Origin of the sequence: Roseovarius sp. EL26 (assembly GCF_900327775.1) — a bacterium.
In the GTDB taxonomy this organism is placed as follows: Bacteria; Pseudomonadota; Alphaproteobacteria; order Rhodobacterales; family Rhodobacteraceae; genus Roseovarius.
This window is the reverse complement of record NZ_OUMZ01000007.1, coordinates 1,261,773-1,317,400: the sequence shown is the minus strand read 5'-3', so window position 1 is coordinate 1,317,400 and position 55,628 is coordinate 1,261,773. Positions and strand designations below refer to the sequence as shown.

Genomic DNA, 55,628 nt, shown 5'->3' with positions numbered 1-55,628 from the left:
TCAGGCCGTAAATGACAACCGGACGCATCATCCGCCAAGGCGAATAACCAGTTGCCTGCATCACCGTCAGTTCACTTTCCGTACTCAGCCTGTTGGTGACGTAAACCGCCCCGGCAAAGCCAGCAATCGGTAGAACGACGCCAATCACAGCCGGCAGTGTCAGTGCGGTGAATTCAAGGAAAACCCAAGCAGGCTGACCATCACCGATCAGCCGGTCGAACATTCTGACAGCTTTGTTGATCCAGAAAATTGATACCAGAACAAGGGCAAAAAACCCAAACAAAACCATGAATTGCGACAGCATGTATCTGTCGAATCTGGTCACGTTTTTCTCTCCTTGCTCGATGTATTTTTGTGCAACCTAGCTGAATTGATCGGGCAGGAAAACTGCTAACTGGTCAAGTTGATCAAGCCACGCTAGGACTAGGGTAATTCTTATTTACGGAGTCCCTCCATGACACAGCCCGCAGCCGTTACTTTTATTGAAACCGATCTTGAGCAAATCACGCAGGCCACAGGCCGGGTTGCTGTTATTATTACCCCAGATGGCAAAATGGATGCGGCGGCCCGTCGGGTGAACCGCCTGACCAAAGGTGCATTAAAGCGCCTGATTGAAAGTGACAGCTGGGCTGACATGAAATCCGCGCAGGTCAAAACCTTGGCTTGGCCTGTAGGGATGGAGGCGGAAGCATTGGATGTGGTGTGCCTTCCGCGGTCAGCCTCGAGCGAAGAGGCTCGCAAGGCGGGCGTAGCTTTGGGTAAACTCAAATCAGATGCCGCATGTCTGATTCTGGCCGGTCAAGTGCGTCGGGCGATGGATCTGGTGTTGGGGTTGCGGTTGCGTAGCTACGCCTTTAGCGCCCATAAAACCGCCAAGCAAAAAGAAAACGCGGCCATCACGGCCATGGTTGCAGATCCGCAAGAGGTTCAAGACGACGCTACAGCGCAAGATGCGATCTGTGAGGGCGTGTTTATGACCCGGGATCTGGTGTCAGAACCAGCCAACCACCTGACCACGACAGAGTTTGCAAACCGTATCGCCGCGATGGAAGACCTTGGGCTGAAGATTACCATTCTGGAAGAAGACGAGCTGCAGAAACTTGGTATGAACCTGCTGTTGTCGGTTGGATACGGTAGTGCAAGCCCATCAAAAGTGGCGGTCATGGAATGGAATGGCGGAACCAAGGACGAAGCGCCGCTGGCTCTGGTCGGCAAGGGAGTTGTGTTCGACACGGGTGGGATCAGCCTGAAACCAGCCGCTGGAATGGAAGAAATGACCATGGACATGGGGGGGGCGGGTGTTGTGACCGGGGTGATGCACACGTTGGCCCGGCGCAATGCCAGGGCGAATGTCGTCGGCTTGGTCGGGTTGGTGGAGAACATGCCGTCAGATCGCGCGACACGCCCCGGCGATGTTGTGACCTCGATGAAGGGTGACACGGTTGAGATCATCAACACCGATGCCGAGGGGCGTTTGGTGCTGGCGGATGTGCTGTGGTACGCGCAAAAAACCTACAAACCATCGGGAGTGATTAACCTTGCTACATTGACCGGGGCGATCATCATCGGCCTAGGGCATGAAAAGGCAGGAGTGTTTTCTAACAATGACAAGCTGTGCAACACTTTCCTGCGCGCCGCCGATAATGAGGGCGAAGGCGCATGGCGGATGCCATTGGATCAGGTCTATGATGACATGCTCAAAAGTCGCATTGCCGACATGAAGAACGTTGGCGGGCGCGCGGCTGGTTCCATCACAGCGGGTCAATTCCTACAACGCTATGTCGAAGACGACATGCCGTGGATCCACTTGGATATCGCAGGTGTGGCCAGTGTTTCATCAGACACGCCCTATGCGCCCAAAGGGGCCTCGGGCTGGGGTGTCATGGCGCTAAACCGGCTGGTGGCGGATCAGTACGAGGCAGACTGATGGGCGCGGCCTATTTCTATCACCTGACGCGCAAGCCGCTTGAGGCGACTTTGCCACTGTTGTTGGAAAAGGCCCTTGGCGCTGGATGGCGCGTGGCTGTGCGTGGCACTGACGCTGCGCACTTGAAATGGCTTGATGAAAAACTGTGGCTGGGGCCTGAGGAGGGGTTCCTGCCACATGGTGTTTCTGGCGGTGCACATGATGCGGATCAGCCTATTTTACTGACTACAGAAGCGCAGGCCGCCAACGCGGCGCAATGCGTGATGAGCGTTGACGGCGCTGCTATCACTCCTGAAGAAGTTACAGCACTTGAGAGGGTTTGCATTTTGTTTGATGGAAATGACCCGGATGCCCTGAATGCCGCAAGGGCTCAGTGGAAGGCGTTGACCGGGGCGGGATGCTCTGCACAATACTGGTCTGAGGAAAGCGGAAACTGGGAGAAAAAAGCGGAAAGTTAAGAGTTTAACGCCGCAGGACCATTTTTCCGTTGCTGATTTCGACACTATTCCAACGCTGTAAATAGTCCATTCCTAGCAAGGATTGATCTAAGTCGCCTTCATTCACAACTGCCCCGATATTGTTGTCTTCGAATGTTCCAATATTGAAAGTCTCGAGTTTGACAGGGGCAGTACGAACCTCGCCATTGGCAGTGTAAGCGCGGCTGAAATAATTCAAGCTATCTGGATCAAACCCGGCACGTTCGGCATCCTTTTGGGCCAAAACAATCTGACTCGCACCTGTGTCGATGACAAAGTGTATCGTTTCGCCGTTGACTTGTGCGGCAAGATAATAGTGCCCGTCGGATGCACGGGGCAGCGTGACACTGTCGGTGCCGATAATACCTGCGTGGTCGGCATTCATGCTTTGCTTGATATCACCCCACAGGCCAAATCCCGCGATCACACCGACAAAGATCAGCCCCCAGATCAATGCCTGCTGTGTCACCTTGCCCAAAGAGTCCCTGTTTTGCGCAAAGAACCAAAGCACGACAGCGCCCCCCAACAGGGACAGGTAGATCAGACTGGCGGTATCATCAGCGTTCATGTGATTGATATAGGGGCTTTATACGCCTGCCGCCAGACCAAAGCCGTGTAGCCCATCTAGAACGAACTGCACCGCCAGCGCGGCCAGCAACATACCCAAAAGCCGGGTTACAACGTTTGTACCTGTGCGGCCCAATGCGCGTTCCAATACACCCGCACCCAGAAAAAGAACCAGCACCATGGCAACGACGCTCAGCATGACGGCAATGACGGTGGCCAGACCCTGCGCGCCGGGGTTTTCCCCGGCCAGAAGGATTACGGTTGCAATGGCACCCGGGCCGCTGATCAGTGGAATCGCGAGCGGAAAGATAGACGGATCATCGGTTTCATCCTCTTCTTCCTCTTCAATCCGGTCTTCGCGGCGTTTTGTGCGGCGCTCAAACAACATATCCAAGGCGGTTAAGAACAATAATATGCCCCCGGCAATGCGAAAGGCAGGCATGGAAATACCGATGAAACCCAAAACAGCCTCGCCAAAGGCGGCAAACACAATCAGCAACAGCGCGCCAGTCAAGCAAGCTCTGATCGCAATGGCGCGGCGTTTTTGTGGGTTCATGCCTTGGGTCAGCGCCACAAATAGCGGCGCCAGACCAATTGGATCAATAATCACAAAAAGCGTCACAAAGGCGGTGATCAGAAATGCGGTGTCCATGGAGAGCCCATTATCTTTAGGATTTCACCTGCGTATCATCAGATGCGCAGAATCATGAAGGTTTTTCTGCCTTTTCCAGCCGTTCCAGCGACGCCATCCACAGGGTTTCTGCACGGTCCAGCCCGTTCATCACCTCGGAGTATTTCTTTTGCCAGTCGGCCGCGTCTGTCCCATGCATATCACCATACAGTGCCGGATTGGCCAAAATTGAGGCGATTTTGTCCCGCATATGGTTCAATTTTTCAACGCGTTCCTCGCATTTTCGAGCGTCCTTGCGCAGCTCCAGAATGAGATCACGAGAAGGGCGCTTGGGCTTGACGGGTTTTGGCTTTGCGTTGGATTTGACCAGTTTGGTCCCCTCCAGTAGCAAAGCGCGATAGCTTTCCAAATCACCCTCGTAAGGGTTCACGCGGCCATCTTTGACCAGCCACAGGCGATCGGCCACCAGTGATAGCAAGTGCATGTCGTGGCTTACCAAGACAACCGCACCGGAATATGCGGTCAGAGCCTCGACCAAAGCCTCGCGGCTCTCAATATCAAGGTGGTTTGTTGGCTCATCTAGGATCAGCATATGCGGTGCATCAATCGTGGCCAGCATCAGTGACAGACGGGCCTTTTGCCCACCTGACAGGCTTTTCACAATTGTATCGGCCTGTTCAGCACCGATGCCAAAGCCACCCAGCCGCGCGCGCAATTTGGAAGGCGTTTCCGTTGGGCGAAGGCGGCGCACGTGATCCAGAGGCGTCTCATCCAGATGCAACTCTTCTACCTGATGCTGCGCGAAATACCCGATACGCAGCGCAGAGGCCGCATAGGTGCGCCCATCCATTGGTTTAAGTTTTCCAGCTAATAATTTGGAAAGTGTTGATTTACCTTCGCCGTTACGGCCAAGTAACGCAATGCGATCATCTTGATCAATCCGTAGGTCCAGATGGCTTAGGATGGGCACGCCATCATATCCCACAGTGGTACCCTCCAGCCGAACAATCGGCGGTGATAGCTCCTCTGGTTCTGGAAAGCTGAACTTCTTGAGCGCGGCTTCTTGTGGTCGCGTAATCGGCTGCATCCGAGCCAGCGCTTTGATCCGGGCCTGTGCTTGTTTCGCTTTATCTGCCTTGTACCGAAAACGATCCACATAAGACTGCAGGTGAGCACGACGAGCATCTTGTTTTTTTGCCTCAGAATCTGCTGCGGCCAAACGGGCGGCGCGGGTCTGGGCAAAGGTGTCATAACCACCTTGATAGAGCGTCAACTTGCGATCTTCGAGGTGCAGGATTGATCCGACCGCACGGTTTAACAGCCCGCGATCATGGCTGACGATCAAAACAGTGTGCGGATAACGCGTTAGATAGCTTTCCAGCCACAATGCGCCTTCCAAATCAAGATAGTTGGTCGGTTCATCGAGCAGCAGCAAATCAGGTTGGGAAAACAGAACGGCGGCCAGTGCTACCCGCATCCGCCACCCGCCTGAAAAGGCAGAGCAGGGCATTTGTTGCGCCTCGTGATTGAAACCCAAACCCTTGAGGATCGAAGCGGCACGTGCTTCGGCGGACCAAGCATCGATATCAGCCAGTCGGGTCTGGATCTCTGCAATCCGGGCGCCATCTGTGGCAATATCCGATTCCGCAAGCAGATCGGCCCGTTCGGTATCAGCGGCCAAAACCGTGTTGAGGAGCGAGACCTCATTTCCGGGAACTTCTTGGGAAACACCGCCGATGCGAGCGCGGGCAGGCATGCTGATGTCACCGGTGTCAAGCGTCAGCTCACCTCGGATCAATCGAAATAGGGTGGTTTTGCCGGTGCCATTGCGGCCAACAATGCCAACTTTATGGCCCTCGGGAATGGTGGCAGTTGCATGTTCGATCAAAGGCCGACCAGCAACAGAGTATGATATGTCATTAAAGCGAAGCATGCCCCTCCCATGCCGGAATGATCGGTGCGCGTCAATCGCGGCTTTTCAATTCCCAATGTGCGTGGTATCGGGGCCGCAAATATGAAGGCGGGGCGGGGTGCCCGGCCATTTGAGTGAACTGAAAAAGAGGCTGACATGGCTGTTCAACGCACCTTCTCCATCATCAAACCAGATGCCACAAAACGCAACCTTACCGGGGCAATCGCAGCAAAATTCGAAGCTGCTGGTCTGCGCATCGTTGCCTCCAAGCGCATTCAACTGTCTTTGGCTCAGGCTCAGACGTTTTATGGTGTTCACAAAGAGCGCCCGTTCTTTGGCGAACTGTGTGAGTTCATGATCTCTGAGCCAATCGTTGTTCAGGTTCTGGAAGGTGAAGACGCCATTGCGAAAAACCGCGAAGTTATGGGCGCAACCAATCCAGCAGACGCTGCTGAGGGCACCATCCGTAAAGAATTCGCTTTGTCCATTGGTGAAAACTCGGTTCACGGCTCAGACGCGCCTGAAACCGCAGCAGAAGAGATTGCCTTCTTCTTCTCTGGTCTGGAGCTGGTGGGCTAAGCTCATCTGTCAACCAGATTACAAAGGAAAGGGCCGTCTCCGGCAGGGAGGCGGCCTTTTTTATGTTCGCATCAAATTGCGGCGAAGTCGTTAAAGACCTGAGCTGAAATCACCTTGGTCTGCTTTTGCAGGGAAGGTTTGGATTTTTTATCCGAAGGTTTCGGTTCAGGCGGTTTTTGTGCCGTAATAAACATGGCTTTACTCCTTAAAATACTCCCGCAGTCAGGCTTAGCGGTGAACTCTTTACACTTAAATCGAGCTCCTAAAGTGTGAATATTTTGCGCCCAAAATGTGGCAAAAATGTGGCGTGACAATTTGGTGACAGGACGAATTCGCGCCCTGAATTCTCGTAATGTATTGATTTTAAACTGTATAATTATAAGTACCCCTGTGGATAACTTGGGAGGGCACGGAGGGCATTCTGATCGCACTTTGCGCTTTTGTGGCGACAGTCTTCATGTCGTTGAAGGGTGTGTTCTTGAATTGGAAACAGTTAATTCAGGTGAATTTTGACCACAAAAAGTGAAAATCCACCGCGATATTGCATCACCGTAGCAGATTTTAGTTGCGGAGCGTAAGCTTTGCGTCCTGTGTATTGAGGTCGCGTTAATTCTTATTTTTTACGGTGTTTTCAGCGATCATCGAGATCATTTCAAACATGACTGCTGCTGCGGTCAGGGCTGTGATGTTGTTGGGGCTGTCCTTGGTCGGCATCATGCAGACGATATCGCCACCGATGATGTTGAGGCCACGTGCTGCGCGTAGGATGCCGACGGCCTCGTCTATATCAAACCCTTTCTCGCCGGGTTCCAGGTTGGACACACCGGGGGCAATGGTAGGATCTAAGCAGTCAAGATCAAAGGTGATGTAGACCGGGCGGTCGCCCAACACCTCTTTGGTTTGTGCCACAATGTCCTCTAACCCGCGTTTTCTGAACTCTTTCATGGTGACGATGTTGTAGCCATAGTCATAAGAGGGTTGCAGCCAATCGAGACTACGGGGATGACCGCGCAGGCCGATCTGCATCGAGCGGCTTGGGTCAACTTTGCCCTGATCGGCCAGATACGCCCCCCAATGAGCTGCGGATTTTTTGGCGCCGAGGAAGTGGTCGACTTTTGTAAATACATCGGTGTGTGCATCGAGATGAAGGAAGCTAACAGGTTGACCTTGAGCGATATTTCCACATCCCAATGCCTGCACGATACCACCGGTGATAGAGTGGTCCCCGCCAACAGACACTGGCCGTGCGCCAGCGGCATCAATGCGTTTGTAGAACTCAGTGATACGCTCAATACAGTCCTCGTTGTCATTGGCGCGGGGGAATGGCACATCCCCAACGTCGGCGATTTTTGCACTATTCCAAGGGTCTAGCTCAAACTCCATATGCACGCGGCGTTGTACGGCCGAGACATGACGCAAGGCACGCGGGCCAAGATGTTGATCGCGCTCAGTGGTTCCGTTGCCGGTGGAATGTGGGACGCCGACAAGGGCGATGTCTTGACCTTCGGGGGCTTCATGTGGCGCACGAAACATGGTGGGAATGCCCCACCAGTAAAGGTTTTCCATCATGGACTTCTGATATGGATCGGTCATTTTCTTTCCCTCATGCAACCTGTGGATTTATGTACATCCTGTACATGTTGTACGCGCAAAACGTACGCAAATCGCCAGATAAGGTACGAAACCCGCCCAAAGGGTGAAAAGCCGGCCTTTTCGTGCTCATCCTTCAGCTTGCAGGTCATCGACCAATGGTTGGAACCAGTCCCAGTTCTGGGCGGCGGTGTCGTTGACGACGAGGTATTTCTTGCGTTCATAAATCGGGGCTTTGGTCAGGTGGAACAAGCGGCCAGCTTGAACATGTTGTTCGGCCAGAGCGCGGGGCAGGTAGGCGGAGCCGCCGACCGATAAAAGATATTCCAATGCCCAACGGGAGCTATCAAAACTGGTACGGGCGATGCCGGCATAATGATAGGTTTCGGCATGCTGCTGGCGGTACTCTTCGCCGTGGTCGACAAAGATGTAATTTTTGCCTTCGCTGATGGGACTATCAGGCTCATCTGAGTATAGGACCAGTTGCTCTGATGGCAGGGCATAAACGGTTTGGGCACTGCGGGCGATGGTTTCATAGGTCAGGATCACATCAACAATCCCCGAGGTGAGCCAGCCTTCCAGCTCGCGCGCGCTGCCCTGATGGACCGAGACGGCCATTTCAGGGTGGCCAGAGACCACGCCATGAAAAAACGTCTGACCGGGACCGTGCCAAAGTTCTCGGTCACAACCAAAAGTGCAAACTGATTCCAGCCCGGCGGGCAGGTTTGTTTCATATCGGGCCTGCCGCCAGAGCCCCACCATGATCCGAGCATATCGAAGCAGTTTGGTGCCAGCGGGGGTCAAGGTGGTGCCGGATTTTTGCCGGTTCAGGAGTTGCTGGCCGACCTCTTCCTCCAGCGTTTTAAGGCGCGCGGTAACAGTTGATTGCGTGACATTCATCTTTTGCGAGGCGCGGATCAGGTTGCCGGTTTCGACAATGGCGAGGAAAGTCTGGAGCGAGGTAATGTTCATAGAGGATTTATAATTCGGATTTTTCGAACTTATCAAGCAAAACAATTCGTTTTTCAAAACTATGATTTTGTGACAAATCTGGTGACATCATCAGAAACGCGAACAGGTGGGAAATGATTATGCCTGATATTGAACAAAACCTAGCAGCGCGGGATGAGTTTATCTCTGCTATGCGCGGTGTGGCCTCTTCGGTCACGGTTGTCACCACAGACGGGCCAGCGGGTAAGCTGGGCGCAACTGTCAGTGCCTTTTCATCGGTTTCAGCCGATCCGCCAACTGTATTGGTCTGCCTATTTGCCGAAAGCCGCATCGCGAAGGCTGTGATGGAGAATAGTGAGTTTAGTGTGAACGTTCTGGCCGAAAGTGCCGCGCATATCGCGGATCGCTTTGCAGGGCGCCATGACGCAGAAGTGTCAGACCGGTTTGATAGCATTGCCCATAGCAAATCCACTCACGGAATGCCGGGTATTACCGGAGCCACGGTATTTTGCTGTGATTTGCAGCAGGCCGTGCGCTCGGGTAGCCACCTGATTGTGCTGGGCCAAGTGCGCAGCGTCAGAGATGGCCAAAGCCGCCCGCTGACCTATCGCGATGGCAACTATCATAGCGTTGTACCGCAAGACCAAGCCATTGCCTGTGCGGCTGAGTGAAAGAGCAAAGAATGACAACAACCTATGAAATGCTGATCGACGGCAAATGGGTGGGTGCCTCGGATGGGGGCACCTTCGATACGTTTAACCCGACAACGGGCAAGGTCTGGGCGACTGCGCCGGAAGCCACGGCAGACGACATAAATCAAGCGGTCGAAGCGGCCTATGCGGCTTGTTATGAAGGTCCTTGGGCCAAGATGACCCCAACGCAGCGTGGGCAGTGCCTGCGTCGTTTGGCAGATCTTTTGGCTGATAAATCCGAAGAACTGGGCGCGATTGAAACCCGCGACAGCGGCAAGATGCTCAAGGAAACCCGTTGGCAGGCGAAATACATCAGTGAATTCCTGCAGTTCTATGCGGGTGCTGCGGATAAAATCAATGGTGACACATTGCCGATTGATAAGCCGGACATGTTTGTGTTCAGCAACCGCGAGCCCTTGGGCGTGATTGCGGCCGTTGTACCCTGGAATAGCCAGCTGTTTTTGACGGCAGTAAAGATTGGCCCGGCGCTGGCGGCGGGCAATACCGTGGTGCTGAAGACCAGCGAACACGCGCCTGCGGTGATTTTGGAATTTGGTAAACTGATTGCCGAGGCGGGAATTCCCGATGGCGTGGTCAACATTGTCACCGGTCACGGTGATCCGTGTGGCAAGGTGTTGACCAGCCATCCCTTGGTGGCGCGCATTTCATTCACCGGTGGGCCAATGGCGGCCAAACATGTGTTGATGAATTCGACCAAAAACTTTGCCGAGGTATCGCTGGAACTGGGCGGAAAATCCCCGTTCATCGTGTTTGACGATGCGGATCTGGACAGTGCGGTGAATGGGTCAGTTGCTGGGATCTTTGCAGCCTCTGGGCAAAGCTGTGTGGCGGGTTCGCGCCTGATCGTGCATGAGGATGTGGCCGATGAATTCATCGCTCGTATGGCCAAGATCGCAAATGGCATCAAGATCGGTGATCCGATGCTGGATGAAACTGAAATGGGGCCGCTGTGTACCCGTGGACAAGTCGACAATATCGAAAAAGAAGTGGCTTACGCAGTTGAGCAGGGCGCCAAGCTGGTGTGCGGTGGCAAACGTGCAGATGCCAGCAGTGATTTGTTCTTTGAGCCGACCATTCTGGATTGCCCCAGTTCCGATCTGAAAATCGTCGATACCGAGTTGTTTGGCCCGGTATTGTCGGTGTTGCGGTTCAAGACAGAGGCCGAAGCGTTGGCGCTGGCCAATGATACCGAGCACGGTCTGGCGGCGGGGATATTTACCCGTAACAGCGCGCGTGCCTTGCGGATGTCGCGGGCCGTGCGGGCCGGGATTGTCTGGGTCAACACCTACCGTGTGATTTCGCCGGTCGCAGAATTTGGCGGCATGAAGAGCTCAGGCTATGGCCGCGAAAGCGGATTTCAGGCTGTCTATGACTACACCCGTCCCAAAACCGTTTGGATGAATCTTTCGGAAGAACCGATTGCAAACCCATTCCAGCCGCGCTGATGGCTTGCGATACATAAAGGAGTAAAAACATGAAGTTCCAACTGGCAATTAATCTTGAGCGCATGACCCCGGAGACCGATATGAAAGCGGTTCGGGATCACACGCTGGAAATGGTCAAGATGGCCGATGAGGCCGGGTTCGAAATCGCTTGGGCGGCCGAACACCACGCGATGGAAATGACCATTGCGCCGAACCCGTTCCAGATATTGACCTGGTGGGGTGAGCATACAAAGAACATCCGTCTGGGTGTGGGTGTTGTGAACGCAGCCTACTGGCATCCGATCAATTTGGCCGGTGAAGCGGCGTTCCTTGATTTGGTTAGTGATGGCCGTCTGGAATTTGGTATCGGATCGGGTGCTTACCAGCGTGAGTTTGACCGGATGAAGCCGGGCCTCGATCAGCGTGACAGCTGGCGCTATATGCAAGAAATGCTACCGGTGGTGCAAAAGTTGTGGGCAGGTGACTATGAGCATGATGGCGAGTTTTGGCAGTTCCCAAGCGCCACGTCCTGCCCCAAGCCGGTGCAAGATGAGGTGCCTGTCTGGGTCGCTGCGCGTGCACCGATCACCTTTGACTATGCGGTTGAAAACAACTGCAACATCATGAGCTGGCCGCTGACCATGCCCTTCTCAGAGGCAGAAACCTATCGCCAGCGTCTGGACGAGTCGATTGCCAAGAACGGCGGCAAATACGAGGGCCGTTGGTCGATGATGCGTCACACATCGGTTTACGATAACGAGGCGGACCGTCAGGCGGCGATTGACTCCATCCGTGTGCAGCTGAGCCAATTTGGCAACCTGCTGATGAAGTCGGGTGATGTGGTTAACGGGTTCCCCGAGCAGGTGCCACTGGATAGCCTTGAGGGCAATGCGCGGGTCGATCCGCAGATGCTGGAAGAGAACCTGATGTTCGGCTCGCCCGAGCAGGTGGTCGAGAAGCTCAAGCCTTATGAGGAACTCGGGGTGGATGGATTCATCTACTACGCCTCGATGGGAATGGATATGGAGCAGCAAAAACGCTCATTAAAGCTGTTCATCGAACAAGTTATGCCAAAATTTGCCTGATAGGGCAGTACGTTAAGAAGGAAAAGACAATGACGGTAGAAATCCGCCGCACGCTGGTCACGGTGCAGACCACGTATAAAGAAGGCTGGAAAGAGGTGACTGAGCCAACCAAGATGGTTGCGGCTATGGCGATCATCAAGAACCCTTGGTTTGGTCGCGGCCATGTTGAGGACCTGAGCCCTGAAATTCGCGAACATGGTCCAGTGCTGGGCAAGCTGCTGACTGACATGATCCTGAAAGAAACCGGCGGCACGGTCGAAGGTTATGGCAAGGCTTCGGTTGTCGGAATGGGCGGCGAGCAGGAGCACGGTCAGGGGCTGACGCATACGCTGTGGTTCGGCAACCAGTACCGGGATGCGGTGCAGGCGAAAAGCTATCTGGTGTTTTCCAACACCCGTGGTGCAGCGGGCACATCGCTGGTGATCCCCTGCATGGATAAGGACGATGGCGGGCGCCGCTCGCACTACCAAACGATCCATACGTGCGTGCCTGATGCACCGGCTGATGATGAGATTATCATCGCACTGGGCGCGACGCTGGGTGGCCATCCGAACCACCGGATCGGGAACCGTTATAAGGACCTCGAAGAGATGGGACATGATGTCGATAATCCGGCGGGGGTGTAAATGCACATCAGTTCGAGCGGAACGGCATATGAACTGACCGGACCAGAAGGGGCGCCCGTTGTGGCGCTCATTCATGGTTTGGGGATGGATCGGCATAGTACCTGGGGCGCGATTGCCCCGGTGCTGGCTGAAAAATACCGCGTGTTGAGCTATGATCTATGTGGGCATGGGGCAACTGCCATACCGACCGATAAGCCCAGCCTGACGGTGTTGAGTGAGCAGCTGATCAGCCTGATGGATGAATTGGGTATTGAGCAGGCGGCTCTGGTTGGGTTCTCGCTGGGCGGGATGATCAACCGGCGTTGTGCGATGGATCACCCAAGCCGGGTTTCGGTGCTTGGCATTCTGAATTCACCGCATGAGCGTGGTGAAGAACAGCAAAGACTGGTCGAAGAGCGCGCGCGCGATACGAGTGCAGGCGGGCCGGGGGCCACTATTGATGCCACGTTGCAGCGCTGGTTTACTGAAGGTTTCCGAAGGAAACACCCCGAACAGGTGACCGCTGTACGGGATGTGGTGATGGCAAACCATCATGAGAACTATGCCCTTCACAGACAGGTTTTGGCTGAAGGTGTGGTTGAGCTGATCCGGCCAGAGCCACCTATTACACATCCAACATTGGTGGTGACCTGTGAATTTGACAGCGGATCGACCCCGGCGATGAGCTGGGCGATTGCGCGTGAAATTGGCGAGGCCGACGTGGTGATCATACCGGATTTGCAGCACTTGGGCCTAATTGAGCAACCCGAGCTGTTTGCGGCTCCGGTGATGGAGTTTTTGAGCCGCTTAGACGGCTAAAGAGATAGAGGGAGCGCGAGATGAAAAAGATGACAGGCGGGCAGGCCGCAGTTGAGGCGCTGAAGGCCGAAGGAACATCTCATGTGTTCGGGTTGATCGGGTCAGCCACAATGGAAATGTTCGACGCGCTTTATGACGCGGAAGAGATCAAATTCATCGGCGTGCATGATGAACGTACGGGTACGCATATGGCGGATGGTTTTGCCCGGATGAGCGGCGAGGCTGGCGTCATTCTGGCGGGGCAAAATGGCCCCGGTGTGACCAATCTTGTGACCGGTCTGGCGCAGGCCAAGGCGGCCTATTCACCAGTGGTCAGTATTGGTGGCGCGCTGGCCTCAGGGCATCGGTATCGTGATGCCTTTCAAGAGGTGGATCAGGACGCACTGTTCAAGCCTGTTACCAAGAAAACATGGACAGCAACAGCAGCAGACCGCGTGCCTGAGATGTTTCGCGAAGCGTTCCGCGAGTCTATGGCGCCGCGGCGTGGTCCGGTGCAATTGAACCTGCCACGTGATGTTCTGGCAGCAGAGGCCGAGTACGAGCCGCTGCAAACGCGCGATCAGTACCGGCCCTTCATGGCCCCGGCGGGCGCGCCCGAAGCTATCGCCCGTGCAGCGGCTTTGCTGAGTGCAGCAGAGCGCCCGGTGATTATTGCCGGGGGCGGGATCAAAAACACGGGTGGCGCGGATCAGTGCATGATGCTGGCCGAGGCGCTCAATTGCCCGGTTGTGACCTCTCCGGGGCATGGCGATGCTGTATCGTTTGGTCATCCGCTTAATGCGGGGCAGATGGGGCCACGTGGTAACGTGGTCGCCTCGCGGTTGGTGAAAGAGGCGGATGTTATTCTGGCGCTGGGCACGCGTGTAGGGTTCAACGCGACCTTCTATACCTATGACAATATCAATCGAGACGCCAAGATCATCCATGTCGAGATGGAACCAACGGCAATTGGACGTTACTTCCCGGCGGAAATAGGGATCATGGGCGATGCGCCAACAGTGGCGGATCAGTTGCGTTATGAAGTTGAAAAGGGTGAAAACCGTGCGAAAGCAAACGCCTGGACTGAGACGTTCAAGGCGGAACGCGCAGCATATTTGGCCAAACGCGACGCAGATGCGCAGGTGGACGCGATGCCGATTCACCCCTCGGGCCTGTTCAAAACGCTGCGCGATGTCATGCCGCAAGATGCGGCGGTGACGATGGATGCGGGCACGTTGTGTTTGCAAGCCACCGATGCGTTGAATTACTGGCAGCCGCGCAGTCTATTCACACCGCTTGATTTTGGATTGGTCGGCTTCTCATTCGCTTGTGGGTTGGGAATTAAGCTGGCGGCACCGGAACGGCCGGTGATTTCATTGATGGGGGATGGTGGGTTTGGCATGACAGTATCAGAGCTGTCGACAGCTGTGGATCATGGCATTAACACAGTAACCATTGTGATGAACAACCGTTGCTGGGGGGCTGAAAAAGCCTATCAACGTGACTTCTTTGGCGAACGCTACATTGGTGCGGATATCTCTAGCCCACCGTTTGACAAGTTGGCCGAACTGTACGGTGCCAAAGGCTATCACGCTGAAACGCTGGATGAGATGGCACAGGCGATTGAAGACGCGCTGACCTGTGGCAAACCTGCGGTGATTGACACCATGGTTGATCCAGCTGCACTCTATTCTTTCCGAAGGGACAGTTTCAAACACAGAGGGGGCTAAGCCATGCTTGTGCAGAAGATCACACCGGCCATCGGAGCGGAAATTGACGGGGTGGATTTGACCGTACCTCTGACTGCTGAGGTCACAGAGGGCCTGTATCACGCGCTGTTGGAGCATCAGGTGATCTTTCTTCGCAAGACCGAGATCACCCCCACCGCACATATGGAGCTTGCCGCCAGCTTTGGTGAGATTGATGAGCCGCATCCGCTCTATCCGCATGTTGAGGGGTTTGAGCGTATTGTGAAGTTGGAAAACGACAGCGGCGCACCGCCCGACACAAACAGCTGGCACACCGATCTGACGTTCAAGGCGCAGCAGCCCTTTGCCTCGATTCTTGTGGCGCGGGTGGTGCCCGAGGTGGGGGGCGATACCATGTGGTCCAGCTGCTATGCGGCCTATGACCGCTTGTCTGACGGGATGAAGGCCGATCTGGAGGGGTTAGAGGCTGTGCATGACATGGGGGATTTCCGCAATTCCTTTGGTACCAGCCCGCAGACGCTGAATGATGGAATGGCACGGTTTGGGCACAATATCCGGCCTTTGATTGGAGTGCATCCGGTCACGGGTCGCAAGTTTCTCAATTACAACGAGGCGTTTGTCACCCATATCATTGGGATGACCACTAATGAAAGCAATGGCTTGCGCGTGTGGCTGGCCAATCACATGAACAAGCCTGAGGACCAAATTCGCTGGCGTTGGCAGGCCGGCGATCTGGCGATGTGGGACAACCGTTGCACCATGCATTATGCGGTGGCGGATTACCTGCCGGCGTACCGCTGCATGAACCGGATCACCGTGGTCAAAGACCGCCGCGAAGGCACCCAGATGAAAGAGGTATCATGACTGAAAACAGCTATCCCGCGACCGAGGCGCAACGCCAGACTGAGGACTGGAACCCGATGTGGGACAAGCTGGCCGAGATGGACCCGGAGTATCTGGAGGCGTTTTTGGCCTTTCGTGCCGTGCCACAAAAGCAAGGGCCTCTGCCGCAAAAAACCAAAGAACTGATCTTTATCGCCATCAATGCCGCCACCACGCATCTGTGGGCCCCCGGCGTGCGCCGCCATATGCAAAACGCCCTGCGCGAAGGAGCCACGCAGGAAGAAATCATGGAGGTGCTGCAGCTGACATCAATCATGGGGATCCATTCGATAGCGCTGGGAATGCCGATTTTGAATGAAGAGCTGGAGAAGATGGACGGGTAGGGGCTGCAATGGCAGTTATGCGGACAAACCTGCCATTCGGTCCTATGATCTGAACGACAGGTTTGAACAGAAACCGACTTCACTGGGGGCGCCGCCGGGGCTTCACATCTAGTACATGTGTTTGTGATATAGGTTATCCATCAAAGTCGATCACGCAAGCCTTGGCAGACTACACGTAGTCCGGCGCATCCAGAGTTTCGCCATTCATGTTACCTTCCACTGCTGCGACATAAGCTTTGGCGGTATCGGCGGCGGACAGGCCGGAACTTGGATCCATGCTCATCTTTTCCATTGTTTCTTTGACGAAGACAGGGCTGATCGTATTCACCCGCAAACCGCGGTCAAGCTCAAGTGCGGTTGCCTTCGCAAAGCTTTCAAGCGCCCCGTTTGCCAGGCTGATCACAACCGAGCCAGGCATAGGTTCACGAGATAGGATGCCCGCTGTCAGTGCAAATGAACCACCATCGTTGACATAGCTCTGACCGACGCGAACCAGATTGACTTGCCCCATCAACTTATTGCCCAGAGCCAGCTCATATGCCGCATCGTCCAGGTCATTGAAGGGGGCGAACCCAGCCAGTCCAGCAGTGCTTATGACGGCGTCAACCTTGCCGACCGTTTTGAACATCGCCTCGATGGAGGCTTTGGAACCAAGGTCAACTTTGACACCGCCATCGCTGTATCCGGCCCTGATCACGTCGTGATTTTCTGAAAGGCTGTCTGCAACTTTGCCTCCGATCAAGCCAGTGGCCCCTACGATAAGGATTTTCATGAGTATTCTCCGATTTGAATTGAGAGTGCCGCGCCGCCACAGTTGTTCTTATGCAGCGCGGCAGGATGGGTGATGTTATGGTTTAACGCTGTAATCCATTTCGAGAGGTGCAGGACCAGTCGCAGGGCCAACCAATTGCTCGATTTGCAGGCGGAAGCGTTCGACCAGATCACGTTTCAGCATAAAGCGATGGAAGTCAGCAGGAGAGGTGTTGTAGTGCAGATGGGACTTGTATCCACCGGGTGCTTCAATATCCATGCGTGCCGGGAATTGCAGCCATTTCCCTTGGAAGTTTTCAGACAGCATCCAGTTCAGATAGAGTTTAGCCGCTGCTTTGTTTTTTGCATCGGTTGGAATAGCTGCGGCCTGGAACCAGGTCAGAAAGAAGTCTTCTTCGGGCAATACAAGACGCGTATCACTGCCTTCCCACGGAACAAACGCCCAGGATGTTGTAAAGCTTGCGCCATACCATCCATTGTCGATGGCGACGTAAGGCATAGATGTGCCGCGGACCCAGGTCGGTTCCATTGCGACGAGTTTCTCAAGATACTCCCAACCGTATTTTTCCTTCAGGTTCCAGAACTGGTACAGTACGGCATCATCCGTGTGTGGGTAAACTAGGATCAGTTTGCCCTTTAGTGCCGGGTCAAGATAATCCATCGCATCGCGCGGGGCGTCCGCATCTGCAATGACGCTGTTGTTGTAGACATTGGTGAAGGCCACGCCGAACAGGCCTGTCCAGTTGCCATGCGGGTCTTTGTAATCCGGATGACCTTTTCCCAGTTCTTTGGCTTGTAACGTTCCAGCAGTCCGCGCTCGGCGTAGTAATCAAAGTCGTGCAGCGTTTGCAGCTGAATGATGTCCGGCACGTTCTCGTTATCAACGTCTTTGCGCGCATTGTCATAGCGTGAGGCATGATAGAAACTCAGGTCAACACTGTGGGTCAGTTTGATTTCCGGAAAGCGCTCTTTGAACATATTCAGGTAATAATCAGCCTGATCGTCCTTATCGCCCCCGGCTCGAATAACCAGCTCTCCACCTTCGGCAACCGCCTCTGCGTAAAGCTGCTCGATTGACTTGGTTGCAACTTCTGTTGCAAGCGCTGAGGTCGCAAAAAGTGCGCTTGCCACGATACTAAATATTGTATGTTTCATTGTCTTTTCCTTTCCGTTAGTTCGGCGAATGCGCCGCAATGTCTTTGCCGGTGGCATAGTCGTAAGATCGGGTAATGATGGTTTTGACGATCTCCTGCTCTTGCGCGTCACGAGGTGAGAACACCATCACCAGCCCGACAGGCCGATGACCGCTCAGAACCAGCGTGTGATGTTCGCCAAATCCGCTTTCAATAACGGCAAGCGCATCATCATGCTCCAGTTTCAGGTGCATACTTCCGTTGTCGGGATACGGGTGAATATGTGCAAATTCCCGGCCAATCATAAAAGCTTCGGCGTTGCACGATGTGCCGTCACACAGCACCATGGCGCGCGCGCCGGGCACAGAGATTTGGCTGTGATGATTTTCTATATCGGGCAAGCCAAAGGCCCAATCACGCAATTGGTCGATGGTCTCATCAGGACCATGCTGATTCAGCTGTGAATGTGGAATACCGTGCGAGGTGTCCGGTTTGGCCCCCACCCGTTTGGGAAGGTTCAGAATATTGCTCATGACATTTCTCCAACTTGGTGTTTGTCAGAGATAGATTGAAGTTTAGCGCAAAGTAATTCACAGTGTCAGCAAGGAGAGCTTGCATGAATGCACAGACACTGGATTGGAGTGATATCCCCTATGTGCTTGCCGTCTGCGAAGCCGGCAGCCTGTCCGGTGCTGCACGTCAATTGGGGGTCAACCATTCGACGGTGTTTCGCAGGATCGAAGGGGTGGAAACTCGGTTAGGCGTTACCCTGTTCGAACGGTTAAGCCACGGCTACATCATGACCGCCGCGGGCGAGCACTTCTTTCGAAATGCGCTTCAATTGCGCGACGGCATGAATATCATCCAACGGGAACTGGGTGGCCAGGACCTGCGATTGGCCGGTGCGTTGACAGTGACGACAACAGATTCACTGCTCCACTGTCTGGCGCCAGTGTTTTCGGCATTCCAAAATGAATATCCTGACATTGAGTTGCGGCTTCTGTCGGGTACACGTCTGCTTGATTTGATGCAGCGGGACGCGGATATAGCCCTACGCCCCACGAACAAACCGCCGGAACACTGGATTGGACGGAACCTGTCACCGCTCGCCTATGCGGTTTACGCACAAAAAGCCTATCTGGAGGCTTTGCAGGATCAGCCCGTAACCGAGCAGCGGTGGATTCGCCTGAACGACAACCTCAACCAATCCCCGATGAGCCAGATAACGCTCGAACACAAGCCGGACGGCGCAGGTGTGACATTGTGCGATTCATTGATGGGGGTCTTTGATCTAGTGCGCTTTGGTCTCGGGTTTGGGGCATTGCCGTGCTATCTGGGCGAGACTTGCCATGATCTGGTGCGTGTGCATGACCCTGATGAGCGGTTTAACTCAGATCTATGGATGCTCGCACATCCCGATATTCGCCGAAGTGCTCGTGTCCACGCATTCTTTGAGTTTGCAACCAAGAACATTCGGAGCGCCGGATTTCGGCTCCACTAAAGCTCTACTGAATTTACCGAATACAACGACCGCTCACCACATGCAGGCGATACTGCAACGGACAGGAAAACGGCATGAACGGATTCTCGCCGGGATGTTTGATCGTCCGAAAACTTAATCACACAGCGATTGCAGCAAAGAAGATGCCTCCAACTGTCTGGCCGACTAAGACGCCATGCGCACCCATCCACCCCGTGATCACAATCACAAATGGCCAGGTGCCAAGCGTATGACGGCCCCAATTGATCCAGCTTGAGTAGGTTGGATGGCCTAGGTTGTTGAAAGACGCGTTTGAGACATAGATCGCGCCGTAAAGAAATTGGCCAGTGCCAGCGGTCCGCAAAACCAGAACAGCAACACCCGCGCATCACCCTATGCATAGAACATATCCGCCAATGGCACACGCAGAAGACAGAGCAGCAGTGTCGCAAGGCAGGCATAGGCGGTCAGGAACTTTAGTCCGTCAATGTAGCTCTTGCGCAACCGGTCCATGCTGGATGCCCCGAAGTTTTGCCCTATGATTGGGTCAATGGCGCCGGACGGTGCAGAACGGTGGAAAAGGTGACAAGTAGCCTCGCTGACCAGATGACCGGACGCGCCTCTCTGCACCAGCAGTCGCCGCTGTCAGGCAGTATATTCTGAGCACTTGCAATTCAGACTAAAGTGATTGCGCCGAAGCCATTTTGGTTGGCATCATACCGGCTTGAGTAACCAGTTTCGGGCGAGTTTTCCTTTTCTTTTTGCCTATATAGCAGACATTGGCCGCATCGCAGAAAATCGGCGCAATGGGCTCACTGCCGACATCCGTTAAAAATAGTCAGTTTAGGACCTGTCTCTAAAACTTTGCCCCGGTACCCTGCAATACGCCATGTTCCATGGCGTAGCGGGTGAGACCGGCGGTGGAGCTGATGCCGAGTTTGCGTTTGATGTTTTTGCGGTGGGTCTCAACGGTGCGGATCGAGATATCGAGGTCCTGCGCCACGTCTTTGTTGGATTTGCCCTGCGCCAGTTGCAGCAAGATGGTTTGTTCGCGGTTGGTGAGTTGCTCGCGGTCGGGTTGATTGGCGGGATTCAGAGACCCTTGTGCACCGGTGCATAGATATTGCTGTCCGGCCATCACCGCCTGAATGGCCTGTTTGATCTTTTCTGTCGGCACATCCTTGAGCACGTAGCCCACAGCACCGTGGTTGAGGGCTGACGAGATGTATTCAGGGCTGTCATGCATTGAGAGGATCAGAATGCGGGTTTCGGGGCGGCGTTCCAGAATGATTTCGGTAGCTGACAGCCCCCCGATGCCGGGCATGTTGAGATCCATCAAGATAACGTCAGGGGTCAGCACCTCGACCTGATCGATGACTTCCTGCCCGTTTGACAGGGTGCCAATCACATTAATTTGCGGATCATTTTCGAGGATGAACTGGATGCCTTCGGCCACCATCGGGTGGTCATCGACGATCAGAACACGGATGGCGGCGGATGTCATGCGGCGGTCCTCTTTTGCTCTGCGCTGCTTTTCTCTGGGGGTAACATATGGCTCAGGGGGACAGTGGCTTCAATCTTTGTACCATTGGGGTCTGAGCGGATGATCAGCGTTCCATTCAATTGCTCTAATCGTTCCTGCATATTGCGCAGGCCAAGCCCGCTGGAGGGGGTGGAGGGCGCATCATCATTAATGCCGCATCCATTATCGTGGATTTTGAGCGTGGCACCATGGCTGTGACCGCGCACATCGATGGAGACGCAGGTGGCACCAGAATGGCGTTCCACATTGGTCATCGCCTCTTGGGCAACACGGTAGAGGGCTATCTTGGCCTCGTCATCCAGACGGTTACGAAAGACAACGGTTTCGAACTCAGTCTCGATCCCGGTGCGCTTGCCAAAATCATCCGTTAGCGCCTTGAGGGCGGGGCCTAGACCAAGATCATCAAGCACGCCGGGGCGCAAGTCGCGGCTGATGCGGCGGACCTCTTGGATGGCACCCCCAAGGTGATCAAGGCCGCGATCCAGCATATCGCCAGCGGCGGGGTCCTCGTTGGCAAAGCGGCGTTTGGCGGCCTCGAGCGTGTAACGCACGCCGACAAGGATTTGACTGATGCCATCGTGCAGTTCGCGGGCGACGCGACCGCGTTCTTCCTCTTGCGCATCAAAAACCCGTTGAGTCAGCTTTTTGAGCTTGGCATCAGCAAGGCGGCGTTCGCGGATGTTGATGAATAGCCCCGAAGTGAAAACCAGCGCCAAGGCGGCCAAGGTGATGCCGCCTATATAGAGGAAGGTACGGCGCACACGGGCCTCAACTCCGGCGCGGGCGGCGTTCACGGTGGCCACAACATCATCGATGAATACGCCAGTGCCCACGGCCCAGCGCCAATCCTGCAGGCCGATGACATAGCTGACCATGCGGGCATTTTTCCCAGTGCTTGGCTTGGTCCATTCATAGCTGTGGTATCCGCCGCCTGAACGGGCAATGCGGATCAGTTCTTGCGTGATCGGGATATGATTGGCGTCTTTCAGATCCATCCAGTTGCTGCCAATCAGGTCAGTTTGGCGTGGGCTGACAAGGTTGGTGCCATCATAGTCATAGACAAAAAAGTAGCCGTCTTGGCCGTAAAGCGTGGCCGACAGGATTTGACTGACCTCCAGCATGGCCTGATCATCATCCGGCGCGGCGCGACCGTAGATATTGATGAAAGAGGTGCGGGCGATGGAGAGGTAGTTTTTAAGTTCAGCCCGTTTGGCGGCAATCAGTTGTTGTTCGAGTGCGCTGATCTCCCGCTCAGCCAATTGGCGCGATTGCAATGTGACCAGCACAGAAATCACCACCGCCGCCAGCAAGAACGGCAGTGTGGCGATTAGAAACAGCTTTTGGCCGTAGTTCAGCCAAGGGCGATCGGAGAGCAAACGCATGGGGATTCGATAAGGCCAATGGGCTGGAATTCCCAGAAAAATACGAGGGTCTGGTGATATTTTATGACCAAACCGAGGTTTTCTACGCAGTAGTCGGTATTTTCAAATGATTGTGAGCGGGCTACGGTTTGGGCACGAAAAGATCCGCGTGCGGGATTTATAACCTGTACGCACATAACGACTTGGGAGGAGACCTAAATGGATCGTCGTTCTTTTTTGACAAAAACAGCATTGGGTGGCACGGCAGCGGCTGCATCAACACTGGCCGCACCGGCTTATGCGCAGGGTAAGCGCACGTTGACAATGGTCACCAGCTGGGGCCGTGGCCTTGCTGGCGTGTTTGATGCGGCGCAAAAATGTGCTGACAACATTAACGCCATCACCGATGGCTCGCTGACCGTTGAAATCAAAGCCGCAGGCGAGTTGGTTGGCGCGTTTGAAGTGTTTGACGCTGTGACCTCGGGTCAGGCGGATATGTATCACGCAGCTGACTATTATTTCGTGAACCAGCATCCGGGCTTTGCCTTCTTTACTGGCGTGCCATTTGGCATGACCGCGACCGAACTGAACAACTGGTATTACCACGGCAATGGTCAGGCCATGCATGACAAGCTGGGTGAAATCTTTGGTTTGAAATCCTTCCTTGGTGGCAACACTGGTACACAGGCCGGTGGCTGGTTCTTGAATGAAATCAAAGGTCCAGAAGATTTCAACGGTCTGGCGTTCCGTATGCCGGGTCTGGGTGGTAAGGCCCTTGGCCACATGGGCGCATCTGTTCAGAACATTCCGGGCGCAGAAGTGTATACCTCACTGGCGAACGGATCCATTCAGGGCACCGAATGGATCGGTCCTTGGGCGGATGAAAAGGCTGGCTTCCAGGAAATCACCAAGTTCTACTACACTGCCGGTTTCCACGAGCCAGCAGCCGGTCTGTCTTTGGCGACCAATCTGGAAGTCTTTGAGAGCCTGACACCTGCACAGCAATCGGCGATCGAGGTTTCCGCAGGTCAGGCCAATGTCTGGAACCTGAGCCAATTCCTGATGAACAACGGTGCCGCTCTTGAGCGCCTGCGCGCTGGTGGCGTGAATGTTCTGGAATTCCCTGACAGCGTTTGGGATGCGATGGGTGCAGCGTCACAGAAAGTCTATGACGAATTCATGGGCGACGAGTTGTTCAAGGAAATCTATGATGACTATGTCACTTCGATGAAAGCTTCGTCAGGCTGGTTGACCAACTCTGTTGGTGCATACCGCGCACAGCGTGACCGGGTTCTGGGTTAATCCATATCGGTTTTAAATTTGGCAGGTCCCGATGTCCGGGGCCTGCTGACCAACAACAGATCAAAAAGATCTGAAAGATAATACGCGGGGAAGATGATGCTGGACGCACTTGTCTGGTTTTTCCAGAATATAGGACTGGCTTTTTACAACTTTGGCTATGCGGTCTCGCATCCGGGGACTTGGCTGGATTGGTCCAACAAAGAATCGATTATGCGCTTTGTCTACTACGGCGGTTCGGTCGAGTTTTTCTTTGTTGTTTTTACAACCTTTTTGGTGGTGACGGCCATCGGGTTTTGGAAAAACGCCTTCATGTGGGGCTGCGTTCGGGTGCTGGAAGGCTTTGCCAACACGGTGGGCCGGTTCTTTGCTTGGGCTGGTCTGTTGATGGTTCTGCAGCAGATCATTATCGTCTTCATGCAGCGTATTTTTGCGCGACCTGACATCATATTCGGCTTTGGTGTGCCGTTTCAAAAAGACATCAGTTGGTGGGCTGAAGAGCTGAAGTTCTACAACGCCATGGTGGTGGCGCTGTGTTGCACTTACACGTTTGTTCAAGGCGGACATGTTCGGGTGGATCTGTTTTATGCCGCTGTGAAATTCCGCACTAAGAAACTGATCGATATGATCGGTAGCCTGCTGTTCATGATGCCGATGGCGGTGATCATGTGGATGTATGGTTGGTATTTTATGTGGCGTCACCTGATCACGCCAAAACCATCGGCCAGTGACACGTTGGAGCGCCTTTTGCTTAAATCGCGTGCCGTGCGCTGGAATGTTGAGACCATCGGCTTTAGCCCAAATGGGTTTAACGGGTATTTCCTGTTCAAAATCTTGCTGCTGGCATTCTGCGGGATGGTCTTTTTACAAGCAATCGCGTTTTTCTACCGCTCTTATCTGGAACGAAAAGAGGGTCAGGAAAGCGAAGGAAAATATCTTGACCGCGACACGTTGGGCGCGGGTGAAGAAGCCTATGAGGGCACCCACTAAGGGGACGGGGAAGAGTAATGCTATTTGGACTTGATGGCGTCGAAATCGGCCTGATCATTGTATTCCTGTGCCTGTTTGGGGGCATTTTGTCGGGCTTTCCGGTGGCCTTTGCCATTGGTGGGGCTGGGATCATCTCATTCGGGATCATCGCATCGCTGGATTCAGCTGGTCTGCTGATCCACCAAGCGATTGACACGTCAAGCGAGGGGTATAATGCGCTTATCGCCTCGGGTGTGAATGCAGAAAGCATATCAGTGTTTCGATACCCGGATTTAGCTCGCATCGCAGAACCTGTGTTTGTACAGGGCTGGGAAGTGGCGATGAACCGCAATGTATCGTTCATCGTCAACCGGGTGAACGAACGGGTGCTGGCGGGACAGTCGATTGAGACCTTGCTGGCTGTTTTGATGTTCATTTTGATGGGCATTACGTTGGAGCGATCCAAAATTGCCAATGATCTGCTGACCACGATGGCGCGGGTTTTTGGGCCTTTGCCCGGAGGTCTGGCGGTATCTGTTGTGGTTGTGGGTGCGTTTTTGGCGGCCTCAACCGGCATCGTTGGTGCCACGGTCGTGACCATGGGTTTACTAAGCCTGCCAACTATGTTGCGGCACAACTATAGTCCTGAGATCGCGACTGGTGTGATCGCGGCTTCGGGCACGTTGGGGCAAATCATTCCACCATCTATTGTGATCGTACTGTTGGGCACACTTGCCGGAGATCTCTATTCAGTCGCGCAGGAAAACCGTGCCATTGAGGCGGGATGTACCGACGCACTGACCTATTTGGGAGAACCGGCAGTAGTGTCTGTGGGGGCACTTTTCCAGGCGGCTTTGCTGCCAGGGATCATGTTGGCGATGCTCTATGGATTGTACGCTTTTGGCTATGCGTTGATGAACCCATCCAAGGCCCCTGCGGTGCAGATGGAAACAACAAGTACTGAGGTGATCACACGTGGTGAATCCTTCACATGGTTCTTGGGCTTGCCTTTGGCACTGATCATCGGGACCGTTGTGTTGGGGCAGATGAATGTGATCGGTTCGCAAGATCTGACGGTTGGTAGCTACTCTGCGCAAGGGCAGACGGCCAGCCTGCGCACTAATGTCGGTGAACAATGTCAGGCGTCGATGATTGAGCTGCATGGACAGGAGTCCTGGGATGCGGCGATTGCTGAGAAAGAGGCGATTGCGGCTGCCGGTGGTGTACAGCAAAGCGTGGCCTTGTCCGACGAAGAGGTCACTGCAGCCGTAGCCGCGAAAGAGGCGGCTGCCGCCCCCATCGGAACCGGCGTCGCGATCCTGTTTGTGCTGCTGTCACTGATCTTAGTCGTGGCACGTGGAGTGAAGCCTTCTGCCAGCCCTGTACCGTTATTGATTGGCGGGATTGGGGTCATTTTGGGCCTGATGGTTGATATCTTGTTGATTGCGCCGTCGACCAGCCCCGGATTGACCGTAGTGATTTTGGCCATTCCGCTTGCCGTGGCATTGTACGGTTGTAGCCATGCAGCAGGGCGTTTGGCGCAGAATGAGTTGATCCGCGTGGTGTTTCCACCGCTGATTTTGATCATTGCCGTGCTAGGATCGATCCTTGGTGGCATCACCAATCCGACGCCGGCAGCGGCGCTTGGGGCAGGTGGGGCGATCATGCTAGCGGCCTATCGCAAACTGCAAGATCAGGAGCGCTCGGGCAAGGTGATCATCTGGTCCACGTTTGCGATCATTTTGTCGGTTTTGATTGGTGTTAATTTTGACCTACGGATCAATGGCACCAACGTCAGTGTTGAGACCTGGATGGCCTTCTTTGTGGCGTATGGTGCGTATCTCTATGCTGCCTTTGGATTGCTGTATTCTTGCTGGGTTTTGTATTCCGGCGGGGTGATGACCCCGGTGGTGCGTGAAACCGCCAAGGTGACCTCGATGGTGTTTACCATCTTGATCGGGTCGCAGTTGCTCAATCTGGTGGTGATCAGTTTTGGTGGCGAACATTATATCCAGCAGTTCCTGAAAAGCTTTGACAGTGAATTGCAGGTCTTCCTGATCGTGATGCTGGTGCTGTTCTTTCTGGGCTTCGTGTTGGATTTTCTTGAAATTATCTACATCGTCATCCCCATCGTCGGTCCGGTGATTTATGGTGGTACGTTTGACCCCAAATGGGTGACGATCATGATCGCGGTAAACCTGCAGACCTCGTTTCTGACGCCGCCGTTTGGTTTTGCGTTGTTCTATCTGCGGGGGGTCGCGCCCAAAGAGGTCACAACGGGCCATATCTATCGTGGGGTGTTTCCATTTGTCCTGATCCAGGTGGTTGGACTGGGGATCTTGTGGTTTTTCCCATCGATCGTCACGATTGTGCCTGCTCTGATCGGAAATTGACCCTAAAGACTACCTAGGGGCCTGAATTAACTTTTTGGCCCCGTATTGGATTGTGGACGCAAAGGGGTGCCATCGGGCAGGGAGATATTGGCAACCTGTTCTATGATGGAATCATTTGAGATTGGGTGACTGCGAGAATCGTGTTCGGCCGGATCTGTCATTTCTTGCCATTCCCCGTCTGCAAAAACCTCAAGCCCTGAAAAACTGGCCTTGTAGCCCATTTTGGGGCTGCCGGGCACCCAATAACCCAGATAGACGTAAGGCAGGCCTGCCTCCTGTGCGATGGCGATGTGATCAAGGATCACATAAGTGCCCAGTGACTGGCGGGTTTTGTCAGGCTGGTAGAAGGAATAAACCATACTGACCCCGTCTTCGATGACATCAGTCAGGCAAACGGCGATCAAATCGTCAGTATCGCGGTCTGTGTATTCGACAACACGGGTGCGAATGGGAGTTTCTTCGACCATGGCCGCAAATTCAAAGGCGTCCATGTCAGCCATGCCACCTTCAGCGTGGCGATCCTCCAAATAATTGCGAAAAAGGTCGTATTGATCTTCGGTGGCCCAAGGAGAGGTGGCTTTGCGTTTGAGATGTTTGTTGCGGTTGAGAGTTTTCTTTTGTCCGCGTGTGATTGCGAATTTTCCGACATCAATTCGCGCCGACAAGCAGGCTGCGCAATCGGCACAGGATGGGCGGTAAAGGACATTTTGCGAGCGGCGAAAGCCTTGTTTTGAAAGTGTATCATTCAGCTTTTGGGCGCTTTCACCCTGCAGCGCCGTGAACAATTTTCGCTCCATCCGCCCTTCTAGGTAGGGGCAGGGTTGCGGAGCCGTCACATAAAACTGGGGCGCTATCGGGAGTGTGTGGCGCATATCACCTTCGAAACAATCTGTTGTTACGATAGCAACGAAGTTGAGATGCGCCAAGAGTACATGTTTGCCCAAAGTGCAATCAGGAGCGCGCGCGCCGATTTAATGCCACTGTACCAAGGAAATGATCGGTCAGGCCCTGTGCCCGGGCTGTGGTCAACATCAGTACGATGGAAACCACCTGCAGCAGAAAGAACGCGATCGATACGGAATAGCCGAGCGTATGCAGAAATGCCATCTGTAGGGTAAAAGGCTGCCCATCGGAGGTTCTGAACTCAATCGCGGTTAACCGCATGCCCCATGTTGCGGATTGATTGGCGAGTGTGATTACTCGGTAGGCAAAGCCCACAATCAGCATCAGAAAGGGAAAGAAGAACAAGCCTGTAAAGGCCGTGAACGGAACGATCAGTAAGCAGATCAGGATTATGACGAGCATATCGGCAAGCCAGGCAACCAGACGTTTTGTCGGAATATCCTGATAAAATTCGGCTTGATAATCCGGATCAGGAAGAGAGGAATAAGCGTGCATCATACCACTTTAGATAAGAGGGGTGGGCGTGGCCCGCAAGGTGCGGGCCAGATCTGGTTTAGGCTTCATCAGCTTGAGATTTTGCGGTTTTCTCTCGCTCATTCATGAATTGGTCGAACTCAACTTTATCGCGGGCATCGCGCAGACGCTGCATGAAGTTTTCAAAGTTCTGTTGCTCATCTTCGAGACGTCGCAAGGTGTCTTCGCGGTACGCATCAAAGGCAGAGTTGCCACTGCTACGATGGCTTGTTGAGCGGTTTTTAAAGGAACATCCGTTTTGGCGTGACGATGTGCAAATCATTTTCTTTCCCCATATCATATAAGCCAGAAGTGCAAGGCCCAAGGGCCAGAACAGAATGAAGGCCAGTACAGTGGCGACAATCCAGGCGGCTTTGCCCTTGCTGTCCAGCCATTGCTCTGCCCGCGAAAGCCAACCGGCCGGATGAGGGGCGGGTGTGATGTGGCTGGCGCTGGTCATTTGAGATCCTTTCGGTGTGTGTCGCAATGTGAATGTCTTTCACATTAATGAAATGGGGGCATATCGAATTTGTGCAAGGGTCAATGTAAATTATTTTTACATTGACCGCTTTGACCACGTCGGTATCACGGGGATATGGATTTTATTTCGCGTATGACACGGTGCTCGGATGTTTACGATGCTGAGCAGGGGCAGGAATTGCAGGACTTGTTTGGCGGGCTGCCCATCGAAGCCCGGCAATTGCTGGCGGGCGCTGGGGGATGCAGCCCCTATCTTAAAATGTTGGCCACACAGGAAGCTGCATGGTTGTCCGGGGCTTTGGATCATCCTGAGATGGCGATCCAACAGCTATTCACACACTTGCCACAGGTTGCTCCGGATCAACTGGCGAAAGAGCTGCGCGTGGCAAAACGCCGAGTTGCCTTGCTGACGGGATTGGCTGATCTGGCGGGGGTCTGGCCGTTAGAAACGGTCACGCAGGTCCTGACAGATTTTGCTGACACCGCTGTCCATCTGGCAATGCGGGCAGAGGTTGGCGCGGAAGTGCGGCGCAAGAAGTTGCCTGAGATTACCGAGGATGATCTGGAGCAGGCGGGTGGTATGGTCGCCCTAGCGATGGGAAAGATGGGCGCTGGGGAGCTGAATTACAGCTCTGACATTGACCTGATTTGCCTGTTCGATGAAACCCGGTTTTCGACGGATGCCTATCAAGAGGCGCGTAGTTCGTTGATCCGGGCGACCCGCCGGATGGCAGCGATGCTGAATGACCGAACGTCAGATGGATACGTCTTTCGTACCGATCTACGCCTGAGGCCCGATCCGGCAGTCACACCTGTCTGTATGGCCATGGCGGGGGCTGAAGCTTATTATGAAAGCCTTGGGCGCACATGGGAGCGCGCGGCTTATATCAAAGCACGGCCTTGCGCCGGGGATGTTGAGGCTGGCGAAGGGTTTTTAGCGCGGCTAAAACCATTTGTCTGGCGCAAGCATCTGGATTTTGCCGCCATTGAAGACGCGCATAACATGCGTTTGCGCATTCGCGAGCATAAGGGGCTGGGCGGACGGCTGGATCTGTTTGGGCACAACATGAAGCTGGGGCGCGGTGGTATCCGCGAGATCGAATTTTTCACCCAGACCCGGCAACTTATTTCGGGGGGGCGTGACCGGGACTTGCGTGTGCGGGGCACGGTCGAAGGTCTGGGGAAACTGGTCGAAAAAGGCTGGGTGCCGCAAGAGGCTGCTGAAGTTCTGGTGCGCCACTATCGATCGCACCGCGAGGTTGAGCATCGCTTGCAGATGCTGCGGGACGCCCAGACCCATAATCTGCCAACGTCAGATGAGGAGTTTGACCGACTGGCCGCCTTTATGGGCCGTGATCGTGTCGACCTAGAACACGATTTGCGCGATAATCTGACCGAAGTGCACGATCTGATCGAGGGATTTTTTGCCCCCGATGAAACCGAGATCGTCCCGGATAACTATCACGCCGCACTTGATAGCGAGATTATTGCTCGTTGGCCTAGCTATCCTGCCTTGCGCTCAAACCGCGCCTTGGAGATCTTTCGCAGACTACGCCCCGATATCCTGTCTAAGCTTGCCAGAAGCAGCCACCCGCATGAGGCTTTGCTGGCGTTTGATGGCTTTCTGGCCGGTTTGCCCGCTGGTGTTCAGGTGTTTTCGATGTTTGAGGCCAATCCGCATCTGGTGGATTTGTTGGTCGATATTGCAGGCACGTCTTCATCACTGGCCACGCACCTTTCGCGCAATGCCAGTGTGTTTGAGGCGGTGATCGCTGGGGCGTTTTTTGCGCCTTGGCCGGGGTGTGCAGCGTTGGAGCAGGAATTATCTGGTGCATTGGCGCAGCAGGACGATTACGAGCGCAAGCTGGACACCGCCCGTCGCTGGACCAAAGAGTGGCATTTCAGGATCGGCGTGCATCTGTTGCGTGGGGTGATCGATGCCGACGCTGCCGGGCAGCAATATGCCGATCTGGCGGGCGCGGTGATTGCGGCGCTTTGGCCCATAGTGGTTGATCAATTTGCGCAAAAACATGGCCAACCACCGGGACAGGGTGCTGCGATCATCGGGATGGGCTCATTGGGGGCAGGGTTGCTCAATGCGCGTTCGGATCTGGATCTGATCGTGGTCTATGAGGCTGACGGGGTGGAAGCCTCGGACGGACGTCGCCCCTTGGCGACCCGGCAGTATTACGCGCGATTGACACAGGCGATGATCACCGCCCTGAGCGTGCCGATGTCTGAGGGCCGGCTTTATGAGGTGGATATGCGGCTCAGGCCTTCGGGCAATCAGGGGCCAGTGGCCACCGCTTGGGCAGCTTATCAGGCCTATCAGCGCAATGAGGCCTGGGTTTGGGAACATCTGGCTCTGACACGGGCGCGCGCTATCGCGGGGCAGGCTGCGTTGATGGAGGAGTTTGAGGTGTTCCGGGTTGAATTTTTGGCCCAGAAGCTACGTACGCGCGTGCAAATCTGCGCGCAAGTTGCTGAAATGCGTGACCGCATTGCCAGTGCCAAAACCCCGGCAGGGCCTTGGGATGCCAAGCTTGGAGCCGGGCGTTTGCAGGACATCGAGCTGATTGCACAGTCCGCAACGCTAATGGCGGGGGGGGGCGGGCGTACGACTACGGATGGATTACAATACGGTGTCGCTTGTGGTTGGCTGAGTGACGCGGATAGCGCAGCATTAAGTCGGGCACATGGGCTTTGCTGGCAACTGCATCAGGCCGCGCGTTTGCTGGGGGAGAAACCCCTTGAGGCGGAAAAGATTGGCCAAGGTGGATCGGAGTTTGTATTGCGCGATACAGGGTATCAGACGTTGGCAGAGCTGGCTGAGGCGTTGGCCGAATGTTCTGCGCTGGCAGCTGTGGTGATCGATAGAGTGTTGAGAGTGCCACAAGAGGATAGCGCGCATGAAGGGTGATCCGCTGGACCGCAAAGGGTTGATGCAGGAATCTTATCGCATTGAAGGCATTACAGCTGGTGAATGCCGCTCGATCTTTCTGGATTGGGCTTTGTCATTGCCGGATGGGGCGGACATGGCCGCGTCCATCACAAGCACGCTGGAGCAGTATCAGGGCGAACACCCTGATCATCCAATGACGCAGGTGCTAACAGAAGGCTTGCAAAAGGCGGAAAAACCACGGCGTCGCGGTGGTTGGCGGTCGCGGTCGCGCGACTGAATCACGTTCGGTTTTCTATGGATTTGCGATGTAATCTAATCTTTCGCAGGTCCTACAAAGGCGTTATGGGGGGGCATGAATACTGCATCTCTCCCCGTGATCCGCCTTATGCCCAAAGTTCGCCCGCAAACGTTTTTGCACGGCGTGCCTTGGATTTATGATAATGAAATCGTCACTGACCGGCGCACTAAAAATATTGCACCGGGGTCTTTGGCCATTCTCGAAGACGCAGAGCGTCGCCCGATTGCGCTGGTGGCGGTCAATCCGATGTCGCGCTTATTTGCGCGTATTCTTGATCTGGATCTGACGGCCGAGATCAATCAAGGCTGGCTGGAGCAAAAGATCAAACGTGCGCTGGCCCTGCGCGAAACGATGTATGATCAGCCTTACTATCGCTTGATTCATGCCGAGGCGGATGGCCTGCCGGGCGTGGTGATTGACCGGTTTGGTGACATTGTCGTGGTGCAGGCTAATGCCGCCTGGATTGAAAACCTGCTGCCAGAGCTGACAGCCGCTTTGGGGCAAATATCAGGGATAAAAACCATCTACAAAAACGCCTCGGGCCGAGCGCGTGGGTTGGAAGGTTTGGATGATGTCAGCGCCGTATTGGCCGGGAAAATGCCCGATGCACCCGTGCCAGTGCCAATGAACGGTGCGACCTATATGGCCGATCTGTCAGGCGGACAGAAAACCGGGTTGTTCTTTGACCAACGCCCCAACCACGCCTTTGCCGCCCGTTTTGCCAAAGATGCACGGGTGCTGGACATGTTTTCGCATGTTGGTGGGTTTTCTCTGGCGGCCTTGGCGAATGGGGCAACTAGTGCTTTGGCGGTGGATGGATCTGATCCCGCTTTGGCGCTGGCACGCGACGGGGCGCAGGCGATGGGCAAAGCAGATCAGTTTGAGACCCGCAAAGGCGATGCTTTTGATGTACTGACCAAACTGGCGGAAGAGGGTGAGACATTTGATTTGGTGATCTGTGATCCACCTGCCTTTGCGCCCTCAAAGAAAGCAATGGAGGCGGGTTTGCGCGCCTATGAGCGCATTGCACGGCTGGCGGCGCCGTTGGTTGCTGAGGGCGGCTATCTTGGTTTGTGCTCGTGTTCACATGCGGCAGACCTGAGCAAGTTCCGGGCGTCCTCCTCTCGCGGGATTGGCCGGGCTGGGCGCGTCGGTCAGTTGATCCACACCGGATATGCCGGGCCGGATCATCCACAGCATTTGCAATTGGCTGAATCTGGGTATCTCAAGGCGCTGTTTTACAGGTTATGATCAGGCTATGAAGCTGCTGCTTGATACCTGTGTTATCTACCCCACGGTGATGCGCGAAATGCTGTTGGGCGTCGCGGCAGAGGGCGTGTATCGGCCCTATTGGTCGGCACGCATTATCGAAGAATGGCAGCGTGCAGCAATCAAGCTGGGACCAGACGGTGTGGTGCAGGCTGGGGCAGAGGCAGCTTTGTTGAAAGCCCGCTGGCCCAAGGCTGAAGTGCCCGCATCACCCGGTTTGGAAGCGCGGCTTTGGTTACCGGATCCAGCAGATATTCATGTGCTGGCGGCGGCAATATCGGCATCAGCAGATGGCATCATCACGCTGAATAAAAAAGACTTTCCACAAAATATCCTTGGCGAGGAAGGGTTGTCTCGATTTGAACCAGATGGATTCCTACATGGGGTCTGGAGCGCACAACCTGATGTGGTTGAATGCGTTGCAGATCGTGTTTTGGAAACGGCCAATCGTTTGTCTGGCAAAGAGTGGGACATGCGTGGCTTGATGAAAAAGGCGCGTTTGCCGCGATTGGGCAAGGCTTTAACTTCAAACCCTTGAAAATTGCGCCGCTTTTGGGCGCTTAAACACCAGTGCGGTGCCTCCCAATGCCATAATAAGGCCGAGCGCACTGTAGACTGTCCATTCAAACCCTTCCAACCACGTGGAAACCAGCATCGCTACAATCGGGAACAACACGGTGGCATAGGCGGCACGCGCCGGGCCCTCGCGTTTGACAAGGTTGAGGTAGGTCAGGAAGGCCAGTACCGAAGCGATCCCTGACAGATAGATCATCGCGCCCCAATACGTCGCCCCTTGTGGGATCGGAAAGGGCAGCCCGGCCATTAGGCAGACCGCCAGACAGATCAGTGCACCGTAACCCATGCCATAGGCCACGATGTTAGGCAGGTCATGATCTCGCGACAGACGTGCTGATAATAGGTTTCCCAGTGAGAACAGATAGGTACCAATGAACGGGAGGGCGATAAAGAGTGGGGGAATGCCCCCGGTGCCGATGATGTCATCCCACGATAGTAGAACTAGCCCGATTAGACCTGCCGCCGCCCCAAGCAGCACCCGGCTGTTCAATGGCTTGCCAAAAAAGAGCTTTTGATTGAACGCCCCCATGATGGCGGCTGTGGCAAAGATGACTGACAGGAGCCCACTGGGGAAATAGCCCGCCGCCAGATACATGCAGAAGAAATTCATGCTGAAGAGGCAAAAGCCAAGCGCGGCCACCAGCCCATGATCTTTGAGCGGAATACGCCGGAATCGACCGCTAAGCAGTAAGAAAAGTACCAACATCGCAGTGGACAGGACAAAGCGGTAGGTGATGGAAACCAGTGCAGGTATTTCTCCGATTTGCAGTTCAATCGCGTACCAAGAAAACCCCCAACTTAGGACCACGATGATTAATAGCGCGAGTGACATGCCGGTTCCTTGGAGGCTGGATCTTATGACCACAGCCTAAATTGATCACACTACAATGTATTCATGTAAAGTTCTGAATTTTTTGCTATTTTGTGATGGAGGTCATCAATAATTGTGGTCACTTGGCGTCGTTATTCAGCCTGTCAGCTACCCTTGGCCCACTTGTTTTCCAACTTACGGATCGCTTTGATGCGCTCGGGCGTTTTGGGGTGGCTCATCAACCAAGCGGGGGCCACGCCCGCGCGGGATTTTGTCATCGCGTCCAGCTTTTCAAACAGGGAAATCTGTGGTGCCACACCGATCCCGACCTTGGTCAGCAGGGCGGCGGCGTATTCATCCGCCTCATATTCATCCCCACGTGATAGGCGCGCGGCTAAAAGCGTGGTGATGCCATTGGCCACCCAGACACCGATACCGGGCAGAATGCGGGCAAACACCATGGCCAGGGCCGTGCGCAAGGCGTTCTGGCCGGAAAAGTCAATCATCCGACGGCGGGTATGACCAAGCGCAACATGACCCAATTCATGCGCGATGACGCTGGCCAGTTCTTCGGCGGTGACCTCACCATTGAGAAACTTACGGTAAAACCCACGGGTGATGAAAATGCGTCCGTCCGGGGCGGCAAGGCCGTTCACCGGGTCAATTTCGTAGATGTTCACCCGAATGCGCGGCAGATCCAACGCTTTGGCCAGCTTATCGGTCATGTCTTTGAGGTTTGGATCTGCCAGCTCGGTCGATTGAGCATCCAGCTCGCGCTTGGTGCGCCAGACCGAAAACCGGTACATGGCAAAGGCGTAGAGTATGGCCAACAGGATGGGCGTAAAGCGGATCATGGGTTTGATATGGCGTGGATTAACGGATGGGGCAAGAGGGCGGGCCAGCTCGGGGAATATTTTACACGTTAAGTTTAGTCAATTCGGGTGATCCCGCTTGATAATTTCAATCTTAACGGTAGTGTTGCTGAAAAAGAAAGACGGCACGATCATGCAAAAAATCGGAAGAGAAATAAGAGAGCTAAGTGCCGGTATTATAGCGGCCGAATGCAGAGGCGCGTTGTATCTTTTAATGACGTTCGCGAGTTGTCTTTGGATGTTTTGGAGGAATAGCAAAAATTGGGGTGCCTTGCCGCGATTACCTGTCTGGCTTGATGTTCAAGAACAATATGTTCAGTTTGCTGGAACGGCGTTCTTCCTCCTCCCACTAATGTTGATTATGTTGTTTAGCCACTTGGTTGCCAGATCGGTTAAAAAGCGCGATGAACTGCTGAAAAAGAAAAACGATTTGGTTGAAGAGACGCTTAAAGCTTGCAGCGCTTGGGATTAGGCTTGAGTGACGCATTCTCACATAGATCAGCTTGACCAAGAAATTTCTGATGTAGAGCGAAAGTTCAGAACCTGCCAGCGCAAGCGGGGCATTGTTCTGATTGCCCTGATCAGTGCCATATTTGTGATGGGGTGGTCGATGCTATATCCGCCATTCGGATTAAAATACCCGCCCTTTGCGGGCGGGATGCACGACCAATGGCTGGAGCGTGAACGATTGTTGATCAAAGTGAATGTGGCGTCTGTGGCTGTATTTATAATACTGGTATTATTTGTGGGCCGTCTAAATCGCCAGTTGCGAGAATTGAAATGGCAACAGGATGATTTGCGAACGGTGAGCAAAAAATAGGGATGAGCGAACACGGTGCAAGTGTGATTGGGTGGTTAACCCTCTACCGCACCAACATATCAAGCGGCTGACGTGACAGGCGCTCTACCCCGGTTTCTGTGACCAGCACGGAATGGCCAAGACACATGGCAAGGCCTGCTTCGCTGTCCATCAATATCATATGGTAAAAGAACACCTGACCGGCTTGCATCAACAGGGGATTGCCCTGATAGAACATCGGAAAATCGACCCAGATCGGGTTGTATACCGCGCCCATGCCGTATCCGCAGGCCTGCATTTTGGCGTGACTGAGGCCGTGGGCATCAAACACCCGGGCGTGGGCGTCATAAACATTTCCCATCGGATCACCAGGGCGGGTTGCGGCCTCGCAGGCTGCGATGGCTTCCTCGGCGGCAGCTTGCATGCGCTTTTGGGCGTCATTCGGCGCGCCGATGACAACCGTGCGCATCATGGCCGCGTGATAACGCGCATATGCCCCGGACCATTCCCACGTCATTTGGTCCTGCGCATCCAGATGACGGCGGCCAGAATAGTAACGGCACAGCAGTGCGCCGGGGCCGGAACCGAGGATGAATTCATTGCCCGCGTAATCGCCGCCGCCTTTGAACACGGCACCCTGCATGGCGGCCAGAACGTCGCCCTCAAACGCGCCAGCATGGGTTACGGCAAGACCTGCATCCATCGCATCATCAGACAGCGCTGCCGCCTTACGGTGCATGGTGATTTCTGCAGGGGATTTAACCCGGCGCAAGGCGCGGATCAGGTCAGAGTGATCTTGGAGATTGGGCAGGGCGGCGCGTAGCATCTGGCCGTTGAAATCGGTGAGGCCGGCGGTTTGGCTCTCAAATCCCAGACGCCCCCCGGCAACGCCTAACTGCTGCAGGAGCTTCACCAAGTCTTGCGCCGGGGTTGCACCTTCGACTTCTGTCCAGATGTGGATTTGTTCTTCACTCAGGGAAGAGGTCAGCCGCGCTTGTCGCAGGTCGGGCAGGCGAGTGAGCAGGTGCAGGTCGCCGTTCGCCGTCAAAACCAACGTCTGAAACATCGCAAAGCCAAAAGTGTCATAGCCGCAAAGCCAAAAGTGGCTTTCAGGCGCGAACATGATCAGCGCGTCCAGCTCTGCCTCTTGAAGGGCCTGCGTGGCACGGGCCTGACGGGCGGCATATTCGGTAGCGTCAAAATGCAGGGGCATGCGGGATCCTTTCGCTTTTCAATTCGCTGAGTGTGCGAAGGGAAAAGGTTCACGTCTTGTTGTGCGCCGACAGGGAATGTCGTTTTATTGTTATGGCGTGCCCTCAAGGAGCGCCTGCGGCGCACAGGTTTTCTCGTTGTCGTCCTGCGGTCTCCGCCTCGGGATTACCTCCGGTGGAGATGTTTAGGGTCAGATGCAACGGGCGGAATTTTCATGTTCCGCAGAAGGTTTGGCGCACCACTTGATCTGATGTCGGGGCATGAGTGAGGGGCTGAAGCTCTGGCTGCGGGGTAAATGGTGTTGCAAGAGCACCACGCAGTGTTTCAAAGAGGGTATAATCACCGGCAACGGCGGCCTGAATCAATTCTTCGATCCGGTGATTGCGTGGAATGATCCAAGGGTTGCTGGCCTGCATAATGCTTTCGGGATTAGATTCGCCGTTGAGGCGTTGTTTCCAATCAACCTCCCAAGTGTCGAAGTCTTTGGGGTTTAGGAATTGATCACGCGCTTTTTCAGTGCCAAGGGCGCGGAAGGTGTTGGTGAAGTCGGCACGGTTATTGGCCATGATCTCTAGCAAGCCGATGATTAGGGTTTCATCTTCGGGCGTGGCGTTCGTGATCCCCAGTTTGCGGCCAAAGATCTGCAGCCAATAGCGGTGGATAACGTCGGGCATGGCATGCACGGCCTCGGTGAAATCTGTCACGGCCTGATCACGGTTGGGCATGATCTGCACCAGAGAGGTGGCCAGCTGCGCCATGTTCCAGACAATCACATTGGGTTGATTGGAATAGGCATAACGGCCTTGGGTGTCGATTGAGCTGAACACCATGTCAGGGTGGAAGACATCCATGAAGGCGCAGGGGCCGTAATCGATGGTTTCACCGGAAATGGTGGTGTTGTCGGTGTTCATTACACCGTGGATAAACCCCACACCCATCCACTGCGCAATCAGTCGCGCTTGTCGGTCGATGACAGCATTTAGCAAGTCGGTTGGGGTTTCAGCGTCAGGGTAGTGCCGGGTGACAGTGTAGTCGAAAAGAGTTTTTAGCGCCTCAGTGTCGCGCCGGGCTGCGAAGAATTGAAAGGTGCCAACGCGGAGGTGGCTGGAGGCCACGCGGGTTAAGATGGCACCGGGCAGGGCACCTTGTTCACGGTAGACGGATTCGCCGGTGGTGACGGCGGCCAATGCACGGCTGGTGGGGATGCCAAGGGCGTGCATGGCCTCGGACACGACATACTCACGTAATACCGGCCCTAGCCATGCGCGCCCGTCCCCGTTTCGGGAATAGGGTGTAGGACCGGACCCTTTGAGCTGGATGTCACGACGCTGACCGCCGGTGTCGAGAACCTCGCCTAGTAAATTGGCACGACCATCGCCCAGTTGCGGTGAAAATCCTCCAAACTGGTGCCCGGCATAGGCCTGTGCCAGTGGATCGGACCCCGCGGCGATGGTGTTTCCGGAAAAATACTGTGCCAGATCATCGTTGCCTTCGGTTGTGATGCCCAGCTCAGTGGCAAGTTCGGTGTTGAAGGCAATCAACTGCGGATCTTTCACTGGCGTCGGATTGCGACGGCTGAAAAAGGGATCCGGCAGGCGTGCGTAACTGTTCTCAAATGGGATCGTGATGCTCATGCTGCCACTATAAGGCCGAGATCAGAAAGCTAAAGCTTGCGTGACATCAATATGTAATTTTCTCGCGGGGCGAACCTGAGTTTTTCATAAAGCTTTCGGGCACGTGGGTTGTCGCGGTTAACCTCTAGATGCAGCGCCTTGAGGCCCGCACCTGCAAGTGCTTTGGGCAGAGCATTGAGCACCTCGGAACCGATACCACGTCCCCGCACGCTGGGACGGATGTAAATCTCGTCGATCATACCATCGAGACCTGCAAATTCTACCGACCAGCCAAAACTGATGATGATATAACCGATGGGCGCGCGACTTGGCCCTAGCAAGTAGATCGCACCATGAGGGGAACCTTCGAGCAGGGGCATCAGCGCGTCGTGACGTGTGCCTTCACTTTGCTCAATGCCTTCTTCGAGGTGAAAATCCGTAACCAGACGCAACAGGCGATCAATGTTTTCCGGGCGGGCGAGGGTGAGTGCGGTCACGGGATAGGTGGCCTTTCTGTTTATGTTTTATCTTTCCGGCTCTGCTCGATGTTGGCCGGTGTGTTTTACTTGACGTAACCATGCCAGAGAGTGGCCTGAGATTCTACCGTATGCCTGTAGATCAGCGGGGGTTTGCCGGGGCTTTTGTGACGTCATGGCTATAAAGCCAATCGAATTGGTGCAGCATTTTATCAGGGACTAAGGAGCCACCAAGTCGCATGGCACTATGAGCTGCCCAGCGAAGCGGAGGAAAGGACAGGTGGTACTTCCATGCATTGCCACTGGCAGTGTCGACAATCTTGCGCACTCGGGTTTCGCGTCTGGACTGATAAGTGGTCAACCGTTGCGAGAGAGGGCTGGAACTTGAGAGTACATCCGCCAGAACCCAGGCGTCTTCCAGCGCCATTGATGCGCCCTGCGCCATGAAGGGGAGAGTGGGATGGGCGGCATCACCCAAAATGGCGACACCTTCGGTGTGCCAGAGCGGCGCAACAGAGTGACGGAACAGGCCCCACAGATGCACGTCATTCACCTGTGAAAGCATTTGACGCACTTCAGGGCAGAAATCTGAAAATGCAGCCTGCAGCGTGCTGGGATCATCTTTCTGACTCCAACTTTCCTCTGTCCATGCCGCGCGTTCCTGCACGGCCACAATATTCAGTAGAGACCTATCGCGTAGGGGATAGCTGACCAGATGCCTGTGCGGTCCCATATGCAAATGCACCTCAGGCCCGCGGTCAAAGTCATTTGGGATAACGGCGCGCCACGCGACTTGGTTTGTGAAGAACGGCCAGCTGGTGCCATTAATTGCAGTGCGTGTAATGGAATGCAGGCCATCAGCACCGATCACCAGGTCGGCAGACATGCTGGCCCCGTTGGCCATGTGGATGACGGGAGTGCTACCCATTTCGATCTGTTCCACCTTTTGCAGCAGGCGCAGTTTAGCACCGGCGTCCCGTGCACCATCTGCCAAAAGATTGATCAGATCAGCGCGGTGGGTGAAATAGTATGATTGATTTTCCAACTGTCCCAGATCAAGGCGGGTGATATGTTTGCCACGATAATCAATCAGATTGACAGCCTGAGCTTGCACCGATTGGGCGCGTAGATCGTTGCCCAGGCCAAGCGCATGCAGCACAGCAAAGCCATTCGGGCTGATCTGGATGCCCGCTCCGACTTCTTTGATAGCATCGGCCTGTTCTAACACCGTCACCTTTGCGCCACGCAGGGCCAGCGCCCGTGCTGCTGCCAGCCCGCCTATACCTGCGCCGATAATGGCGATTTTCATTCCATCCAATGTCATAAGACCTAGTTGATACGAAAAACGCCGGAACAAAAGCCCCGGCGTTTAAAACATTGATATTTAATCTGCGATCAGTCGTCGCGGTGAACTTTTTCGCGGCGCTCGTGGCGTTCTTGTGCCTCAAGACTCATGGTTGCGATTGGACGTGCATCCAGCCGTTTGAGGCTGATGGGCTCGCCAGTTACTTCGCAATACCCATATTCGCCTTCGTCGATGCGACGCAGGGCGGAGTCGATCTTGGCAACCAGCTTGCGCTGGCGATCACGGGTGCGCAATTCCAGTGCGCGGTCTGTTTCTTCACTGGCGCGGTCGGCGACATCTGGGATGGCGCGTGTGCCATCCTGCAATCCTTCGATGGTGTCGCGGCTGCCTTCAAGCAGTTCTTCTCTCCACGCAAGCAATTTTCGGCTAAAATAGTCAAGCTGCCGGTCGTTCATAAATGGTTCATCTTCGGCCGGGCGATAATCGTCAGTCACAAAAGCTTCGGCTTTCATTGTGGTCCCCTTGTAAAAGGCTGGTTACCGGCATGAAATATGCTCGGGCACCGTGCTCTCCTCGACGCAGCATTTACACTCACAATGGGGGATTGTCACTAGGCAATTACACCGCATTGATGTGTTTGATGCAACGCACTAGTGTGCGCCTGATCTGAGCACCTGAATGGCGGAAAAAGGTTAAGAATATGAAGTTTCATGGCACCGATGCCTACATTGCCACCGATGACCTGAAAGTAGCTGTAAACGCTGCCGTTACGTTAGAACGGCCTTTGTTGGTCAAGGGAGAGCCGGGGACCGGCAAAACCGAGCTGGCCCGTCAGGTGGCGCAGGCGCTGGGGTTGGAGATGATTGAGTGGAATATCAAGTCCACGACCAAGGCACAGCAGGGCCTGTATGAATATGATGCGGTCAGCCGTCTGCGCGATAGCCAGTTGGGTGATGAGCGCGTGCATGACGTCGCTAACTATATCAAGAAAGGCAAGCTGTGGCAGGCTTTTGATGCAGATCAGAAGCTGGTGTTGTTGATTGATGAGATCGACAAGGCGGATATTGAATTTCCCAACGACCTGTTGCAAGAAATCGATAAGATGGAGTTTCACGTCTATGAGACAGGTGAAACCGTTCGCGCCCGTCACCGGCCGATTGTAATCATCACGTCCAATAACGAAAAAGAATTGCCTGATGCGTTTTTACGGCGCTGCTTTTTCCACTACATCCGCTTCCCGGATGCAGAGACGATGAAAAAGATTGTTGAAGTCCATCATCCGGGCATAAAAGAAGCGCTGCTGACCACTGCATTGACGCAATTCTATGAGATCCGTGAACAAGCTGGGTTGAAAAAGAAACCATCAACGTCGGAGGTTCTGGACTGGTTGAAGTTGATCCTGGCAGAAGATCTGACATCCGAGGACCTGAAACGCGATGGGGCAGATGCCTTGCCGAAATTGCACGGTGCGCTATTAAAGAATGAACAGGATGTGCACCTGTTTGAACGTCTAGCCTTTATGGCGCGACGCCAGAGGTGACCTTTGTAGTCAGGATGAGCTATTGCCGTTTATAAAACACAACTCAGAACCCACCGTCGTGATGGCAATGACTGAAGCACAAGCATCGCTTCGTAAAACATTGCACAAGATTTGGGTTATGCCTTTGTGTTTGGCACTTATTGCCTGCGATTCCAATACGCCCAGTGATCAGCCGACGCGTGCAGCGATGCCTGACGAAAAGGCGGTCCGGGCTATGAAAACCTTTGGCCCGACACGTCCGACAGTGCCCATGCGATCAAACCGGGATATCACCCGCGATTTTCTAGATCTGGCGTTTGAACTGGAATCGGGCCGGGAACTGAGCCAGTTCACCCGTTTTGAAGAGCCGATCAGTGTGCGGGTCACTGGCGCACCTGTGGCAACGCTTATCCCCGATTTGGACCGTCTGATTGGCAGGTTGCGCAACGAGGCGGGCATTGACGTGCGGCGTACCAATGCTGCACAGGCCAATATCACCATTCAGGCTGTGACACGGGCACAAATCCAACGGCAACTGCCCAAGGCTGCCTGTTTTGTTGTGCCCAATATTGATAAGCTGTCGGATTATCGTAGAGCCAAAAACAGCCGAGCGACCAATTGGGGACTGTTGGAGAAACGGGAAAAGCTGGCGATATTCCTGCCCAGTGATTCCAGCCCCCAGGAAGTGCGAGATTGCCTGCATGAAGAACTGGCACAGGCGTTGGGACCGCTCAATGATTTGTATCGTTTGCCTGACAGCGTGTTTAATGATGACAATGTTCACACTATTTTGACCGGCTTTGATATGCTGGTTTTGCGTGCGTATTACGCACCAGAGCTGCGCAACGGCATGAGCCGGGGCGAAGTTGCCGCGCGATTGCCACGTATACTGGCGCGGCTGAACCCACGTGGCGAAAGCATTGCCGCGCGCTATCCAAAGGCCACGCCGCGTAGCTGGGTGAGAGATATCCAAACCGCGCTTGGCCCCGGTGCGCGCCCGGCGCAGCGCCAAAATGCGGCGCAAAACGCCTTGCGGACCGCGCAGCGGGCGGGTTGGGCCGATCACCGTCGGGCTTTTAGTCATTTTGCCTTGGGACGATTGACGCAGCCTAATGATGTGGCGTTTGCCAAGCAGCAGTTCCTGATTGCAGATCAGTTTTATCGCCAGACTCCGGGAGCCGAGCTGCACCGTGCTTATTCGGCCTCGCAATTGGCCGCGCATGAAATCAACGAAGGCAATGCCAAGGCAGCGCTAAACTTGGTGTCGCCGCAGATTGAAGTTGCGAAGCGGTATGAAAACGCCTCGTTACTGGCGACGTTGCTGCTATTGAAAGCTGAAGCATTGGATATGCAGGGCCGGGCAAGCGAGGCGCATGCCGCACGTCTGGACAGTATCGGCTGGGCACGCTACGGGTTCGGCGCGGATTGGGTTATTCGGGCAAAGCTGCGCGAAATCTCGGCCCTCAGCCCGCGGCAATAACAGGCAGGTAGACAGCAGATGTTCGTGATTTTCGGGGCAGTAATCGGTGCCATCCTTGGTGCAGTAGTGGCGAAGCGGCGCAAAGGCAAGCTAGCAGATATTTTGCAATATGCCTTTGTCTATTGCCTGATCCTTGCGTTGGTGGGCCTGTTCGTGACGCTAATCGTTCATCGCAGCTCATTGTAATCACAGATGTTCCTGCCGTTTTTTGAAAACCTTCGACAGGCGGGTCTCCCGGTTTCACTCAGGGAGTACCTCACATTTCTTGAGGCGATGAACCGCAATATCGTGCTCTATGATGTGGAAGGGTTCTATTACCTTGCCCGTAGCGCGATGGTCAAAGATGAACGGCTGATCGATCGGTTTGATCGTGCCTTTGCCGCCAGTTTTGAAGGGCTTGATCAAATCTCAGCCGAGGATGTGGTCGATGCTGTTGATCTGCCGAAAGAGTGGCTGGAGAAGATGGCCGAGAAATTTCTCAGTCCTGAAGAGAAAGCCGAGATTGAAGCGCTAGGCGGTTTTGACAAGTTGATGGAAACCCTGAAAGAGCGCCTGAAGGAACAGCAAGGGCGGCATCAGGGTGGGAATAAGTGGGTCGGCACCGCCGGGACCTCACCCTTTGGGGCCTACGGTTATAATCCGGAAGGCGTGCGCATCGGCCAAAATGAAAGCCGCCACCAGCGTGCAGTCAAGGTTTGGGATAAACGTGAGTTCCGCAATCTCGATGACACGGTCGAGCTGGGGACACGCAACATCAAGGTGGCGCTGAAGCGCCTGCGGCAATGGGCGCGGGACGGGGCGAATGAAGAACTGGACCTCGAAGGCACAATTCGGGCCACGGCTGAACATGGCTATCTGGATGTCCAAACCCGGCCCGAACGGCGCAATGCGGTCAAAGTGGTGTTGTTTCTCGATGTTGGCGGGTCGATGGATCCGCATATCAAATTGGTGGAAGAGCTGTTTTCGGCGGCCCGGGCCGAATTCAAACATCTGGAATACTATTATTTCCACAATTGTCTGTACGAGGGCGTGTGGCGCGACAACTCACGTCGCTGGAATGAACAAATTCCAACGGATGAAGTGTTGCGTACTTATGGACCTGATTACAAATGCATCTTTGTTGGGGATGCCTCGATGTCGCCCTATGAGATTGCCTATCCCGGTGGTGCCAATGAGCATTGGAACGCCGAGGCCGGACAGGTTTGGTTGGAACGCGCCCGCACGCAATGGCCCGATCACCTGTGGATCAATCCAGTGATGGAGCGCAGTTGGCCCTATACGCAATCGATTCAGATGATCCGTGATATATTTGAAGATAGCATGGTGCCGATGACGCTTGAAGGGCTTGATCGCGGGATGCGGGATCTGGCGCGTTAAGCCTCTGGGGTGAAACGGGCGTCGTAGCCTTCTTTGTCCAGCGACTGACCGTTTGCCACCATGGCTCCAAGTCGGCCCAGCTCGTCCGCACATTTGGCCCCGGCACCATTCCCACCAGTCAAGGCGATGATGCGATCTGTTTGGGGATAGATCAGCGGCATATCGGTTGGTGTGACAGAGGTCACACAACTGCCAGATGAAATACTGTGGTATTTCAGTTCCGGCATAAAGCCTAGCAGTTCTTGGGCAAGTAAATCACGGACTTCGGAGCTGCCGTCCGTGCGAAACCACTCCTTGATGTCCTGATCTGTTTCCAGCGCTATATCTGACGGATCTCCACCGATCTTGATATAGGTTTTGCCATCCGGATAAAGTACTGGGGGCAGTGCATATATGCCCTCGGTAAATCCCTTGCGTACATAGATCAGCGAAGGCATGTCTTTGAGACGCGCGCATTCGGCGGCGTCCAATTCAAAGAATGTGATGGTGCGCGCATAGACAGTCAGTGGCACCGGGTTAGGGAGAAGGCCTGTGGAATGCGAAAACCCACCTGTGGCCACAATGACCTTTTGCGCATGGTAACGTGACCCGTCTGCCGCGGTCAGGGCCGTGCCTTGGGTGGTTTCCGCGATGTCTACAATTTCAGCTTGAATATATGTGGCACCGGCGCGCTGTGCTGCGATGATCTCGGCCTGCACTTGGTGGCGTGGGTTAATGTGGCCGGCATCATGGGCCTCATAAAAGGCGCGAGTGTCTTCGGGGAAGGTGAAGCAGGGGAAGTGGTCCCGCAACTCTTGTCCCTGATAACGAGTGGCTTTGATGTTGAGGTCGCGGTCCAGGGCCTCAACCTTATTGATGAATGCGCTTTCCGGCCCATTTGTGTATCCGGCCATCATCGCACCAACGTTGTGATAGAACTGTTGCCCGCTTTCCTGCTCTATCTCGGCATACCGATTGATGGCATTGGTCGACAAGCGCGACCAATCGGCGCTGGTGGCCAGCCTGCGGGTGATGCGGGCCTGATCGTAGTGGCTGGCAAAGACACCGGTATGGCTGGCTTTATCGTCAGGCTCGCTCGGGCCGATGACCGCAACCGAGGCTCCGGATTTGGCCAGATGGCGCGCTGCCGCGCTTCCCATCATGCCAGCCCCCACCACAATGACATCAAAGCCCTGTATCATGCGTCGAGCTCAACCCAAATTGGCACGTGGTCTGATGGTTTCTCTCGGCCGCGGATTTCCTTGTCGATCTGGCAATCTGTCATCATATCGGCAGCCTGCGGGCTAAGCAGGAAGTGATCGATACGAATGCCATTGTCGCGCTGCCATGCGCCAGCTTGATAATCCCAAAAGGAATAATGACCGGGGCCCTGCGTGCGTGCGCGAAATGCTTCGGTAAAGCCCAGATTAAGCAACCGCCGAAATGCCGCCCGGCTTTCGGGGCGGGCAAGGGCGTCTTCGCGCCAGCTGTCTGGCTTTTTGGCGTCTTCATCCTGGGGGATGATATTATAGTCGCCAGCCATCAAAAACGGCTCTTCCGATGCCAGAAGGTCCTGCGCGCGGGCGTGCAAGCGGTCCATCCATTTTAATTTGTAGTCATATTTACCACCCGGAACCGGGGCACCGTCTTCGATCTCAACCGGATTGCCGTTGGGCAAGTAAAGTCCACAGACGCGGACAGCGGTTTTGTCGCCGATAACTGTCGCTTCGATCCAGCGCGCCTGCTCGTCATTACCATCACCGGGCAACCCGCGTGAGACATCTTCAAGAGGTAGCTTGGATAGAATTGCCACGCCGTTAAAGCTTTTCTGCCCGTGGGTTTCGACGCGGTAGCCACGTTCCTCAAAGACTTCACGTGGGAAGGCCTCGTCTACAGATTTAATCTCTTGTAGCAGGGCGACATCTGGTTGTGTCTCATCCAACCAATCTGGCAAGGCCTGAATGCGTGCTTTGATACCGTTGATGTTGAAGCTGGCGATTTTCATGATGCACCTTTCAAAGACCTGTCTGCATCTATCGCCCAGCTCGGCCCCACTGGCAAGCCGGTGATTATGATCGGGGTAAAAGGTAAATCTCTTTAAGGTTGATTCGCATTATCTTGGGTATAACCATAAGTGCCAGCCAACATACGGGGCTGTGCATAACTTTTTATCAATATCATGCGGGCCTATTTTCAGAATGAAAACCATGCGGTTATTTTTTTCACGCCGTCCAGTGGCCTGGGGATAAGTTTTTTGGGTGAAAAATATATTGAAAAACAATTTAAACGTGTAATCGTTTAGAGGTCGAAATTTATTCCGGGAGAAAATTATGCACACACAACGTAAAATGCAAAACGTATCATTGGCAGTCACAGAAGTTGCCACGCCCAGCCTGCACGGCGGCGAGGAAACAGGTTTGTTCACATCATCGCTTGGGCCTGTGATGTCCGACGACATGAATACAGGCGAGGCCGTGGAAATGTTTACTTCGAGCTTGAACCCAACTGCACAAGCAGATGGTGCGACAGGGGACGGTGTTGAAATGTTCACCTCGAGCCTTGGCCCAAATGTGGTGGCTTTTGCCGGTGCTGGAGAAGGGATTGAGATGTTCACATCGTCATTGGCCCCGGTCGCGGCACAGGGAGACGCTGTTGGCGCTTTCACATCATCGCTGAGTGCTAAGGCAACGGACGAGGGCGATGGCTGCGAAATGTTTACATCTAGCCTGTAAGCATAGTTGAAACGGGGCATTCAGCCTGATTTGACCACGATGGAGACCTATACCATGGGAATGATTGTAAAACTGGATGTGCCGTTTCGTCAGAACGACAAAGCAGCGCGGCAAACTGCATTGCTGCGCTGCTTTGCATCTGAGCGGCGCGGATTCGAAGATGTGTTTTGGCTGAAAGAAAATGCCGAAGTGCTTAATGTTTTGGAAAGCAGCGGTGCGGCACTGCCTGAGGCGGCACTGGATGCCTACCGCGACTTTTATGACGATATCGAAAGTCGTCTGGGGTTTTTCCCGCAATATTACCGGTTTTTTCTGTCGATCTGTCTGGATCTCGAAAGTCTTGGTATGCCGGGGAACAAAGGTGAAAGTCTGTCCCAGTGGGTGGCCGACCAAGGACTGGCACAGGCCGAGCTGTCGGATCTGCAACGCGCTGAAGCGCGGCGGCTGTGTCTACGACGTGGGGTTGATCCAGTTGCTGGAGACATAGGGTTGGAGGATCGCTTACGTAGTTTTGCCAAACGCAGCGCAACGTTTTCAATGCCAAACAAAAAGGCTGCATATGAACTGACGCATATCGTGTTCTACCTTTCTGAATATGGTCGGATTGATCCGAAACTGGACGAAGGTTTCATCGACAGTCTGCGTTTTGCCGGAACATTGGCCTATCTTGATCTGAACGTGGATCTGCTGTCTGAGATTTGCATTGCGTTGCGTTTTGCCGGGCAGGCGTGCCCACAAATCTGGCAAGGTTGGCTGAGTGAACAGGCCAGATGTTTTGTGCTGGAGGATGTGCCGCATGCCCCACCAACAGATGAATATCATCAGTTTTTGATGATCAACTGGTTCCTGCATACGGCCGGATTAGGCGGTTTTGCACATCAGGTCCCAGAAGGGCCGGTCAGATTTATTCAAGCGGATCCCGGGCGTGGTCCGCTGCGTGATATTTCTGAGCAAATGTACAGCATGGATGGGTCACGCTCGTCCGATTGGACAAAAATGCGCGGCGCGCTGAGTGAGGCCCTGTCTGATGATGCGCGTGCAGTATTGAATGCTGCAGAAGCATCGATTGACAAATTTGATGAATTTTTTGCAGGTTTTTCAAGAACCGGGATGCAAGGAGGGCGGTCATGACGCGCGCGCCAATCATCTGGGCGACTTTTAGCGGGGTCGCGTTGACAGTTCTTTATACGCTTTTGATTTCGGGGGCGGATGGAATTACCAAGTTCATCGCCAAAAGCTACGCAGCCCCGCAATTGTTCGCCCTGTCTGGCGGGATTGTCGCCGGGCTTAGCTTGCTTGGGCTGTTGCGGGGCAAGGGCACAAGGGGCCTGCAGACTTCATGCCCCGAGGCAATGCTGATCCGCAGTGTTGCCACTGTCTCTGGAACAATCACGTTTTTCCATGCCTTCCGATTGCTTCCTTTCGCCGAGGTGTTTTTGTTCATCGCCATGATCCCGCTGCTTGCGGCGCTGGTCTCAGGCCCGCTGCTGAAAGAGCCGGTTCAATCCCAGGTGTGGGGCGCGTTAATCGTTGGGGTTGTTGGGATCCTGTTTCTATTCCCATCAGGGATAAAAACACTGGAATCCGGACATTTAATTGCATTACTTGCAGCCTTTTGCGGCACAGTTTCGATGGTGGCATCGCGGTTCATCGGGCTGCGTGAAGACAACCTTTTGGCGCAGGTGTTGTACCCGAATTTGATGCTGATGCTGGTTATGACGTGCGCGCTTCCGTTTGTATTTGAACCGATGTCCTTGCATGATCTGGGTTGGGTGATTGTCTATGCTGTTTGTCTGTTTGCCGCGCGATGGGTGCTGGTTGCCGCATTGCGCCTGTTGCCTGCCTACGTGGTCACACCGCTGATGAACCTGCAATTCCTGTGGATGGTGGTAATTGGCTATCTGGTGTTTGGCGAACGTCCTGCATATGGCGTTTTCCTTGGCGCGGTTATTGTTGCCGGGGCCGGACTATGGCTCATCTATTTGCAAATCAGGACCGTTGATGACAGCGATCTGGTGCCGGCAGAGTAGCACAGGACAAGTTTATCTTACTGATACAACCTATTGTTACATCGAGAAAGAAGTGCCACACCCGCATGAGCTGGTCGCATTTGGATTGTTGATTGTGAAGCGTGCGCCGATCAGTTCCTCGGTGAAATCAATCACAGCCCCTGTCAAAAATGGCAGTGAGATCGCATCGACCACTACCTTTTCGCCCTGGCTTTCAAGGATCAAATCGTCTTGTGCTGGGGCATCAAGCTTGATCTCATACTGAAAGCCGGAACAGCCGCCACCTTCAACGGCGATGCGCAGGGCCTGACCCTGATCGCTAGCGCCAATCTCTGAGAGGCGTTCAAATGCGCGTTCGGTAACTTTGGGGGGCAATTGCATTGCGCAGTCCTGATCTTTCCTTTGGGTTCCAAAGTGCAATATATGGGTCTTGGGCACACACGACAAGGACAGTTGAGATGCATCAACCCTATGCGGCCAATCCGGTCGTCGCACGCGGGCGGCTTGTGGGCGAAGAAGAAAGCGCTTTTCGCTCTTGTTTTCAACGCGATCGCGACCGGATTATCCATTCCAGCGCCTTTCGCAGGCTCAAGCATAAAACCCAAGTGTTTGTCGAACATGAGGGTGATTATTTTCGCACCCGGCTCACCCACTCGATCGAGGTGGCGCAAGTGGCGCGAACGATTGCGGGTGCTTTGGAACTTAATCAAGAACTGACCGAAGCAATCGCGTTGGCGCATGATCTGGGGCACACGCCGTTTGGCCATTCAGGCGAGGATACACTGGATGAGCTGATGCTCCCGTACGGTGGGTTTGATCACAACGCACAGGCAGTGCGGATCGTCACGGCCCTAGAACGCCACTATGCCGGTTTCGATGGATTGAACCTGACATGGGAGACATTAGAGGGGCTTGCAAAACACAATGGTCCGGTTTTGGGTGATCTGCCATGGGCGTTGACGGAATATAATGCCTGCCATGATCTGGAGCTGCACAGCCACGCCAGCGCCGAGGCGCAGGTGGCGGCATTGGCCGATGACATTGCCTATAACAATCATGATCTGCATGACGGGCTGCGGGCCAATCTCTTCACCGAAGCGGATATTCGAGCCTTACCAGTGGTGGGAGAGTGTTATGCGCAAGTCGATACGCTGCATCCCGGACTGGATGATTATCGTCGCCGTCACGAGGCGTTGCGCCGTGTTTTTGGTGTGATGGTCGGGGATGTGATTGATGCTTCAAGCGCCATCTTAAAAGAGGCCGCGCCGTCGACTGTCAATGATGTGCGCCATCTGGGTCGACCGGTGATCCGGTTCTCAGACAAGCTATTTGCGCAACTCAAGGAAATTCGCACCTTCCTTTTTGCCCGAATGTATCGTGCGCCGTCGGTCATGATCATGCGCGCGGACGTCACGCAAGTGGTTGAGGAATTGTTTCCGTTTTACATGTCTCACCCCAACTTACTGCCGGAACGCTGGCAGGACGATGTAAAACAAACCCAATCCGATACGTCGTTGGCGCGTCTGGTCAGCGATTACATCGCGGGTATGACAGATCGCTTCGCGCTGGAGCAACACGCACGGTTATTGGGCGGCGCGCGGCGCACGCGAGAACGTCATGGCGTATGATTTCACGGGCTGATTAAGCCTGATTGCATTGACGTGCGGGCTAGCAGTGATAAACCGGCCCGCGAATGACAAGGAAGTTTGAGATGAACCTCTTCACCGAGATCCGGACGTTGGTGCTGGACGCACTTGCTCAGATGCAAGCAGCTGGCGATCTGCCCGAGGGGCTGGATCTGAAAAACGTGGCCGTTGAACCCCCGCGCGATGCCGCCCATGGTGACATGGCGACCAATGCGGCAATGGTTCTGGCCAAGCCGGCTAAGATGAAACCCCGTGATATTGCTGATAAATTGGCGGGATTGCTGGCCGAGGATGATCGTATCACTTCGGCAGAGGTGGCGGGGCCGGGTTTCTTGAATCTGCGTCTTGCTGATGCGCTATGGCACGGTGTTGTGCGCACGGCTTTGGCTGAGGGCTCCGACTTTGGTCGCTCAGATATGGGTGCAAATCAAAAAGTGAACGTTGAATACGTCAGCGCTAACCCAACCGGGCCGCTGCATGTGGGCCACACCCGCGGTGCGGTTTTTGGCGATGCCCTGGCCAGCCTATTGGATTTTGTCGGCTTCGAAGTTACCCGCGAATACTACATCAATGATGGTGGTGCGCAGGTCGATGTTTTGGCGCGCTCTGTCTATTTGCGGTATCTGGAGGCGCACGGTCAAGAAGTGGCGTTCGAGGATGGTACTTATCCCGGCGATTATCTGATTGCTGTGGGCGTCGCGCTTAAGGATAAGGTTGGAGATGCTTACGTTGGCCAACCTGAAAGCGTTTGGTTGGAAGAGATCCGCAACTATGCCACCGAGCAGATGATGGACCTGATCCGTGCTGATTTGAAAGCCTTGGGCATTGAGATGGATCTGTTTTACAGCGAAAAATCGCTTTATGGCACCGGTCGGATCGAAGCGGCGCTGGAAGCGTTGGAAAACAAAGGCCTGATCTACGATGGCGTGCTAGAGCCGCCAAAAGGCAAGAAGCCCGAAGATTGGGAGCCACGTGAGCAGACGTTGTTCAAGTCAACAGAGCATGGCGACGATGTTGACCGTCCGGTGAAAAAATCCGACGGGGCCTGGACCTATTTCGCGCCTGATATTGCCTATCATTATGACAAGGTCGAACGCGGATATGATGCGCTGATCGATGTCTTTGGCGCGGATCATGGCGGGTATGTCAAACGCATGAAGGCGGCAGTTTCTGCGCTTAGCGATGGCAAAGTGTCACTGGACATCAAGCTGACCCAATTGGTGAAGCTCTACAAGAATGGCGAGCCGTTCAAAATGTCCAAGCGGGCAGGGACATTTGTGACCCTGCGCGATGTGGTGGATCAAGTGGGCGCAGACGTCACTAGATTTGTGATGTTGACCCGGAAAAATGACGCGCCACTGGATTTCGATTTCGACAAGGTGTTGGAGCAATCCAAAGACAACCCTGTTTTCTATGTGCAATATGCCAATGCGCGGATCAATTCGGTTATGCGTAAGGCCCGTGAAGCTGGAATTGATCTAGGTGACGCAAGTGTTGCAAAGGCTGATCTGTCTAGCCTGACAGATGTTGCGCAATTGAGCACCATGAAAAAATTGGCTGAATGGCCACGTCTGGTTGAAATTGCGGGCCGCACGAATGAGCCGCATCGCGTCGCGTTCTACCTCTATGATCTGGCCAGCGAATTGCACGCGTTGTGGAACCGCGGCAATGATAAACCAGAGTTGCGCTTCCTTGATGAGGCAAATGTCGAGGGTACACAGGCAAAAATCGCCCTAGCGAGTGCCGTAGCCGTTGTTATTTCTGCAGGTCTTGGTATTCTGGGCGTAACACCGGCGGAAGAGATGCGATAAGACATCCGAACGCGCGCCGGGGTGAGGCAGAACAATGACCCCCGGCGATGCATTTTACCGCCGGCGGCAGCGAGGCAGTAAAATGGCGAGTTATCAGGACTTTCAATCTCAAGCCGATCAGGGCGGGGCGGGCGCAGTTAGCAAAATGACCAACCTCATGGGGGCAGGCATATCACTGGCGTTGCTGGTGGGGCTTGGCATGTGGGGGTATGATCTGCTGGTGCGTGATGTGAGTGGCGTGCCCGTAGTGCGTGCAGCCGAAGGTCCAATGCGCGAAGCGCCAGAGGACCCGGGTGGGAAACAGGCTCTCAATCAGGGCTTGGCGGTCAACAATGTTGCCGCGCAAGGCATTGCTGAAGGCCCGGCAGAGCAGTTGATTTTGGCGCCAGAGCCGCTTGAGCTTAGTCTTGACGATCTTGAAGTTGCAACCGTAGCTGACACCGACACAGCACCGGCACAAGAAGAGATCGCGGCGCCGGCCACAAACCAGATTGAGCTGGCTGTTTTGCAAGTCGCAGAAGATGCGCCAAAGGAAGTCGCTGAAGCCCCTGAGGCCAAAGTGATCAAGGCCGGGTTAGCAAAGTCGCTGCGCCCGCAGTTGCGGCCTGCAAACCTGTCCAAGGCTAAGCCGGTCTCGGCAACAGCTCCTGCCGTGGCACTGGATGTCGATCCTGCGAGTGTTCCTGTCGGAACACGTCTGGCGCAGCTTGGCGCATTTGAAAGCGATGCTGTTGCACGGTCTGAATGGGCACGCCTGTCAGGCACGTTTGGTGACTATTTAGAGGGTAAGCAACGCGTGATTCAAAAAGCCACGAGTGGCGGACGGGTGTTCTACCGTTTGCGCGCCATGGGTTTTGCTGATCTGAGCGATGCGCGCCGGTTCTGTTCAGCCTTTGTGGCCGAAGGTGCTGATTGCATTCCAGTTGTCAGCCGATGAGCCGTTATGGTGCCTGCATTCTGGATGCAGAGGGATTGCGCCTGAGTGCGGAAGAAAAAGCGCTTTTTGCCAAGGCTAAGCCATTTGGATTTATCCTGTTTGCCCGCAATATTGATACCCCGGATCAGATCCGGGCGCTTTGTGCGGAGATGCGCGAGGCCGCCGGGCACAACGCACCGATTACGATTGACCAAGAGGGCGGGCGCGTGCAGCGCCTGCGTGCGCCGCTCTGGCGTGAATGGCTGCCTGCACTGGACCATGTTCAGGCTGCAGGCGAGGATGCCGCCGAGGCGATGTATCTGCGGTCGCGTCTCATGGCGCATGAGCTCTATGATTTGGGGATTGATAGCAATTGCGCGCCGTTGATTGATGTGGCCAGCGACGAGACCCATCCGTTTTTGCAAAATCGTTGCTATGGCATGGACCCGGCCCAAGTCGCCGCGATTGGCCGTGCAGTGGCCGATGGCCATCTGGATGGTGGCGTACTGCCGGTGGCCAAGCATATTCCGGGCCATGGCCGTGCAGTGGTTGATAGCCATCTGGACCTGCCGGTGGTCAAAGCGTCGCGCGAAGAGCTGGATGCAGTGGATTTTGCGCCGTTTAAAGCATTGAATGATCTACCAATGGGGATGACGGCTCACCTTGTTTATGATGCAATCGATCCGCGCCCGGCAACCACGTCACCGGCGATGATGGATATTATTCGCAATCAGATCGGTTTTGATGGTTTGATCATGACGGATGATATTTCGATGAAGGCGTTGAAAGGCTCGCTTGCGGATCTGTCGCAGGCATCTTTGCAAGCCGGATGTGATGTGATCCTGCATTGTAACGGTACACTGGCCGAGCGAACCGAAGTGGCGGAAGCCGCAGGCGCGATGACAGAAATTGCGCAGCATCGGGCGGAACGGGCGCTGAACGCACGCAAAACCCCGCAAGAGCTTGACATCGCAGCCACAGAAGCGA

Annotated in this window: 59 protein-coding genes (2 of these 59 cut by a window edge); 32 read left to right on the top strand and 27 right to left on the bottom strand. The window is 54.5% G+C overall.

The window, feature by feature from the left end; translation table 11 throughout:
• Positions 1–325: the 5' end (the start) of an LPS export ABC transporter permease LptF gene (lptF, locus tag D9A02_RS14360; RefSeq protein WP_367946751.1), read on the bottom strand. 815 nt of this gene lie to the left of the window's left edge; only the first 325 of its 1,140 coding nucleotides appear in the window; the start codon lies at positions 323–325; its stop codon lies beyond the left edge, outside the window.
• A 129-nt stretch (positions 326–454) separates the two neighbouring features.
• On the opposite strand from lptF, the gene D9A02_RS14355 reads away from it, so the two are divergent.
• Together D9A02_RS14355 and D9A02_RS14350 are read left to right on the top strand one after the other, a co-directional pair.
• Complete coding sequence (locus D9A02_RS14355) at positions 455–1,927, top strand: leucyl aminopeptidase (RefSeq protein WP_120501602.1); 1,473 nt, start codon at positions 455–457, stop codon at positions 1,925–1,927.
• The gene (locus D9A02_RS14350) at positions 1,927–2,385 is read left to right on the top strand and encodes a DNA polymerase III subunit chi (protein WP_120501601.1); all 459 of its coding nucleotides are present in this window, start codon (positions 1,927–1,929) and stop codon (positions 2,383–2,385) included. The genes D9A02_RS14355 and D9A02_RS14350 overlap by 1 nt, the downstream gene beginning before the upstream one ends.
• A 4-nt stretch (positions 2,386–2,389) precedes the next feature.
• Here the strand turns inward: D9A02_RS14350 and D9A02_RS14345 are convergent, their stop codons facing one another.
• From D9A02_RS14345 to D9A02_RS14335, 3 genes are read right to left on the bottom strand one after another with little or no spacing between them, the layout of a single operon-like run.
• Entirely contained in the window at positions 2,390–2,971 is a 582-nt protein-coding gene (locus D9A02_RS14345; RefSeq protein ID WP_120501600.1) for a TIGR02281 family clan AA aspartic protease, read from the bottom strand.
• Between the two features lie 18 nt (positions 2,972–2,989).
• The gene (locus tag D9A02_RS14340; RefSeq protein ID WP_120501599.1) at positions 2,990–3,622 is read right to left on the bottom strand and encodes a MarC family protein; all 633 of its coding nucleotides are present in this window, start codon (positions 3,620–3,622) and stop codon (positions 2,990–2,992) included.
• A gap of 52 nt (positions 3,623–3,674) precedes the next feature.
• Positions 3,675–5,534 (bottom strand): ABC-F family ATP-binding cassette domain-containing protein, encoded by a 1,860-nt coding sequence (locus D9A02_RS14335; RefSeq protein ID WP_120501598.1) that lies wholly within the window; start codon positions 5,532–5,534, stop codon positions 3,675–3,677.
• Between the two features lie 135 nt (positions 5,535–5,669).
• Here D9A02_RS14335 and ndk point away from each other — a divergent pair, with 135 nt between their 5' ends.
• A complete protein-coding gene (gene ndk, locus D9A02_RS14330) occupies positions 5,670–6,092 on the top strand; it encodes a nucleoside-diphosphate kinase (protein ID WP_120501597.1) in 423 nt (140 codons plus the stop codon).
• 71 nt (positions 6,093–6,163) lie between these two features.
• Here the strand turns inward: ndk and D9A02_RS19520 are convergent, their stop codons facing one another.
• From D9A02_RS19520 to D9A02_RS14320, 3 genes are all read right to left on the bottom strand, one after another.
• The gene (locus D9A02_RS19520) at positions 6,164–6,286 is read right to left on the bottom strand and encodes a hypothetical protein (RefSeq protein ID WP_301951092.1); all 123 of its coding nucleotides are present in this window, start codon (positions 6,284–6,286) and stop codon (positions 6,164–6,166) included.
• Between the two features lie 412 nt (positions 6,287–6,698).
• Positions 6,699–7,685 carry an arginase family protein gene (locus tag D9A02_RS14325; protein WP_120501596.1) on the bottom strand — a complete coding sequence of 329 codons (987 nt, stop codon included), beginning with the start codon at positions 7,683–7,685 and terminating at the stop codon, positions 6,699–6,701.
• A gap of 126 nt (positions 7,686–7,811) precedes the next feature.
• Entirely contained in the window at positions 7,812–8,654 is an 843-nt protein-coding gene (locus D9A02_RS14320; RefSeq protein WP_120501595.1) for a LysR family transcriptional regulator, read from the bottom strand.
• A 119-nt stretch (positions 8,655–8,773) separates the two neighbouring features.
• Here D9A02_RS14320 and D9A02_RS14315 point away from each other — a divergent pair, with 119 nt between their 5' ends.
• The 8 genes from D9A02_RS14315 to D9A02_RS14280 are packed head-to-tail and all read left to right on the top strand — an operon-like array spanning position 8,774 to position 16,193.
• Positions 8,774–9,304: a flavin reductase family protein gene (locus tag D9A02_RS14315; RefSeq protein WP_120501594.1), complete on the top strand. Its 531-nt coding sequence runs from the start codon at positions 8,774–8,776 to the stop codon at positions 9,302–9,304.
• An 11-nt stretch (positions 9,305–9,315) separates the two neighbouring features.
• A complete protein-coding gene (locus D9A02_RS14310; protein WP_120501593.1) occupies positions 9,316–10,791 on the top strand; it encodes an aldehyde dehydrogenase in 1,476 nt (491 codons plus the stop codon).
• Positions 10,792–10,820: 29 nt separating this feature from the next.
• Positions 10,821–11,855, top strand: coding sequence for an LLM class flavin-dependent oxidoreductase (locus tag D9A02_RS14305; RefSeq protein ID WP_120501592.1), 1,035 nt, complete (start codon positions 10,821–10,823; stop codon positions 11,853–11,855).
• A 29-nt stretch (positions 11,856–11,884) separates the two neighbouring features.
• Positions 11,885–12,481 (top strand): amino acid synthesis family protein, encoded by a 597-nt coding sequence (locus D9A02_RS14300; RefSeq protein ID WP_120501591.1) that lies wholly within the window; start codon positions 11,885–11,887, stop codon positions 12,479–12,481.
• Positions 12,482–13,279: an alpha/beta fold hydrolase gene (locus tag D9A02_RS14295; RefSeq protein WP_120501590.1), complete on the top strand. Its 798-nt coding sequence runs from the start codon at positions 12,482–12,484 to the stop codon at positions 13,277–13,279. It begins immediately after the preceding gene.
• Between the two features lie 20 nt (positions 13,280–13,299).
• Positions 13,300–14,988, top strand: coding sequence for a thiamine pyrophosphate-binding protein (locus tag D9A02_RS14290; protein ID WP_120501589.1), 1,689 nt, complete (start codon positions 13,300–13,302; stop codon positions 14,986–14,988).
• A gap of 3 nt (positions 14,989–14,991) precedes the next feature.
• Positions 14,992–15,831: a TauD/TfdA family dioxygenase gene (locus tag D9A02_RS14285; RefSeq protein WP_120501588.1), complete on the top strand. Its 840-nt coding sequence runs from the start codon at positions 14,992–14,994 to the stop codon at positions 15,829–15,831.
• The gene (locus D9A02_RS14280) at positions 15,828–16,193 is read left to right on the top strand and encodes a carboxymuconolactone decarboxylase family protein (RefSeq protein ID WP_120501587.1); all 366 of its coding nucleotides are present in this window, start codon (positions 15,828–15,830) and stop codon (positions 16,191–16,193) included. The genes D9A02_RS14285 and D9A02_RS14280 overlap by 4 nt, the downstream gene beginning before the upstream one ends.
• 169 nt (positions 16,194–16,362) lie before the next feature.
• Here the strand turns inward: D9A02_RS14280 and D9A02_RS14275 are convergent, their stop codons facing one another.
• The 4 genes from D9A02_RS14275 to D9A02_RS14265 all read right to left on the bottom strand — a co-directional run bounded on the left by D9A02_RS14275 (position 16,363) and on the right by D9A02_RS14265 (position 18,630).
• On the bottom strand, positions 16,363–16,965 hold the full coding sequence (locus D9A02_RS14275) for a short chain dehydrogenase (protein WP_120501586.1): 603 nt from the start codon (positions 16,963–16,965) through the stop codon (positions 16,363–16,365).
• A 75-nt stretch (positions 16,966–17,040) separates the two neighbouring features.
• Positions 17,041–17,688 carry an ABC transporter substrate-binding protein gene (locus D9A02_RS14270; protein ID WP_254054640.1) on the bottom strand — a complete coding sequence of 216 codons (648 nt, stop codon included), beginning with the start codon at positions 17,686–17,688 and terminating at the stop codon, positions 17,041–17,043.
• Positions 17,601–18,119, bottom strand: coding sequence for a hypothetical protein (locus tag D9A02_RS19455; protein ID WP_254054639.1), 519 nt, complete (start codon positions 18,117–18,119; stop codon positions 17,601–17,603). Before D9A02_RS19455 ends, D9A02_RS14270 begins: the two co-directional genes overlap by 88 nt.
• Positions 18,120–18,135: 16 nt before the next feature.
• Positions 18,136–18,630: a luciferase family protein gene (locus tag D9A02_RS14265; RefSeq protein WP_120501585.1), complete on the bottom strand. Its 495-nt coding sequence runs from the start codon at positions 18,628–18,630 to the stop codon at positions 18,136–18,138.
• Positions 18,631–18,713: 83 nt separating this feature from the next.
• Between D9A02_RS14265 and D9A02_RS14260 the strand changes: the two genes are divergently transcribed.
• Complete coding sequence (locus tag D9A02_RS14260) at positions 18,714–19,598, top strand: LysR family transcriptional regulator (protein WP_120501584.1); 885 nt, start codon at positions 18,714–18,716, stop codon at positions 19,596–19,598.
• Between the two features lie 372 nt (positions 19,599–19,970).
• Here D9A02_RS14260 and D9A02_RS19260 read toward each other — a convergent pair whose 3' ends face one another.
• The 3 genes from D9A02_RS19260 to D9A02_RS14240 all read right to left on the bottom strand — a co-directional run bounded on the left by D9A02_RS19260 (position 19,971) and on the right by D9A02_RS14240 (position 22,502).
• Positions 19,971–20,207 carry an MATE family efflux transporter gene (locus tag D9A02_RS19260; protein ID WP_162933079.1) on the bottom strand — a complete coding sequence of 79 codons (237 nt, stop codon included), beginning with the start codon at positions 20,205–20,207 and terminating at the stop codon, positions 19,971–19,973.
• Between the two features lie 226 nt (positions 20,208–20,433).
• Entirely contained in the window at positions 20,434–21,081 is a 648-nt protein-coding gene (locus D9A02_RS14245; RefSeq protein ID WP_120501581.1) for a response regulator transcription factor, read from the bottom strand.
• Positions 21,078–22,502: a cache domain-containing protein gene (locus tag D9A02_RS14240; RefSeq protein ID WP_120501580.1), complete on the bottom strand. Its 1,425-nt coding sequence runs from the start codon at positions 22,500–22,502 to the stop codon at positions 21,078–21,080. The genes D9A02_RS14245 and D9A02_RS14240 overlap by 4 nt, the downstream gene beginning before the upstream one ends.
• 198 nt (positions 22,503–22,700) lie before the next feature.
• On the opposite strand from D9A02_RS14240, the gene D9A02_RS14235 reads away from it, so the two are divergent.
• The 3 genes from D9A02_RS14235 (at position 22,701) to D9A02_RS14225 (ending at position 27,142) form a co-directional block, all read left to right on the top strand.
• Positions 22,701–23,783, top strand: coding sequence for a TRAP transporter substrate-binding protein (locus tag D9A02_RS14235; protein WP_120501579.1), 1,083 nt, complete (start codon positions 22,701–22,703; stop codon positions 23,781–23,783).
• Positions 23,784–23,879: 96 nt separating this feature from the next.
• Positions 23,880–24,770, top strand: a complete 891-nt coding sequence (locus D9A02_RS14230) for a TRAP transporter small permease subunit (protein ID WP_120502547.1) — start codon at positions 23,880–23,882, stop codon at positions 24,768–24,770.
• A gap of 17 nt (positions 24,771–24,787) precedes the next feature.
• Entirely contained in the window at positions 24,788–27,142 is a 2,355-nt protein-coding gene (locus D9A02_RS14225; RefSeq protein WP_120501578.1) for a TRAP transporter large permease subunit, read from the top strand.
• Between the two features lie 26 nt (positions 27,143–27,168).
• Here D9A02_RS14225 and D9A02_RS14220 read toward each other — a convergent pair whose 3' ends face one another.
• The 3 genes from D9A02_RS14220 to D9A02_RS14210 all read right to left on the bottom strand — a co-directional run bounded on the left by D9A02_RS14220 (position 27,169) and on the right by D9A02_RS14210 (position 29,018).
• Positions 27,169–28,014: an arginyltransferase gene (locus D9A02_RS14220; RefSeq protein WP_120501577.1), complete on the bottom strand. Its 846-nt coding sequence runs from the start codon at positions 28,012–28,014 to the stop codon at positions 27,169–27,171.
• A 79-nt stretch (positions 28,015–28,093) separates the two neighbouring features.
• Positions 28,094–28,543, bottom strand: coding sequence for an RDD family protein (locus tag D9A02_RS14215; protein ID WP_120501576.1), 450 nt, complete (start codon positions 28,541–28,543; stop codon positions 28,094–28,096).
• Positions 28,544–28,598: 55 nt separating this feature from the next.
• Positions 28,599–29,018, bottom strand: coding sequence for a DUF2852 domain-containing protein (locus D9A02_RS14210; protein ID WP_120501575.1), 420 nt, complete (start codon positions 29,016–29,018; stop codon positions 28,599–28,601).
• A 135-nt stretch (positions 29,019–29,153) separates the two neighbouring features.
• Here D9A02_RS14210 and D9A02_RS14205 point away from each other — a divergent pair, with 135 nt between their 5' ends.
• From D9A02_RS14205 to D9A02_RS14190, 4 genes are all read left to right on the top strand, one after another.
• Positions 29,154–31,958, top strand: coding sequence for a glutamine-synthetase adenylyltransferase (locus tag D9A02_RS14205; RefSeq protein WP_120501574.1), 2,805 nt, complete (start codon positions 29,154–29,156; stop codon positions 31,956–31,958).
• Positions 31,948–32,217 carry a hypothetical protein gene (locus D9A02_RS14200; protein ID WP_120501573.1) on the top strand — a complete coding sequence of 90 codons (270 nt, stop codon included), beginning with the start codon at positions 31,948–31,950 and terminating at the stop codon, positions 32,215–32,217. The genes D9A02_RS14205 and D9A02_RS14200 overlap by 11 nt, the downstream gene beginning before the upstream one ends.
• Positions 32,218–32,292: 75 nt before the next feature.
• The gene (locus D9A02_RS14195) at positions 32,293–33,489 is read left to right on the top strand and encodes an RSP_2647 family RNA methyltransferase (protein WP_120501572.1); all 1,197 of its coding nucleotides are present in this window, start codon (positions 32,293–32,295) and stop codon (positions 33,487–33,489) included.
• A gap of 7 nt (positions 33,490–33,496) precedes the next feature.
• Positions 33,497–34,045 (top strand): RSP_2648 family PIN domain-containing protein, encoded by a 549-nt coding sequence (locus D9A02_RS14190; protein ID WP_120501571.1) that lies wholly within the window; start codon positions 33,497–33,499, stop codon positions 34,043–34,045.
• On the opposite strand, the gene D9A02_RS14185 is transcribed toward D9A02_RS14190, so the two are convergent.
• Together D9A02_RS14185 and D9A02_RS14180 are read right to left on the bottom strand one after the other, a co-directional pair.
• Positions 34,034–34,915, bottom strand: a complete 882-nt coding sequence (locus D9A02_RS14185) for a DMT family transporter (RefSeq protein WP_120501570.1) — start codon at positions 34,913–34,915, stop codon at positions 34,034–34,036. The genes D9A02_RS14190 and D9A02_RS14185 overlap by 12 nt on opposite strands.
• Before the next feature lie 143 nt (positions 34,916–35,058).
• A complete protein-coding gene (locus D9A02_RS14180; protein WP_120501569.1) occupies positions 35,059–35,748 on the bottom strand; it encodes a M48 family metallopeptidase in 690 nt (229 codons plus the stop codon).
• Positions 35,749–35,845: 97 nt separating this feature from the next.
• On the opposite strand from D9A02_RS14180, the gene D9A02_RS14175 reads away from it, so the two are divergent.
• Both D9A02_RS14175 and D9A02_RS14170 read left to right on the top strand, forming a co-directional pair.
• A complete protein-coding gene (locus D9A02_RS14175; protein ID WP_162933078.1) occupies positions 35,846–36,238 on the top strand; it encodes a hypothetical protein in 393 nt (130 codons plus the stop codon).
• 6 nt (positions 36,239–36,244) lie between these two features.
• Positions 36,245–36,586 carry a hypothetical protein gene (locus tag D9A02_RS14170; protein ID WP_120501567.1) on the top strand — a complete coding sequence of 114 codons (342 nt, stop codon included), beginning with the start codon at positions 36,245–36,247 and terminating at the stop codon, positions 36,584–36,586.
• Positions 36,587–36,629: 43 nt separating this feature from the next.
• Here the strand turns inward: D9A02_RS14170 and D9A02_RS14165 are convergent, their stop codons facing one another.
• The 5 genes from D9A02_RS14165 to dksA form a co-directional block, all read right to left on the bottom strand.
• Positions 36,630–37,778 carry a Xaa-Pro peptidase family protein gene (locus D9A02_RS14165; RefSeq protein ID WP_120501566.1) on the bottom strand — a complete coding sequence of 383 codons (1,149 nt, stop codon included), beginning with the start codon at positions 37,776–37,778 and terminating at the stop codon, positions 36,630–36,632.
• Positions 37,779–37,989: 211 nt separating this feature from the next.
• Positions 37,990–39,411 (bottom strand): YdiU family protein, encoded by a 1,422-nt coding sequence (locus tag D9A02_RS14160; protein ID WP_120501565.1) that lies wholly within the window; start codon positions 39,409–39,411, stop codon positions 37,990–37,992.
• A 29-nt stretch (positions 39,412–39,440) separates the two neighbouring features.
• Entirely contained in the window at positions 39,441–39,887 is a 447-nt protein-coding gene (locus D9A02_RS14155; protein WP_120501564.1) for an N-acetyltransferase, read from the bottom strand.
• A 121-nt stretch (positions 39,888–40,008) separates the two neighbouring features.
• The gene (locus tag D9A02_RS14150; RefSeq protein ID WP_120501563.1) at positions 40,009–41,190 is read right to left on the bottom strand and encodes an FAD-dependent monooxygenase; all 1,182 of its coding nucleotides are present in this window, start codon (positions 41,188–41,190) and stop codon (positions 40,009–40,011) included.
• 71 nt (positions 41,191–41,261) lie between these two features.
• The gene (gene dksA, locus D9A02_RS14145; protein ID WP_120501562.1) at positions 41,262–41,684 is read right to left on the bottom strand and encodes an RNA polymerase-binding protein DksA; all 423 of its coding nucleotides are present in this window, start codon (positions 41,682–41,684) and stop codon (positions 41,262–41,264) included.
• 188 nt (positions 41,685–41,872) lie between these two features.
• On the opposite strand from dksA, the gene D9A02_RS14140 reads away from it, so the two are divergent.
• The 4 genes from D9A02_RS14140 (at position 41,873) to D9A02_RS14130 (ending at position 45,548) form a co-directional block, all read left to right on the top strand.
• Positions 41,873–42,712, top strand: a complete 840-nt coding sequence (locus tag D9A02_RS14140) for a MoxR family ATPase (RefSeq protein ID WP_120501561.1) — start codon at positions 41,873–41,875, stop codon at positions 42,710–42,712.
• A gap of 67 nt (positions 42,713–42,779) precedes the next feature.
• Entirely contained in the window at positions 42,780–44,171 is a 1,392-nt protein-coding gene (locus D9A02_RS14135) for a DUF2927 domain-containing protein (RefSeq protein ID WP_174232037.1), read from the top strand.
• Between the two features lie 18 nt (positions 44,172–44,189).
• Complete coding sequence (locus D9A02_RS19255; RefSeq protein WP_162933077.1) at positions 44,190–44,357, top strand: hypothetical protein; 168 nt, start codon at positions 44,190–44,192, stop codon at positions 44,355–44,357.
• 6 nt (positions 44,358–44,363) lie between these two features.
• A complete protein-coding gene (locus D9A02_RS14130; protein ID WP_120501560.1) occupies positions 44,364–45,548 on the top strand; it encodes a VWA domain-containing protein in 1,185 nt (394 codons plus the stop codon).
• Here the strand turns inward: D9A02_RS14130 and D9A02_RS14125 are convergent.
• Entirely contained in the window at positions 45,545–46,729 is a 1,185-nt protein-coding gene (locus D9A02_RS14125; protein ID WP_120501559.1) for an FAD-binding oxidoreductase, read from the bottom strand. The genes D9A02_RS14130 and D9A02_RS14125 overlap by 4 nt on opposite strands.
• A complete protein-coding gene (gene xth, locus D9A02_RS14120; RefSeq protein ID WP_120501558.1) occupies positions 46,726–47,532 on the bottom strand; it encodes an exodeoxyribonuclease III in 807 nt (268 codons plus the stop codon). Before xth ends, D9A02_RS14125 begins: the two co-directional genes overlap by 4 nt.
• 325 nt (positions 47,533–47,857) lie before the next feature.
• Here xth and D9A02_RS14115 point away from each other — a divergent pair, with 325 nt between their 5' ends.
• From D9A02_RS14115 to D9A02_RS14105, 3 genes are read left to right on the top strand one after another with little or no spacing between them, the layout of a single operon-like run.
• Positions 47,858–48,259 (top strand): DUF6749 family protein, encoded by a 402-nt coding sequence (locus D9A02_RS14115; RefSeq protein ID WP_120501557.1) that lies wholly within the window; start codon positions 47,858–47,860, stop codon positions 48,257–48,259.
• A gap of 54 nt (positions 48,260–48,313) precedes the next feature.
• On the top strand, positions 48,314–49,390 hold the full coding sequence (locus D9A02_RS14110; protein ID WP_120502545.1) for a hypothetical protein: 1,077 nt from the start codon (positions 48,314–48,316) through the stop codon (positions 49,388–49,390).
• A complete protein-coding gene (locus D9A02_RS14105; RefSeq protein WP_120501556.1) occupies positions 49,387–50,289 on the top strand; it encodes a DMT family transporter in 903 nt (300 codons plus the stop codon). Before D9A02_RS14110 ends, D9A02_RS14105 begins: the two co-directional genes overlap by 4 nt.
• A 36-nt stretch (positions 50,290–50,325) precedes the next feature.
• Here the strand turns inward: D9A02_RS14105 and D9A02_RS14100 are convergent, their stop codons facing one another.
• The gene (locus tag D9A02_RS14100) at positions 50,326–50,649 is read right to left on the bottom strand and encodes an iron-sulfur cluster assembly accessory protein (protein WP_120501555.1); all 324 of its coding nucleotides are present in this window, start codon (positions 50,647–50,649) and stop codon (positions 50,326–50,328) included.
• A gap of 77 nt (positions 50,650–50,726) precedes the next feature.
• Here D9A02_RS14100 and D9A02_RS14095 point away from each other — a divergent pair, with 77 nt between their 5' ends.
• From D9A02_RS14095 to nagZ, 4 genes are all read left to right on the top strand, one after another.
• Positions 50,727–51,896, top strand: coding sequence for a deoxyguanosinetriphosphate triphosphohydrolase (locus D9A02_RS14095; RefSeq protein ID WP_120501554.1), 1,170 nt, complete (start codon positions 50,727–50,729; stop codon positions 51,894–51,896).
• An 83-nt stretch (positions 51,897–51,979) separates the two neighbouring features.
• On the top strand, positions 51,980–53,725 hold the full coding sequence (argS, locus tag D9A02_RS14090; RefSeq protein ID WP_120501553.1) for an arginine--tRNA ligase: 1,746 nt from the start codon (positions 51,980–51,982) through the stop codon (positions 53,723–53,725).
• Between the two features lie 34 nt (positions 53,726–53,759).
• Positions 53,760–54,662: an SPOR domain-containing protein gene (locus D9A02_RS14085; protein ID WP_254054638.1), complete on the top strand. Its 903-nt coding sequence runs from the start codon at positions 53,760–53,762 to the stop codon at positions 54,660–54,662.
• On the top strand, positions 54,659–55,628 hold the 5' portion of the coding sequence (nagZ, locus tag D9A02_RS14080; RefSeq protein ID WP_120501552.1) for a beta-N-acetylhexosaminidase. The gene runs 38 nt beyond the window's last position; only the first 970 of its 1,008 coding nucleotides appear in the window; its start codon is at positions 54,659–54,661; its stop codon lies beyond the right edge, outside the window. Before D9A02_RS14085 ends, nagZ begins: the two co-directional genes overlap by 4 nt.

Bases quoted from the DNA above. Each gene is read 5' to 3' on its own strand.
- D9A02_RS14355 (WP_120501602.1), top strand. From the start codon at position 455: ATGACACAGCCCGCAGCCGTTACTTTTATTGAAACCGATCTTGAGCAA.
- D9A02_RS14350 (WP_120501601.1), top strand. From the start codon at position 1,927: ATGGGCGCGGCCTATTTCTATCACCTGACGCGCAAGCCGCTTGAGGCG.
- D9A02_RS14345 (WP_120501600.1), bottom strand. From the start codon at position 2,971: ATGAACGCTGATGATACCGCCAGTCTGATCTACCTGTCCCTGTTGGGG.
- D9A02_RS14340 (WP_120501599.1), bottom strand. From the start codon at position 3,622: ATGGACACCGCATTTCTGATCACCGCCTTTGTGACGCTTTTTGTGATT.
- D9A02_RS14335 (WP_120501598.1), bottom strand. From the start codon at position 5,534: ATGCTTCGCTTTAATGACATATCATACTCTGTTGCTGGTCGGCCTTTG.
- ndk (WP_120501597.1), top strand. From the start codon at position 5,670: ATGGCTGTTCAACGCACCTTCTCCATCATCAAACCAGATGCCACAAAA.
- D9A02_RS19520 (WP_301951092.1), bottom strand. From the start codon at position 6,286: ATGTTTATTACGGCACAAAAACCGCCTGAACCGAAACCTTCGGATAAA.
- D9A02_RS14325 (WP_120501596.1), bottom strand. From the start codon at position 7,685: ATGACCGATCCATATCAGAAGTCCATGATGGAAAACCTTTACTGGTGG.
- D9A02_RS14320 (WP_120501595.1), bottom strand. From the start codon at position 8,654: ATGAACATTACCTCGCTCCAGACTTTCCTCGCCATTGTCGAAACCGGC.
- D9A02_RS14315 (WP_120501594.1), top strand. From the start codon at position 8,774: ATGCCTGATATTGAACAAAACCTAGCAGCGCGGGATGAGTTTATCTCT.
- D9A02_RS14310 (WP_120501593.1), top strand. From the start codon at position 9,316: ATGACAACAACCTATGAAATGCTGATCGACGGCAAATGGGTGGGTGCC.
- D9A02_RS14305 (WP_120501592.1), top strand. From the start codon at position 10,821: ATGAAGTTCCAACTGGCAATTAATCTTGAGCGCATGACCCCGGAGACC.
- D9A02_RS14300 (WP_120501591.1), top strand. From the start codon at position 11,885: ATGACGGTAGAAATCCGCCGCACGCTGGTCACGGTGCAGACCACGTAT.
- D9A02_RS14295 (WP_120501590.1), top strand. From the start codon at position 12,482: ATGCACATCAGTTCGAGCGGAACGGCATATGAACTGACCGGACCAGAA.
- D9A02_RS14290 (WP_120501589.1), top strand. From the start codon at position 13,300: ATGAAAAAGATGACAGGCGGGCAGGCCGCAGTTGAGGCGCTGAAGGCC.
- D9A02_RS14285 (WP_120501588.1), top strand. From the start codon at position 14,992: ATGCTTGTGCAGAAGATCACACCGGCCATCGGAGCGGAAATTGACGGG.
- D9A02_RS14280 (WP_120501587.1), top strand. From the start codon at position 15,828: ATGACTGAAAACAGCTATCCCGCGACCGAGGCGCAACGCCAGACTGAG.
- D9A02_RS14275 (WP_120501586.1), bottom strand. From the start codon at position 16,965: ATGAAAATCCTTATCGTAGGGGCCACTGGCTTGATCGGAGGCAAAGTT.
- D9A02_RS19455 (WP_254054639.1), bottom strand. From the start codon at position 18,119: ATGAAACATACAATATTTAGTATCGTGGCAAGCGCACTTTTTGCGACC.
- D9A02_RS14265 (WP_120501585.1), bottom strand. From the start codon at position 18,630: ATGAGCAATATTCTGAACCTTCCCAAACGGGTGGGGGCCAAACCGGAC.
- D9A02_RS14260 (WP_120501584.1), top strand. From the start codon at position 18,714: ATGAATGCACAGACACTGGATTGGAGTGATATCCCCTATGTGCTTGCC.
- D9A02_RS14245 (WP_120501581.1), bottom strand. From the start codon at position 21,081: ATGACATCCGCCGCCATCCGTGTTCTGATCGTCGATGACCACCCGATG.
- D9A02_RS14240 (WP_120501580.1), bottom strand. From the start codon at position 22,502: ATGCGTTTGCTCTCCGATCGCCCTTGGCTGAACTACGGCCAAAAGCTG.
- D9A02_RS14235 (WP_120501579.1), top strand. From the start codon at position 22,701: ATGGATCGTCGTTCTTTTTTGACAAAAACAGCATTGGGTGGCACGGCA.
- D9A02_RS14230 (WP_120502547.1), top strand. From the start codon at position 23,880: ATGCTGGACGCACTTGTCTGGTTTTTCCAGAATATAGGACTGGCTTTT.
- D9A02_RS14225 (WP_120501578.1), top strand. From the start codon at position 24,788: ATGCTATTTGGACTTGATGGCGTCGAAATCGGCCTGATCATTGTATTC.
- D9A02_RS14220 (WP_120501577.1), bottom strand. From the start codon at position 28,014: ATGCGCCACACACTCCCGATAGCGCCCCAGTTTTATGTGACGGCTCCG.
- D9A02_RS14215 (WP_120501576.1), bottom strand. From the start codon at position 28,543: ATGATGCACGCTTATTCCTCTCTTCCTGATCCGGATTATCAAGCCGAA.
- D9A02_RS14210 (WP_120501575.1), bottom strand. From the start codon at position 29,018: ATGACCAGCGCCAGCCACATCACACCCGCCCCTCATCCGGCCGGTTGG.
- D9A02_RS14205 (WP_120501574.1), top strand. From the start codon at position 29,154: ATGGATTTTATTTCGCGTATGACACGGTGCTCGGATGTTTACGATGCT.
- D9A02_RS14200 (WP_120501573.1), top strand. From the start codon at position 31,948: ATGAAGGGTGATCCGCTGGACCGCAAAGGGTTGATGCAGGAATCTTAT.
- D9A02_RS14195 (WP_120501572.1), top strand. From the start codon at position 32,293: ATGAATACTGCATCTCTCCCCGTGATCCGCCTTATGCCCAAAGTTCGC.
- D9A02_RS14190 (WP_120501571.1), top strand. From the start codon at position 33,497: ATGAAGCTGCTGCTTGATACCTGTGTTATCTACCCCACGGTGATGCGC.
- D9A02_RS14185 (WP_120501570.1), bottom strand. From the start codon at position 34,915: ATGTCACTCGCGCTATTAATCATCGTGGTCCTAAGTTGGGGGTTTTCT.
- D9A02_RS14180 (WP_120501569.1), bottom strand. From the start codon at position 35,748: ATGATCCGCTTTACGCCCATCCTGTTGGCCATACTCTACGCCTTTGCC.
- D9A02_RS14165 (WP_120501566.1), bottom strand. From the start codon at position 37,778: ATGCCCCTGCATTTTGACGCTACCGAATATGCCGCCCGTCAGGCCCGT.
- D9A02_RS14160 (WP_120501565.1), bottom strand. From the start codon at position 39,411: ATGAGCATCACGATCCCATTTGAGAACAGTTACGCACGCCTGCCGGAT.
- D9A02_RS14150 (WP_120501563.1), bottom strand. From the start codon at position 41,190: ATGACATTGGATGGAATGAAAATCGCCATTATCGGCGCAGGTATAGGC.
- dksA (WP_120501562.1), bottom strand. From the start codon at position 41,684: ATGAAAGCCGAAGCTTTTGTGACTGACGATTATCGCCCGGCCGAAGAT.
- D9A02_RS14140 (WP_120501561.1), top strand. From the start codon at position 41,873: ATGAAGTTTCATGGCACCGATGCCTACATTGCCACCGATGACCTGAAA.
- D9A02_RS14135 (WP_174232037.1), top strand. From the start codon at position 42,780: ATGACTGAAGCACAAGCATCGCTTCGTAAAACATTGCACAAGATTTGG.
- D9A02_RS19255 (WP_162933077.1), top strand. From the start codon at position 44,190: ATGTTCGTGATTTTCGGGGCAGTAATCGGTGCCATCCTTGGTGCAGTA.
- D9A02_RS14130 (WP_120501560.1), top strand. From the start codon at position 44,364: ATGTTCCTGCCGTTTTTTGAAAACCTTCGACAGGCGGGTCTCCCGGTT.
- D9A02_RS14125 (WP_120501559.1), bottom strand. From the start codon at position 46,729: ATGATACAGGGCTTTGATGTCATTGTGGTGGGGGCTGGCATGATGGGA.
- xth (WP_120501558.1), bottom strand. From the start codon at position 47,532: ATGAAAATCGCCAGCTTCAACATCAACGGTATCAAAGCACGCATTCAG.
- D9A02_RS14115 (WP_120501557.1), top strand. From the start codon at position 47,858: ATGCACACACAACGTAAAATGCAAAACGTATCATTGGCAGTCACAGAA.
- D9A02_RS14110 (WP_120502545.1), top strand. From the start codon at position 48,314: ATGGGAATGATTGTAAAACTGGATGTGCCGTTTCGTCAGAACGACAAA.
- D9A02_RS14105 (WP_120501556.1), top strand. From the start codon at position 49,387: ATGACGCGCGCGCCAATCATCTGGGCGACTTTTAGCGGGGTCGCGTTG.
- D9A02_RS14100 (WP_120501555.1), bottom strand. From the start codon at position 50,649: ATGCAATTGCCCCCCAAAGTTACCGAACGCGCATTTGAACGCCTCTCA.
- D9A02_RS14095 (WP_120501554.1), top strand. From the start codon at position 50,727: ATGCATCAACCCTATGCGGCCAATCCGGTCGTCGCACGCGGGCGGCTT.
- argS (WP_120501553.1), top strand. From the start codon at position 51,980: ATGAACCTCTTCACCGAGATCCGGACGTTGGTGCTGGACGCACTTGCT.
- D9A02_RS14085 (WP_254054638.1), top strand. From the start codon at position 53,760: ATGACCCCCGGCGATGCATTTTACCGCCGGCGGCAGCGAGGCAGTAAA.